Here is a 54,388-nt window from a genome sequence, read left to right as displayed (position 1 = left end):
CCAGAACGCCAGGTCGACCTGCAAGGTGCTCGCCAGCAGGAAGACGCGGAACACGGTCCGCTCGAAGACGACGTCCATGTGGTGCACCGCGCCGTGCTCGCCGTACATCCGCGCGGTGAAGTCCGCGAGCACCGGCTCGGGCTCGCCGGCGACCGCGAAAGCGAGGTCGATGTCCGACCACTCGTCTTCGGCGTCGAGCGCGGCCGAGCCGGTGAGCGCGGCGCCGGTGACGCGCTCGTCCGACCGGGCCGCCTCGACCAGTGCTTCGCGGAGCAGGTTCCGATCCCCCGAGGTGACCATGATCCCCAGGTTAGACCGCGGCCATCGCGGTGAACTCCGCTTCCGCTTCGCCGCGCTCGACGTACAGCGACCACGCCTTGTCGGCGATGTCGTCCGGATCGAGGGTGCCCACCGCGAAGCCGTGGTCCTGCTTGGTGAACTCACGGTGGATGTCGCCGCCCTCGATGAGGCCGCCGATCGTCAGCGTTCCCGCGTAGACGCCGGTTTCACTCAGAGCCGCGCTCAGCGTCAGGACGTACATGCGCAGCGCCGCCGACGCCGGCGCCAGGCTGCCCAGCATCGGCATCGGGTACTTGCCGCTCAGCCCGCCGGCGAAGAACAGCGAACCCGAACCGCGCTCCAGCATGCCGGGCAGCACCGCCTCGACGAGCCGGGCCGCCGGGGAGACGATCGCGTCGAACGCCGCGCGCACGGTGTCCGCGCCGGCCGACGTGAGCGGTGTGATGCCCAGGCCCGAGGCGTCCGCCGGGCCGAAGTACACCGTGTCGATCTCGCCGGCTTCGGCCGTGATGCGCGCTAGAACCGCTTCCAGCTGGGCCGGGTCGGTCACGTCCGCCGCGTACGTGTGCGTGGGGGTCCCGCCCAGGGACTCCCGGTAGGTCGCGTGCCGGGTTTCGGTGCGCGACACGAGCGCCGTCGTGAAGCCTTCGCGGCCGAAGCGGCGAGCGATCGACAGGCCGAGACCGGGGCCGACCCCCAGGACGGCGATGACTTTCGGCAAGAGGTCCTCCTCGAGAGAAAATGAGACTGACCTCAAGTTATCCATAAGGTGAGGAGTGCGTCAACTTCCTGGCCGCGTGCGGCGAATGTCGTCACGGGTTCGGACCAGTGGCCTATCGGGCTGCTCCAAGCGGGTAGAACATGTTCCAGTTTCCCGAGTGGGCCGACACCATGACCTTCGCCGTTCCGCGAGCGAGGAGTGCGCCATGGATGCCGACCTGACCCGCCGCCAGATCCTGCGCGGCACCGCGGCGGGCGTGGGCCTCGCCGTGACGTCCGGGCTCGCCGCGGCGCCGGCCGCGGGTGCCGCGCCCCTCGTGGGGGAGTACGACGTCGTCGTGGTCGGGTCCGGCGCGGCCGGGATGACCGCCGCGCTGACGGCGGCGAAGCGCGGGCTCAGCGTCGTCGTGCTCGAGAAGGCGCCGACGTTCGGCGGCTCGGCGGCCCGGTCCGGCGCCGGGATCTGGATCCCGAACAACCCGGTGCTGCTGGCCGCCGGCGTGCCGGACACGCCGGCGAAGGCCGCGCAGTACCTCGCCGCCGTCGTCGGGCCGGACGTCCCGGCCGCGCGCCAGCAGGCGTTTCTCCGCAGTGGCCCCGAAATGATCGCGTTCGTCCTGGCGAACAGCCCGCTGCGGTTCCGGTTCATGGAGGGCTACAGCGACTACTACCCGGAGCTGCCGGGCGGGTTGCCGAACGGCCGCTCGATCGAGCCCGACCAGTTCGACGGCACTCTGCTCGGCGCCGAACTGGCGAACCTGAACCCGCCGTACCTCGCGACGCCGCCGGGGCTGGTCGTGTTCAGCGCCGACTACAAGTGGCTGAACCTGGCCGCGGTCAACGCGAAGGGCGCGGCGGTCGCCGCCACCTGCCTCGCCCGTGGCACGGCCGCCGCGCTGGCCGGGCAGAAGCCGCTCACGATGGGGCAGTCGCTCGCCGCCGGCCTGCGGGTGGGATTGCAGCGGGCGAACGTGCCGGTGCTGCTGAACACGCCACTGCTCGACCTGAACGTCGAAAACGGTGCGGTGACGGGGGTTCTCGTGCCGAACGGGCTCGTGCGCGCCCGGCGTGGCGTGATCGTCGGTTCCGGCGGGTTCGAGCACAACGCCGCGATGCGCGCGCAGTACCAGCGGCAGCCGATCGGCACCGCCTGGACCGTCGGGGCCAAGGAGAACACCGGTGACGGCCACCGCGCCGGGCAGCGCGCCGGCGCGGCGCTCGACCTGATGGACGACGCGTGGTGGGGCCCGGCCATCCCGATCCCCGGCGACCCGTACTTCTGCCTGGCCGAGCGGACGCTGCCCGGCGGGCTGATCGTCAACCAGGCCGGAAAGCGGTTCGTCAACGAAGCCGCGCCCTACAGCGACGTCGTGCACACGATGTACGACAAGAACCCCACCGCGCCCGACATTCCGGCGTGGCTCGTCGTCGACCAGAACTACCGGAACAAGTACCTGTTCCGCGACACCCTGCCGCTGCTGCCGCTGCCGGACTCCTGGTACGCCGCGGGCGCGGTCTTCAAGGCGTCGAGCATCCCGGCGCTCGGCTCGGCGATCGGCGTGCCGCCGGCCGCGTTGAAATCCACAGTGGACCGCTTCAACGGCTTCGCCTGGTCCGGAGTGGACGGTGACTTCCGGCGCGGCGCCAGCGCGTACGACCACTACTACACCGACCCGCTGGTGCTGCCCAACTCCTGCCTCGCGCCGCTGTGGGCGCCCCCGTTCTACGCGTTCAAGATCGTGCCCGGCGACCTCGGCACGAAGGGCGGCATGCGCACGGACGCCCGGGCGCGCGTGCTCCGTGCGGACGGCTCGGTGATCCCCGGCCTGTACGCCGCCGGCAACGCGAGCGCGGCGGTGATGGGGCACAGCTACGCGGGCGCGGGCTCGACCATCGGCCCGGCGATGACGTTCGGGTTCATCGCCGGGAACGACGTCTAGAACTCCTTCTCCACCAACGGGAGCACTTCGGTGCCGAGCAGTTCGATGGCGCGCATGACGTCCTTGTGCGGCACGCCGGACCAGTCCATCTGCAGCGCGTAGCGGTCGGCACCGGTGAGCTTCCCGACGGTGATCAGCCGTTCGGCGATCTCCTGCGGGCTGCCGACGAACAGCGCTTGCGCGTCGTGGGTGTACTGGTCGTACTCGGCGCGGGTCGGGACCGCCCAGCCGCGTGCCTTCGCGCCGTACTTCATCGTTTCGAGCCAGTACGGGTAGAACTTCTCCTTGGCGTCCTGCGAGTTCTCGGCGAGGAACCCGATGGCGCTCATGGTGACGTGGAGGTCTTCGTTCTCGTGTTCGCCCGCCTCGCCGGCTCGGCGGTAGAGGTCGACGAGCGGGGCGAAGCGCTCGGGGCGGCCGCCGATCACGGCGTAGACCACGGGCAGGCCCAGCAGCCCGGCGCGGATCGACGACTCGGGGTTGCCGCCGGTGCCGATGGAGATGCGCAGGCGGTCGCCGTACGGGCGCGGCAGGATCCGCGCGTTCTCGAGGGGCGGGCGGAACTTGCCGGACCAGGTGAGCGGGTCTTCGCGATCGATGCGGAGGAGCAGGGCGAGCTTCTCCTCGAAGAGCTCGTCGTAGTCGCCGAGGTCGTGGCCGAAGAGCGGGAACGACTCGGTGAACGACCCGCGCCCGGCGAGCAGCTCGGCGCGGCCGTGGCTGAGCTGGTCGAGGGTGGTGAACTGCTGGTACACGCGGACCGGGTCTTCGGTGCTCAGGACGGTCACCGCGGAGCTCAGCGTGATCTGGCTGGTGACGCTCGCCGCCGCGGCCAGCACCGTGCCCGGGCTCGAGATCGCGTACTGGTCGAGGTGGTGTTCGCCGAGGCCGTAGAAGCCGAGGCCCAGCTCGTCGGCGAGCTTGATGCGTTCCAGGGTGTTGGCCAGCGTCTGCGCGACGGACGGCTGGTCGCCGGTGCGCGGGTCCGGGGCGCGGTCGCCGAAGCTGTAGATGCCGAGTTTCATAGAGCGTTCAACTACCTGGGGGCCGGATTCGTTCCCGCCGGTCAGGTGCCGAGTGCCGTGGCCCACCGGATGATCTCCCGGGCCGTCCGCACCGGAGCCTCCCGGGGCAGGAAGTGCCCGGCGTCGTCGAAGATGATCCGCTGGTAGTCCGCGGCGAAGAGGTGACCCTTCCCGGCGCTGGTCGAAGGCAGGTTGTCGGCGTCCTTCGCGCCGTGCAGCACCAAGGTCGGCACCTGGACGCGGGGCGGTTTCGCGAGTTCGCGCTCGAGCTCGGCGTAGGCCGGGTCGCCGTCGTCCTCACCCCAGCGGTGCAGGTAGGCGGAGACGGTGATCGGCGGCCAGTCGTCGTTCTGCCAGCTCGCCGCGGCCTGGTCGAAGTCCGTTTCGGCGAACTTCCAGCCCGGCGACCAGCTCGTCCACAGGTAGCGGCCGAACGCGCGCCGGTCGTGGCGCATCGCGTCCTGCCCGCGTTTCGTGGCGACGAACCACTCGTACCAGTACGCGTGGGCGAGCGGGTAGTCCAGCGGCGTGTCCGGGCCGCTCGCGCCGTGGCCGGCCGACATCGCGACGAGGCGCGCCACCCGTTCGGGGAACACCGCGCCGACCACGTACCCGGCCCGCGCGCCCCAGTCGTGCCCGGCGATGACGACGTCCCGCAGGTCGAGGGCGTCGAGGAAGTCCCGCAGGTCCTGGCCGAGCGCCCCGGCCTGACCGCTGCGCGGCTTGCCCGGCGCGCGGAACGTCGTCGGGCCGAAGCCGCGCAGGTACGGGCGGAACACCCGGAAACCCGCTTCGGTCAGCTCCGGGACCACCTCGTCCCAGCAGTGCACGTCGTCCGGCCAGCCGTGGACCGCGACCAGCGGCCGCCCGCCCGGCGGGCCGTCCACTTCGTAGCCGATCTCCAGATCCGGTGTCCGCACGAACTCCGTCATGGACTCCTCCGAGGTTCGGGTACGCCTTCGCCCGTCGGTTACCCGGCCCCGGCGGCCGGACACGCGCGAGTCAGCCGAAGCGGGCCTGGGTGGCCTCGAGGTTCCCGCAGGGCGGCGGCGTCATCGGCCCTCCGCGGTCAGCGCCGGCCCGGGTGCGCCGAGCTCGTGGGCCAGCGCCTGGTCGACCCACCGGTCGCAGTCGCCGGCGGTGACGGTGCCCTCGCGTGCGACGAACTGCACGGCCAGCCCGTCGAGCAGGGCGGTCAGCCGCCACGCCGCACCGCGGGCGTCCGGGCACCGGAACTCGCCGGCGGCGACGCCCTCGGTGATGAGCGAAACGACGGCGTCGCGCCACCGCAGGTCGAGCCGCTGGACGACCTCCCGCAGCTCGGCGTCGCGCATCGCGGCGGCGACGGCTTCGATCCACAGGTGCCAGCCGGCGGTGGGCTCGGTCGGCCCGTAAAGGGCGAGGACGGCGCGAAGCCGTTCGCCGGCCGGACCGGGCCGGGCGAGCTCGTCGCGCAGGACGGCGAGGTTGCGCTCGGCGGCCTGGCGGAAGGCCTCGATGAGGAGGGCTTCGAGTGTGCCGAAGTGGTAGAAGACCAAGGCGGTGCTGACGCCGAGGGCCTTCGCGACATCGGCGGCCCGCACGCCGGCGATGCCGCGGGCCCGGACCTGGTCGAGCGCGGCGAGCACGATCTCCTCCCGCCGGACCGCCACCGCCTTGCGCGCCATGCGGTCACCGTACCCAGGGGTGGCGCCGGGGCAGGATCCGAACGTCGGTCAGCCGCGCAGCTCGGTGACGAGCGCCCGCAGCCAGGGTCCGGCGATCGCGGGCTCGGCGGAGATCGTCCGGACGAGCGTGTCGCGCACCGCCGCGGACCGGCCGGCGTCGACGAGCGCGAAGGCTTCGGCCAGCGCGCGGCGGGTCGCCTTCCCGTGGTCGGGGGTCCGGACGGTCTCGTCGGTCCAGCGCTGCCGCGGGAACGACGGGGTCAGCTTCGGCTGGTCGTTGCCGAAGTAGAACCAGACGTCCCGCGCGAGCGACACGTTGCGCACGGCCGCGGCGGGCAGTTCCCGCGTCCACGCGACGTCCTCCTGCCAGCGCCAGGCGTCCGGGCGGATCGGCTGGCGCAGGGTGACACCGAGGAACCGCAGCTTGCGCCGGATGACGTGCCACGCTTCGCGGTCTTCGTCGATCCAGTCGCGCAGCTGGACGTACAGCTCGGTGAAGGTGTCGCCTTCGTAGACGAGGTCGGCGAAGACGGTCGGCCGGGTCCCGCGGGCCAGCATGTACGGCGTGATCCCGGCGGCGGCGAGGTTTTCGCGCAGCAGCCGCACGTCCCGGCGGCCGAAACCGTGCCGTGGCTTCAGGGAGAGGGGCAGCTGGTGCACGCGCTCCCGCCACGACGTCTGTTCGAGGGCACCACCGAGGAGGTCGTGCATGCTGTCCAGCGACCGGCCGACGAAGTGGAGTTCGCCGTCGCCGCAGCGGGCGAGAACCTTGGCGGTGCAGGTGGTGAGGTCGCCGAGGAACCAGAGGTGCGGCTTTTCGGTGTCGTCGAGGAGCGTCCCGACCTGGTCGGGACGCACCAGGTCCCACCGGAACGGTCGGTTCGTCATACGGCCAGGGTAGGTTCGCGATTCGTTGGGGGGCAACGGGTTTTCGTGGTCTTCGGGCGTGGTTGGCAAGTCGGGGTGGTCGGTGGAGGAGCGGTGAGCCGATGGGGGGGGGGGAGAAATGGCTGTGGTGGCGTGGTTTGGTCGCCGCCGCGGGATCCGACGGCCGACGGCCGGGAATGGCGGGCATGGCGGGCCGAAGGGTGGCGAGGCGACGGGCCGAGGAAGTGGGGAGTGAGGCGGCGGGCGGACTGGCCGACGCGGTGGCGGGCAGTGAAGTGGGGCTGCGATGCGACAGGGCCACGGTGGTGGCGCTGTTGACGGCTGCGGTCCACAGGAGCAGTCGAAGGTTGCTGCCGGCCGGTGTAGCGGCAGCCGATGGGTGTGGCCCCAGCCGGAGTGACCGCCGAAGCCGGAGGGACGCTGCTGCCGGGCATCGCGGCGGCCGATAGGCGCTGCCGCAGCGGAGCGACGAGTGCGGCGACGGCCGATGGGAGCGAGGCGGGGGACTGGGCATAGACCGCTGGGCCGGAGGACCGCTCTCGCGGTTCCCCGGCCCAGCAACGGAAACAGCCCTCAAGCCGTCCACTTCGGATCGCGGCCCAGGTAACGCAGCAGTGCTGACACCGCGTCGTCGTCGGCCGGGCCTTCCAGTGCCGGTGCGTACGCGAACCCGCGCAGGGGCTCCGCCAGTTGCTTCGCCACCGGCAGCAGCGCCTCCGCCATCTCCTGTGTCAGGGGGGATTCCTGGCCCGTCGCGATCGCGATGTCCCACGCGTGGACCGCCGCGTCCAGGGCGGCCGCTCCCACCGCCACCTCGGCCGGGAGGGCTCCCTGCGGCAGGGGCGTCGGGACCGCCTCCGCGCCCGGGGAGACCTTGGCGAACGCCGCTGCCGCCGCGGCCAGCTTGGGCTCCAGGAACCCCGGCACGTCCTCGAGCTCGCCCGACGGCGCGAACGGGTTGAAGTCCGGGCCCGGCTCTCCCGTGATGAACGCCGCGTAGCCCTGCTGGTCGCCGCCCGCGTGCTGGAGGACCTGGGTCACGTTCCATTCCGAGCACGGCGTCGGCGCCGACCAGTCCGTCACGCCCGCCACCGCCGAGCGCAGCGCCTGGTGGGCCGAAGCCAGCAGCGGCCACGGCGACGCAAGCCCGGCGAAGAACGCGCGGATGTCCGCCACCAGGACCTCCGGGGCCTCGTGCGCGGAGTAGTGGCCGGCCGCGTCGCGGGGGCCGCCGCTGCCCGACCGGGCGTCGTAGGTGTTCCAGCTGACGATGTTCGCGTGGTCCCGCTCGGCGAAGCGGCGGATCGACTGGAAGTCGCCCGCGAACATCGCCAGGCCCGTCGGGACCGTGGTCGGTGCCGACGGGCGAGAAGGCGCGTGCGCGTCCTCGAAGTAGAAGCGGATCGACGAGCCGCCCGTGCCCGTCAGCCAGTACAGCGCCACGTTCGCGAGGACGAAGTCCGCGTCGAGGTGGTCGCCGAACAGCTGCGCGTTCCACGCCAGCAGCGCCAGCGGGGAGTCGGCCAGCGCGAACGCGAGGGTGTGCGGCTGCTGGCTGTGCAGCGTGTTGAAGGAGAACATGTTCTCGTAGAACCACTGCAGGTGCGCGAGCGCCGCCTGGTCGGCCTCGCTCAGGTCCGCCATCTCCGCCGGGTCACCGGACGGGAACGAGAACAGCTGCGTGACGTGCACGCCGACGACCTTCTCCGGCGCGAGCCGCCCGATCTCCGGCGAGATCATCGACCCCGCGTCGTTGCCCGCCGCGCCGTACGACTCGTAGCCCAGCCGGCTCATCAGCTCCGCCCACGCCGCCGCCGTGCGGTGCGTGCCCCAGCCCGCCGACCGCGTCGGGCCCGAGAACCCGAAGCCCGGCAGCGACGGGAGCACCAGGTGGAACGCCGGCGCGTCGGCCGATTCCGGCTCGGTCAGCGGGCCGATGACGTCGAGGTACTCGGCGATCGAGCCCGGCCAGCCGTGCGTCAGCACCAGCGGCGTCGCGTCCGCGCGGGACGACCGGACGTGCAGGAAGTGGATCGTTTCCCCGTCGATCTCCGTGACGAACTGCGGGTACGCGTTGAGCCGCGCCTCGAACGCCCGCCAGTCGAACTTCTCCAGCCAGTGCTCGGCCAGCGCGCGGACCCGCTCGTTCGTGACGCCGTACTCGGCGGGCAGGTCGTCCGGCCAGAGCGCCCGCTGGAGACGGTCACGCAGGTCGTCCAGGGCGGGCTGGGGGATCTCGGCGCGGAACGGGCGAAGGGCGGGGACCGTCATGACTGCTCCTGGTACTCGAAGACTGGAACGGAATGCTTCGTTCCGAACTGTAGCAGAGCGGAACGATCCGTTCCAGTGCTAATCTGGGCCCATGCCCGAGACCGCCTTACCGGGTCGCCGCGCCCAGGCCGCCCGCAACGACTTCGTCATCCTCGACGCCGCCCGCCAGGTCTTCCTCGTGGACCCGAAGGCGCCGATCTCGCACGTCGCCGAGCGGGCGGGCGTCGGGATCAGCGCCCTCTACCGGCGCTACCCGAGCAAGGAGTTCCTGCTCTGCCGGCTCTGCCACGACGGCCTCCGCACCTACATCGCCGAAGCCGAGGCCGCCGACGAGGAGCCGGACGGCTGGACGGCGCTCACCGGTTTCCTCCGCCGGGTGGTCGATGCCGACGTGCACTCGCTGACCGTCCACCTCGCGGGCACGTTCACCCCCACCGAGGAGATGGGTGCCGACGCGCGCCGGGCGAACGAGCTGTCGGCGGGGCTCTTCGCGCGGGCGCGCGGAACCGGACGGCTCCGGGAAGATGCCGTCACCGAAGACATCGGCATGATCCTCGAGTGCTGCGCGGCGATCCGCGTGGACGACCCGGAGCGCACCGCCGAGCTGCGCCGCCGTTACCTGGCGATGCTCGTCGAGGGGCTGGAGGCGGGAAAAGACCGTGAGCTCCCCGGCCCGCCGCCGCGCCCGGGTGAGATGAACGGCCGCTGGCGTCCGTCCTGACGGCCGCGCCGCGGCACGTCCGGATGGCGGTAACGAATGCCGGTTTTGCGACGACTGATCAGCGTCGGCAGTCCTCCAAGAGCACGCAGCATCTGTCAGAGCGGCATTCCCCGGACCGAAACGGCGAGATCACCACTATGCAACGAAGCTGGCGAAGAACCACGATCCTGTCCTCGGTGGCCGCACTGGCCACGGCATTCCTCGCGATGGCACCCGCCGCGCAGGCGGACGTGCCCTCCAGTTCTGTCGAAGTCAGTACCACCACGGTGCTTCCCGGGCAGACATTCACCATCTCGGAAACCGTGCACAACGACCGCGATTTCACGATTTCGTTCGCCAAGGCGGCCCTTTACGGCACGCCGACGGCGATCACTGACATCGTCGACGTCGTTTCCTGCACCAACACGACGGCGGTCGGCTGCTTCCAGGCCGGGAGCAGTTACCGCGCCGCGTTCGGCGACCTCGAGGCCGGCGGCACGAAGACCACGCTGTGGACCTTGCGCGTCAAGGACACCGCGGCGCCGGGCCAGTTCACGCTGCAGCACCAGTTCGTGGGCGACAACTACTCGTTCGACACGTACGACGGCCCGGTGATCACGATCGGCAACCCGGCGACCAACGCCGACGTCAAGGTCGCGCTCGCCGCGTCCGGCCGCGGCGGGCTCAACGCGCGCATCGACTACACGCTGACCGTGACGAACTCCGGCCCGTCCACCGCGACCGGGATCCGCGTCGTGGCAACGTATCCGTCGGGCCTGTCGTTCGGCAGCGCCACCGGCTGCACCCGCGTGGGCAGCACCCGGACGCTGAACTGTGACGTCGCTTCGCTGGCGTCCGGCGCTTCGGCGACGGCGAAGTTCTCGGTCAACGGCGGCCTGCTGGCGCTCGGCTCGTACACCGCGACCGCGGTGCGCACGGCCAGTTCGCCGGCGGATCCCACCAGTGCCAACGACAGCGCGTCGAAGACGTGCTCGGCGCTCACCGGGCTCATCGTGACCTGCTAAGGGCTCGCGAGAGGTGAACCGGGCTCGTGTCCTCCGCCAGGGACACGGGCCCGGTTCGCGTTTCAGCCGGTGACCGAGGCGTACAGCTTCGCGATGTCGTCGTCGAAGTACGGGCTGTAGGACACGTCCGGGGTGTCGCCGCCGAGCTGGTAGCCGCCGATGACCCCGATGACCGCGCCGCCGGTCACCCACGGGCCGCCGCTGGTGCCGTCCGGGAAACCGGGGCATGCGACGCGCTGCTGGTAGGTGTCGGACCGCGTTGTCGTGCCGGTGCACACCACGGGGGAATCGGTGGTGTCGGGGTAGCCCGTCAGGGTGATCGTGTGGTCGAATCCGCGGTCGGTGCCGAGGACATTCGCCCCGGTGAGGCTTTCCAGCGAGGCCGTGTTCCCGGGCTGCTGAACGGTCAAGAACGCGAAATCCAGATCCGGGTCGGCCGAAGACGTCCACCCGTCCGCGACGGCGACGTCGGTGACCGTCCACATTCCCAGCGGGGCGACGCCGTCGTGAAAGCCCGGCGCGAAGGACATTCCCGCCTGGACGCAGTGCGCGGCCGTCAGCACCAGATCGCCGGCGCCGGAATGCACGACGCTCGCCGTGCAGAAATGGTGGCCGTTCGCGAACAACGCGCCGACCGGGGAAACGGTCGCCGCAGCCGCGGCGGCCGGAGCCGGAGGAGCGACCGAAGTGGACGGAGAACCGGCGGCATAGGCGTCGTCGGCGGTCGTGTCCGTGCCGGCGACGAGACCGGCGCCGAGCACCAGCACGGTCGCCGTGGCCGCGAGCGCGGACCTCAGGAACTTGGTCGCCACCGTCCCAGATCACCACATCGGAGCCGATTCGGCAGCGCAGCGATGCGGATGCACAGTGACTTCACAGCGGCTGCGACGCGGTCGCGGCCGCCGGGTTCGGGCTAGGTGAGGTTCTTGGGCAGCAGGGTGGTCGCCGGGTCGGCGGCCTTGACCGCCTTGGGCCGGCGGTCGCGGAACAGCCAGCCGCCGATGATGCCGCCGGCGAAGCCGAACATGTGACCCTGCCAGCTGACCCCCTCTTCGGTCGGCAGCAGGGACGCGAACTGGTAGGCGAAGCACAGCGCCATCACCAGCCCGATCACGATGTCGATCAGGTGCCGGTCGAACAGCCCGCGCACGATGATGTAGCCGAAGTAGCCGAAGACCAGGCCGCTGGCCCCGACCGTGACCGACTGCGACTGGGAGATGAACCAGACGCCGAGACCGCTCGCGACGATGATCAGCACGCTCACGCCGAGCCACTTCTTCACCCCGCGGTAGGCGGCGAGGAAGCCGAACACGAACAGCGGTCCGGAGTTGGCTTCGATGTGGTCCCAGCCGTAGTGCAGGAACGGCGCGCTGAAGATCTCCGGCAGCGACGCCGGGTCGCGCGCCTCGATGCCGAACTCCGTACTGAGGTTGTAGCCCGTCGGGGCGTTGACGAGCTGGATCACCCACAGCACGGCCAGCAGCCCGACCATCACCCAAAGGGCCTTCTTGGCCTCGGCGATCATCGCTTCGGCGTCGCCGCGGGCCGGGCCCTCGCTGGTCGTGCTCATGTTCTCCCCCTGCTCGGTCTGCGCCGAGGATAACCGGACGAGGGGCGCGGACGCGGCGTTCCGGGCCGAGCCGTGACCTGGCAGGGTTCATCCCCATGACGTCACCCCGCCCGGAGACGGTCTTCCGCGGCCGTCGCACGCCTGCGGGCCGCGCGCTCGTCATGGCCATCGTCAACCGCACACCCGACTCCTTCTACGACCGGGGCGCGACCTTCGCCGCAAACGCCGCCCGCGACGCCGTCGACCGCGCGGTCGCGGCGGGCGCCGACATCGTGGACATCGGCGGCGTCAAGGCGGGCGAGGGCCCGGAAGTGGACGTCGGCGAGGAGATCGACCGGGTCGTGCCGTTCGTCGCCGAGGTGCGGGAGCGTCACCCCGGGCTGGTGATCAGCGTCGACACCTGGCGGCACGAGGTCGGGCGCCGGGCCTGCGAGGCGGGCGCCGACCTGCTCAACGACACCTGGGGCGGCGCCGACCCGAAACTGGTCGAAGTCGCCGCCGAGTTCGGCGTGGGCTACGTCTGTTCCCACGTCGGCGGCATGCCGGTGCGCACCGACCCCTACCCCGAGCCGAGCCCGGACCGGCCGTTCTGGCCCCGCTACGACGACGTCGTCACGGAAGTCGTCGCCGAGCTGACCGCGGCGGCCGAGCGGGCGGTCGCCGCCGGGGTGCCGCGCGGCGGCGTGCTCGTCGACCCGACGTTCGACTTCGGCAAGAGCACCCGCCACGGCCTCGCGCTGCTCCGGCACCTCGACCGGCTGGTGGCGACGGGCCGGCCGGTGCTGGTCGCGCTGTCGAACAAGGACCTGATCGGCGAGACCCTGGGCGTCGGAGCCCACGACCGCCTCGCGGGCACCCTGGCGGCGACGGCGATCGCCGCGCACGCCGGTGCCGCGGTCTTCCGGGCGCACAACGTGCGGGAGACGCGGGAAGTCGTGGAGGCCGTCGCCGCGGCGTCCTGAATCGTTCAAGTCGCCGGAGCCATGGCGTACAAAGGACGAAGAGGTGATGCCGGATGACGCCCTCGGTGGTGCGGCACGCGAAGCGGCGCCGATGGGCGGTCGTCGCCGCCGTGGCCGCGGTGCTCGTGTCCGTGCCGTCGGTGGTCGCCGCGCTCGCCCCGGCGGGGGAGCAGGTCGACCCCGGCCGGCTGCGCGAGCTCGTGCTGGGGTCCGCCCCGCGGCCGTACCAGGGGTACGCCGAAAGCGCCGGGTCGCTCGCCCTGCCGGAGCTGCCGAACCTCGCCCCCGTCACCGCGCTCTTCTCCATGCGGACGCCGATGCGCGCCTGGTACGCCGGGCCCGACCGCTACCGCGTCGACATCCTCGGCACGGCCGGTGAACACGACGTCTACCGGCTGCCGGACGGCGAATACACGTGGGACTACGGCGACAACACGCTGACCGAGCTGATCGGCGAACCGGGCGTCCGGCTCCCGCGGGCCGGCGACCTGCTGCCGCCCGAGCTCGCGCGGCGGATCCTCCAGGCGGCGAAGGGCGACCCGGTGAGCGCGCTGCCGGGCCGGAACGTCGCCGGCGTCGCCGCGTCCGGGCTGCGGCTCGTCCCCGCCGACCCGGCCACGACGATCGGGCGCGTCGACGTCTGGGCGGACCCGGCGACCGGCGTGGCCGTGCGCGTCGAGGTCACCGCTCGCGGGCAGCAGGCGCCGATCCTGGTCACCGAGTTCCGGCAGCTCGAGCAGACGATGCCGGTCGTCGAAGCGCCGCGGCCGGTGCCCGGCTCGGGGTTCACCGTGGCGAGCGCCCCGGACGTCTCGAACGCGCTCGGCGCGCTGGGCCAGGTGCCGCTGCCGGCGACGCTCGCCGGGCGCCCGGTCGTGTCGTCGAAGTTCGGTGGCGTCGAGGGCGCCGCGCTCTACGGCACCGGGCTGGCGTCCTTCGCGGTCATCGCCGTGCCGCGCGCGGTCGGGAACGCCGCGAGCGACGCCGCCGGGAAGGCCGGCGCGGTGCAGACGAGGCTGACGGCGGGCACCGTGGTGCAGCTGTCGATCACGCCGCTGTCGCTGGCGATCGTCCGCGCTTCGGCGTTCCGCCGCTCCTACCTGCTGGCCGGCACGGTGACGCCGGACGTGCTGAAGACCGTCGCGGAAGAGCTGTCCACGCTGCGGCGGAGCGGCCGATGATCGTCACGCGCGCGCTGACCAAACGGTACGGCCGCACCCTGGCGGTCGACGCCGTCGACCTGGCGGTCCGCGAAGGCGACCGCTACGGCTTCCTCGGCCCGAACGGCTCCGGCAAGACCACCCTGGTCCGGATGCTGCTCGGCCTCGTCTACGCGACCAGCGGGGAGATCGAGGTGCTCGGGAAGCCGGTTCCGAAGCGCGTCGCCGAGGTGCTGCCGGAGGTCGGCGCGCTCGTCGAAGGCCCGGCCGCGTACCCGCACCTGTCCGGGCGCCGCAACCTCGCGCTGCTCGACGCGGCCGGGCGCGGCGGCGGGCGGCGCACGCGGCGGCGCCGGATCGACGACGCGCTGGAGCAGGTCGGGCTCGGCGCGGTGGACCAGCGGCCGGTGAAGGCGTACTCGCTCGGCATGCGGCAACGCCTCGGGCTCGCCGGCGCGCTGTTGCGCAAGCCCCGGCTGCTGGTCCTCGACGAGCCCACCAACGGCCTCGACCCGCAGGGCATCAAGGAGATCCGCGAACTGCTCGTCGAGCTGAACGCGGGTGGTACCACGGTGTTCCTGTCGAGCCACCTGCTGGCCGAGGTCGAGCAGCTCTGCACGCGCGTCGGCGTCGTCGACCGCGGGCGGCTCGTGCTGGAGGAGGACCTGGACACGCTGCGCGCCGCGACCGGCCGGGTCCTGGTCGGCACGCCGGACCCGGCCGAGGCGGCCGCCGTCCTCGACGGCCAGCTCGAGTCCCGCGTCGGCGACCGCCTGGTCATCCGGCACAGCGACCCGGCGGCGCTGAACGCGATGCTCGTCGAAGCGGGGGTGCGCGTGACGTCGATCCACGCCGAGCAGCGGACCCTCGAACAGGTCGTCCTCGACGTGACGGGTCCGGGCTCGGACCGGTTCGGAGCCGCCAGATGATCCTCGTCGAGCTGCGGAAGCTGGCGCTGCGGCCGCGGGTGTGGGTCAGCGTGCTGCTGCTCTGCCTGCTGCCCGCGATCGTCGGCGTCTTCCTCGCGACGGCCGACTTCGCGCCGCCACCGGGGCAGGGCGGGGCGTTCCTGTCGGCGGTCGTTTCGGACGGCGCGTTGTTCCCGGCGGCCGCGCTCGCGCTCGTCCTGCCGTTGTTCCTGCCGATCGCGGTGGCTGTCACCGCGGGCGACTCGATCGCGGGGGAGGCGTCCACCGGCACCCTGCGGTACCTGCTCGTGCGTCCGGTCGGCCGGACGCGGCTGCTCGGCGCCAAGATGGTGGCGCTCGCCGTGTACGTGACCGCGGCGATCGTCATCGTCGTGCTGACTTCGCTGGTGCTCGGGGTGATCCTGTTCGGCACCGGCGGGACGCCGGGGGTCGCCGGGCCGGGCGGGCAGCCGACCGGCGTGACGTCGTTGTCGGGGCAGTCGCTCAGCTCGTCCGGGCTGGGCCTGCGGTTGCTGGGCGCGGTTTCCTACATCGTCGTGTCGATGCTCGGGTTCGCCGCGATCACGGTGTTCCTGTCGACGGTGAGCGACTCGGCACTGGGGGCCGCGCTCGGCGGGTTGGCTGTTTTGATCACCAGCTCGGTGCTGGAAACCCTGGACGCGGCCGCGTCCGTGAAGCCGTACCTGCCGACGCACTACTGGCTGTCCTGGATCGACTTCTTCCGCGATCCCGTGCTGTGGCGCAACATCGACCACGGCCTGCTGCTGCAGGCCGGCTACATCGTCGTGTTCTTCGGGGCCGCGTGGGCGAACTTCGCGACCAAGGACGTCACGAGCTGAGGCACTCCGTCGGCGCCTCGAGCGGACTGGTGCCGAGAGCCTGGAGGACGAGTTCGGTGACGGCGGGGTCGGTGGGGAGGTCGCCGTGGCCGGCCGGGTTGCCGGGGCAGACCTGCTGGAGGGCGACGTTGACGGCGCCGTCGAGCCGGGCGGAGTCGGGCGGGGTGACCGTCTCGTCGCGTTCGGTCCAGACCGAGAGCCACGGCAGGGTGGCCGGGATGGGTTCCTTCGCCAGCTCCTGCATCAGGGTGCTGCCGGGGGCCAGCTGCACGCACGCGGCCGGGCAGCCGCCCGGGACGAGCGCGCCGCCCGCCGCGGCGAGACCGGTGCCGTGCATGGGCGCGCCGAGCGTGATCACCCGGCGCGCCTGGTGGTCGCCGCCGTTGCGGCTGACCCAGAGCCGGGCCACGACACCGCCCGCGGAGTAGCCGATGACGTCCACCGAAGGTGCTCCGCGGGCGTACGCGTTCTCGACGGCTTCAGCCAGAACGGCGGCCTGTTCGACCAGGTCACCGGTGCCGTCGCCGGCCAGGGTGAGGACTTCGGTGCCGCGGCCGGTGGCCTGCCGGATGCGGCCGGCGAGTTCGTTCAGTGCGCCTTGGCCACCGCCGTATCCGGGGACGAGCAGGACGGGCCCGGGCTTGCCCTGGTCGGGCGTCCCGGCCCGCGGCGCGGCGCTGGTGCCGGTGCCGGCGAGGAGAGCCGCGACGAGCACGGCCACCACGACGACGGCGACGCCGCCCATGAGCAGCCGCCGTCGCGGGCTGAAACCGCGCCACCAGGCCGTGATCCGCACGGCTCCATCATGACCCGGCGGGAGCGATGAGGGCGTGAGGGAAGCCGGATCCCGCGTGATCCGGCCGGCTGGGACGTCACCCGTTCGGCGCTGAACCGGAGCGTGACGGCCCCCGTGTGCCGGGTGGGAGTGTGGAGACATAACCGGGGTGAGCTGACATGCGGATCCGGAAAATACTGCTCGTCGTACCGTTGCTGGTCCTGGACCTCGTCGCCTGCGGGCAGCCGGAGGTCTTCGTCAAGGTGGGCAAGGCGGTGCCGGTGCCGGCGAGCACCGGCGTACCCGCCTGCACGTGGCTCGGGGATACGCCGGTGGCGCCGGAAGTGGTGCGGCTCTAGGCGAACGGGTCGCGCTCAGGAGATGCGGCGGACCGGTTCCCCGCCCAGCAGGCAGTCGAGGTCGATCCGGCCGCCCGCCGCCGCGAGGACCGCGTCGATCGCCAGGTCGACGTCCAGCTTCCGGGCGTGCTGGTCGGCGTACGCGCGCATCAGGTTGCCGATGTGACGCTCGGGGTTGCGCCACGCCGGCCACCGCAGGGCCGCTTGGTCGGCCAGTCTCGTGAAGTCGGTCTGACGCTCCGTCACCTCGAGCAGCCACTCCAGGTAGACGCGCATCGCGTGCAGCGAGCTGTGGCCGGGCGTCGCCACCGGGCCGTGCCCCGGGACGACCGTGCGCGGGCGGAACGTGTCCTGCAGCCAGGCGAGCGCGTCGAGCCAGCCCGTGATCGAGCCGTGCACCGCCAGCGGCGTGTCCCCGACGGACACGAGGTCGCCGGTGAACAGCGTGCCCGAACGCGGCTCGTGCACCACCAGGTCGCCCGCGGTGTGCGCGACCCCCGGCACCGCCACGACGTCGGCGACCGCGTCGCCGAGGTCGAGGCGGTGCCAGCCGGTGACCGGCCGGACCGCGGCCGGCTCCGGGGGCTCGAGCACGCCCCACTGGGTGTAGGTGAAGACGTTGCCGTAGGTCTGCGGCCCGGCCTTGACCAGGTCGACGCTGCCGGGCGCGGCCAGCGCCGTCCCGCCGTCGCGCAGCGCGACCCCGACGCCGTTGTGGTGCTCGCCGTGCGCGTGCGTGACGACGACGGTCAGCTCCTGCCCGCCCGCGTACTTGCGGACGTCGCGCATCAGCTCCAGCGTCGCCTGCTCGGTGCCGCACGTGTCGACCAGCACGACGCCTTCGCTGCCCTGGATCCAGCCGCTGTTCGAAACGAACCACTCCGCCGGGCTCTTCACGTACGCGACCACGCCCGGGCGCGCGTGCCGGAGCGGGACGATGTTCGATGTGACGGCCGGCATGGTTCCTCCCCTGGACTGACGAAGCGGTTAACGACGGCGGCGCGAGCAGGTTGCGGGCGTTTACCCCGAGATAACCCAGCGCTGGCCGGCCGCCGCCGAACACGTCCGGAGCTGCAGGCGGGGGCCGTCGGCCGAAGAGCTCCCGGTCACGTCGAGGCACTTGCCCGACTGCGGGTTCAGCAGCGTCCCGTCCGGCCGGGCCTGCCACGTCTGCGCGCCGGTGGTGTTGCAGTCCCACAGCTGGACGAGCGTGCCGTCCGCGGTGCCGCTGTTCGCGACGTCGAGGCACTTGCCGAGCGCGCGGATGGTACCGTTCTGCCTGGTCCAGCGCTGGGCGGGGGTCGTGTTGCACGTCCAGAGCTGCACGGCCGTGCCGTTGGCCGTGCCGCTGTTGGACACGTCGACGCACTTGCCGCCGAGCCCGGTGATGGTGCCGGCGGGGTAGGGCGTGCCGCTCGCGATGAGGTACGCGCTCGTCGCGACGTTCCAGTGCGTCGCCAAGTAGCTGCCGGGCGCCGGGTTCGTGTTGAAGTAGTCGTCGCCGAGGCAGTCGAACTGGTTCTCCGGCGCGCCCGGGCAGACCTTCACGAGGGTGCCCGGCGGGTTCGGGAGGCCGCCGTCGTCGTAGCACATGATGTCTTCGTCGTCCCAGCAGTGACCGAAGGCGCTCGAGTTCGGCGCGCTGCGCTGGACGGCGCCGAGGGTGTGCAGGAGTTCGTGCCCGGTGGCCTGCCAGGACCAGCAGCCGGTGCCGACCGTGGCGTAGTGCGGGCCGGCGTTGTAGGGGTTGTTCGAGCCGGAGCTGTCGTTGCCGCCGTTGCCGAACGCGAGGCCGCAGCCGTCCTTGTCGTACCAGACGATGTACTTGCGGTCGGCGCGGTTGTAGCCCTGCGCCTTGATGGCGTTGGTGATCGTGTCGACGGTCGCCATGTCGCCCTGGGCGATGGTCACGTTGTTCACGGTCGCCCGGCAGCTGGAGTCGGTGACGTACCGGACGTGGCGCACGCCCCCGCCGAGCCGGCTCGCGGCCTCGACGAAGCCGTCGTCGATCTGGCTCGCGAAGGTCTGGAACTGACCGGCGAACTGCGCGTACCGGTCGGCCTGCGTGTTGCCGCGGACGTAGAGGGCCTGGACGCGCTTGCCGCTCGTGCCGTCGCCGTCGCAGACGGTGGACAGCGGAGCCACGGTCGCGGTCTGGTGCCGCAGGTGATCGGGAAGCTGTTCGGTGCCATCACCCGCGGCGGCGGCCGAGGGCAGCAGAGCGGTGGCGAAGACGAGGGCGGTGCTGAGCGCGGCGAGGCGCCAGGTTCTCGCGGTCATGGGGGAGTTCCGCCTTTCCCGGTGCGACAGGGGACGAGAAGTGCGGTCTAGACCACTGGGAATGATAGGCAGCGGGTGAGCGGACTGTCACTGACAAGAACGGACAGCTTGGAGTGAATCGCCCACGGCGTCGGCCCCGCTTCGGGTCGCCCGTGCAGTGAATGACTCATTCCTGGCGTCCAACGCCAGGAATGAGTCATTCACTGCGTTCGAGGGTCCGGCTGTCGCCGGAACTCGTGGTGTGCCTTCTGACCTGGGGTCTCACCGCACTGCGGAGACCACCGGAAATTTCGGTCGTTTGATTGAAAATGATCTTCCCGAACCGTTGAGTGGTACGGGTCTTGACAGTCGATCTCGGACGTCCATACTGGTATATACCTTTATGGGAGGGTCCGGGAAAATCGAGGGGGCTTCGCGCTCGCGGGCCGACGGAAGGTCTGAGGGGTCCTTCCGTCGGCCGCGCGAAGCCGTCGTCGCCACCTCCGGTCACGGACAGCGTTGACACAACTACTGGTACGAACCAGTATGAGTGCTGCCGGCCGGGAGGAGACACATGGCGGGGGCGCACGTCCGGATCGACAACCGGCTGATCCACGGGCAGGTCACCGTCGCGTGGACCCGGCGGCTCGGGGTGCGCCGGCTGGTCGTCTGCAACGACGACGTCGCCGCCGACGACCTGCAGCGGATGCTGCTCCCGCAGGCCGCGCGCGGCCTGCCCACCGACGTCCTCACCATCGCCGAGACGCTCGAAACGACTGCCGGCGCGGACGTCATGATCCTCGCCAAGGACCCCGAGGACGCCTTTCGCCTGGTCGACGGCGGGCTGCGGCCCGACACGGTCAACGTCGGCAACGTCGCGCCGCGGCCCGGCACCGCCTACACCATGGTCACGCGCTCGATCGCGGTCACCGCGGACGAGGCCGACGCCTACCGCAAGCTCGCCGCCGCGGGCGTCCCGCTGGTCACGCAGCTGATGCCGCACGACAAGCCCGCCGAATTCGTCCCGCTGCTCGACCGGAAAGGGCTCTAGCCCCGCATGCTCGTCGCGTTGGCCCTGACTCTGTGGGCGATCTACTGCACCTACGACGGGCTCGGCCCGTTCCTCATCTACGCCCAGCGCCCGCTCATCGCCGGCTCGGTCGCCGGGCTGATCGTCGGGCACCCGCTGCTCGGCCTGCTGATCGGCGCGACGCTGGAGCTGGCCGCCCTCGGTGTCTACACCTACGGCGGCGCGACCATCCCCGACTACCAGACCGGCGCGATCGTCGGCACCGCGCTGGCCGCGGGTGCCGCCGGCGAGACGTCCGCGCAGGTCGCGATCGGGCTGGGCGTCGGGCTGCCGGCCGCGATCCTGCTCTCCGCGCTCGACCCCGTCGGCAAGATCATCACCACCGCGCTGGTCCACCGGGCCGACGGGTACGCCGCCGACGGCAACGCGCGCGGCCTCGCGCTGATCCACTGGATCAGCCTGGTGCCGTGGGTGGCGGTGCGCGCGATCCCGACGTTCCTCGCCGCGCTCGCCGCGTCCGGCGGCCTGGTCAAGGCCATCACCGCGAGCATCCCCGCCGGGTTCGTGCAGGGCATGACACTCGCCGGGTCGCTGCTGCCCGCCGTCGGGTTCGCGCTGCTGCTGGGCATGATGGAGCTGTCTCGGTACTGGTACCTGCTGCTGATCGGCTTCGTCGCGTTCGCCTACCTCCACCTGCCGCTGCTGGGGATCGCGCTGGTCGGCGTCGCGGTCGCGATGCTGTTCGTGACGCTCAAGCGCGACGAGCCGGCGCCGGCCGTCCCGGAAGTGCCCGAAGAGTCCACTGTGGACGCGCGGCTGACGAAGCAGGACCTGCGCCGCGTGTTCCGCCGGTACTTCTGGTCGAGCCAGATCTCCTGGAACTACGAGCGGATGCAGGCGCTCGGGTTCGCGTACTCGATGGAACCGGTGCTGCGCCGGCTCTACCCGGAGAAGGCCGACTACGTCGCCGGCCTGCAGCGGCACCTCCAGTTCTTCAACACCTCGGTGCTCGTCGGCGGCCCGCTGATCCTCGGCTCGAGCGTCGCGCTGGAGGAAGCGGGCACGCCGAAGTCGGCCGCGAGCACCAAGATCGCGCTGATGGGGCCGATGGCCGGCATCGGCGACACCGTCGTCTTCGCGCTGTACAACAGCATCGTCTTCACCATGGGCGCGTCGTGGGCACTGCAGGGCAACTGGCTCGGCCCCGCCTTCGCCGCGGTGATGGTGCTCGTGCCGTACGCGCTGGTGCGGCGCTGGCAGTTCGGGTTCGCCTACCGCGAAGGGAAACGGCTGGCCGGCCACCTCGCCGCCGGCGCGCTCGCCCGCGTCGCGCAGGGGGCGACCGTGCTCGGGTTCGTCGTGCTCGGCGGGTTCATCCCGTCGATCGTCAAGGTCGTCACCACGCTGACCTACCGCCAGACCACGACGGTCCAGGGACAGCCGGTGACGCAGGCCGTGGCGATCCAGGATCGGCTCGACGAGCTGGTCCCGTTCCTGCTGCCGGTGCTCGTCACCGCCGGGGTGTACCTGCTGACGGCCAAGGCCCGCCTGCGCCCCGTCTGGGTCATCGCCATCGTCGTCGTCGCCGGGGTGACCCTGGGGTGGCTCGGCTGGTTCGCGCCGTCGGCCCCGGCGAAGAGTTGAGGAGACCGCCATGTCCGTTCCGATCATCCTCGCCGGGCACGGGCGGCTGCCCTCCGGTGTGGGGGAAGCCGCCGAGATGATCCTCGGCCCGCAGTCACGCCTGAAGGTCTGCGAGCTGAGCCCGCGCGACAGCCCAGAGGAGTTCGGCGCCCGCGTGCTCGCGCTGGCCGGCGACGCCGCCGGCGTCCTCGTGCTGGCCGACCTGCACGGCGGCTCGCCGTTCAACGCCGTCCGCACGCTCACCGCCGGGCACCCGCGCATCCAGCTCGTGTCCGGGCTCAACCTGCCGATGCTGCTGGAGGTCCTGCTGCACACGACCGACGACGTCACCGAGCTCGCCGGGGTGGCCCGCGCCGCCGGCCGCGACGGCGTCGTCGATGTCCTGGAATCCACCTGGTGACCGCCGCGCTCCTGCTCGCCGCGCAAGACGTCCGGATCACGCCGGGGCCCGGGCACCCGCTCGGCGGCTACCTCGCCCGGGACGGCGTCGCGACCGGCACGCACGACGACCTCGAGGCGTCGCTGATCTGGCTGTCCACCGAGGACGACCCCGGCGTTCTGTGGGTGGCGCTCGACGCGCTCGCGGTCGACGCCGGCCTCACCCGCACCCTGGCCGACGCCGTCGCGGCCGCGGTGGGCATCGACCCGGAACGGGTGCTCGTCTGCGCGTCGCACACGCATTCCGGGCCCGAGGGCTGGACCGGCCCGCTGCACCCCGGGCTGCCGGGGCGGCGCGACGCCGGGCTGGTCGGGCGCATGGCGGAGACGGTCACCGGCGCGGCGCTGCGGCTGCGCGCGTGCCGCGGCCGCGTCCGGGCCCGCTGGCACGCGGGGTCGACGGAGGCTGTCGGCGGCAACCGCTACCGGCCGGACGGGCCGCACGACACGTCGTTCGGCGTGCTGGAGCTGCGCCGCGACGACGGTTCGCCGGCCGCGCTGCTGTTCGACTACGCCAGCCACCCGACCGTGCTGGGGCCGGACAACCTCACCTGGTCGGCGGACTGGCCGGGCGCGACGCGGCGCGAGCTGGCGAGCCTGATCGGCCAGCCGGTGGCGGCGTTCCTGCAGGGCGCGGCGGGCGACGCGAGCTCCCGGTTCGTCCGGCGCGGCCGCGACCACGCCGAGGTCCGCACCCTCGGCGGCCACCTCGCGACGTCGATCGCGCGGACGCTGGCGGCGGCCTCGGCGACGGCGGAAACCGGCCCGATCCGGCTGTCGAGATCGGCGCTGCACCTGCCCTACCGCGAGGTGCCGTCGCTCGAGGACAGCCTGGAGCTGCGCCACGCCGCCGAGCGCGAGTGGCAGCGCGAGCTGGCCCACCACGGCGAGGACCACCCGGCGGTCCGGATCGCGCGGACGCGGTACGAGGGGTGCGCGATGCTCGCGGCGATGGCGGCCACCGGCCGGCCGACGGGCTGCGCGGAGGTGCCGGTCAGCGTCGTGACGCTGGGGGAGATCGCGTGGCTGCACACGCCGTTCGAGCTGTTCGCTTCACTGGGGTTGAGGATCCGGCGGGGGAGCCCGTTCCGGCACACGCGCGTGATCGGCTACACGGACGGGTACCTGGGGTACCTCCCGGACGCGGACGGGCACCGCGGCGGGGTTTACGAGTCGTACGTGACGCTGTTCGGGCCCGATGCCGGGGACGAATTGGTGGAGCACTGCCTCAAGCTGCTCCGGGCTCATCAGGCGGGCCCCGCCTAGGCCACTCGAGGGGAACCCGAAGCCGAAGGGGCCCCGTACGGCACCCAGGCGCCACGCCTCCAGGCGACCGCCCACAAGAGTCCGCCGAGCACGCCGAAGCAGGTCACGTGAACGACGATCTCGCCGAGCCAGTTCTCCTGGTACGCGCCGGGGGTTGCCCGGTCAGGCCGGGCTGCGCCGCGCCTGCGTGAAAACGGTGTAGCGGTCGGCGCGGTAGAGCGAGCGGCCCGCTTCGATGACGCCGCCGCTCTGGTCGTGGAGCGTGCCCTCGATGATCAAGCACGGCTGGGTCGGCTCGATGTCGAGCAGCGCCGCGTCGCCGGTGTCCGGGAGGACCGCGGAAATCGCCGTGTCGTTCCACTCCGCGTGCACGCCCCAGCGCTCCTCGAGGGTGCGGTGCAGGGACTGCGTCTCCCAGTCGAACAGCTCGATGTCCGGGAACCGGTCGACGGACAGGTTGGTGCGCTCGACCGCGAACGGCTCGTCGGCGACGAAGCGCAGGCGCTCCAGCCGGAACACGCGCGCGCCCGGGGGCACGTTGAGCCGGCCGGCCAGGCGGGGCATCGCGCGCTCGACCTCGGCGTGGAGCACCTTCGTCTTGGGTACCACGCCGCGGGCCTTCATGTCCTCGGTGAACGAGGTGAGCATGTCGATGTGCGCGGCCTGGCGCTGGGAGGTGAACGTCGCGGTGCCGTGCTGGCGGTAGAGGACGCCGTCGGAGACCAGGCGGTTGATCTCTTGGCGCACGGTGCCGCGGGCGACGCCGAAGTGCTCGGCGAGGAACCGTTCGGACGGCATCAGCCGCCCGGGACCGGCCTCGGTCGCGACGCCTTCGAGGATTTCGCGGAGCTGCTCGCCCTTCGGCCGCCCCGGCTGCAGCGCGTCCGGGAGCCGGAGATCGCTCGCGGGGACGTGTTTCGGACGGGGCATGGCCTCAGTATGTCGCGCCGGCGGGCCGGAGGTAACACCGCGCGGCACGCGGGTCACCTCCGGTTGCGGTGAATGACTCATTCCTTGCGCCGGACGCCAGGAATGAGTCATTCACTGCGTTCGGACCGCCCGAGCTCAGCCCGTGGCGCGGCGGCCGAAGTCCGCGAGGAAGCGTTCGGCCAGCGCTTCCCCCGTCACGTGCCCCACCGACCGGTACAGGCCCCGGGCCTCGCGCGCCGTCCCGACGGCCAGCATCGAGCGGCCGGCCGCGCCCTCGACCGCCGCCAATCCGAGCAGTGCCTGGGCCTCCAAAAGCCGGTACCCGCCCGCTCGGGCCGCGTCCAACGCCGTTCGCGCGTGCTCGCCCGCTTCCGATACCCGGCCGGCCGCCGCCAAGACCCACGCCAGCGTCGCCGACGCCTCCGCCAGCTGGCCCCGCAGGCCCGATTCCGCCGCCAGCTCCCGGGCTTCGCTCAGCACGCGCTCGGCCGAGGCCAGGTCGCCGCGGGCTTCCGACGCCCGGCCCACTGCGATCAGCGCCGCCGCCTCCACCTGGCGGTCGCCGTCGCGGCGGACGCGGTCCAGGGCCTCTTCCGCGGTCCGCGCCGCCGCTTCGTGGTCGCCGCGGGCACCCTGCAACGCGCTCAACGCGGTGAGCGCCGTCGCCTCGCCGAAGCTCGAGCCGAGGTCGCGGAACGCGTTCAGGGAGCCCTCGACCGCTTCGGCCGCTTCTTCGAAGCGTCCCGTCTCCTGCAGCACCCAGCCGAGGTCGGCGAGGTTCGCGGCCTCCCAGAACCGCAGCTTCTCCCGCCGGCACAGCGCGACCGCCTCGCACAGGCAGTCTTCGGCCTGCTCCAGCCGGCCCAGCTGCCGGTAGTGGCAGCTCAGCGAGTTCAGCGCCAGCGCCTCGCCCGAGGAGTTGGCCAGCTCGCGGAACAGCTGGATCGCGCGCCGGCTGTGTTCGACGGCTTCCGACAGCCGGCCGGTCCACTCCAGCATCGACCCCAGGTTCGCGACCGCCGTGGCCTCGCACTCGCGCCAGCCGCACGCCCGGCTCGCCAGCACCGCCTTCTCCGAGTGCCGGATGCCCGCCTCGTGCTGGCCTTCGCGGAAGTACGCGCCGCCGATCGACAGGTGCACCAGCGCCTCGGCCGGCTGCGCGCCGTGGTCGTGCGCCGCGCGCAGCACGATCGGCGCCAGCTCCAGCCATTCCGCGCGGCGGCCGTGGTCGTGGAAGAACCGCCGCAGCGCGTCGGCGAGGTACCACGCGGCGGGGTACGGCCCCCGCGTCGCCGCCAGCCGCAGCGCCGCCGCCAGGTTCGGCACCTCGACGTCCAGCCAGGCCACGGCTTCCGCGGCGTCGGCGAACGCGACCGGGCTCGGCGCCGCCGGGGCGTCTTCGCGGGGGAGCGTCACGATCCGCGCGCCGAACAGCGCGACGGCGGCGTCCGCGGCCGCGCAGTACCCGGTGAACAGCCGCTCCCACGCCTTTTCGCGCGCGACTTCGTCTTCGTCGGCGCGGACGCACCGCTCGGCGTAGCGCCGGGCGAGGTCGTGGAAGCGGTAGCGGCGCGGCGCGTGCGCTTCCACGAGGTTCGCCGCGGCCAGCCCGCGCAGCCGCCGGGTCGCCTCCTCGAGCGGCACGTCCAGCAGCGCCGCGGCGGCAACCGCCGTGAAGTCGGCCCCGGGCACCAGCGCCAGCAGCCGGAACGCGTGCCGCAGCGCGGGCGGCAACGCCTGGTAGGACACCGAAAACGCCTTCGCGACGGCACTTTCCCCGGCACCGTCGAAACCCAGCTGGGCCAGCGGGTCGCCGCGCAGCTCCTCGACGAGCTCGCCGAGGCTCGCGACCCCGGTGTTCGCCGCCGCGATCCGCAGGGCGAGGGGGTGGTGGCCGCAGAGCCGGGCCAGTTCGTCCGCCGCCTCGGGCTCGGCGGTGGCCCGCTCGCCGAGCAGGGCGGTCAGCAGCTCGCGCGAGTCGTCCTCCCGCAGCTGCGTCAGGCCGAGTGACCGCGCGCCGGTGCGGGCGACGAGCTCGTCGAGCCGGTGGCGGCTGGTCACCAGCACCCGGCCCGACGACGGCAGCAGCGGCAGGACCTGGGCGGCGTCGCGGGCGTTGTCCAGCACCACCAGCGCCTGGCGGTCGGCCAGCAGCGAGCGGTAGAGCTTGCTCTGGTCGTCGCTGCCCGGCGGCACGTCCCGCAGGTCGACGCCGAGGGTGCGCAGCAGCTGGGCGAGCGCGGCGGCGGGGGTAAGCGGTTCGTCGTCGGCGTCGAAGCCGCGCAGGTTCACGTACAGCTGGCCGTCGGGGAAGCTCGCCCGCGCGGTGTGGGCCCAGTGCACGGCCAGCGCGGTCTTGCCGACGCCGGCGGTGCCGGTGATCACCCAGACGTCGCCGGGCTCGTCGAGCGCGGCCAGCTCCGGCGTCCGGCCGGTGAACCCGCGGACGTCCAGCGGCAGCTCGGCGGGTCGCGGCGCAACCGGGGTCGCGGCCGGCGCCGGCTCGCCTTCGCCGCGCAGGATCCGCATCCGCAGCTCCTGCAGGGCCTGGCCGGGTTCGATGCCGAGCTCGTCCACCAGCAGTTCGTGCGCCCGCCGGTAGGCCTCGAGGGCCTCCGGCGTGCGGCCGCAGCGGTGCAGCGCGAGCATCAGCGCGGCGCGCGGCCGTTCCCGGAACGGGTGCTCGTCGACGAGCCGGCGCAGCTCCCCGACCACCTCGCCGTGGCGCCCCGAAGCCAGTTCCTGCTCGTACAGCTCTTCCAGCGCGACGAGCCGGCGTTCGGTCAGCGCCGGGCCTTCGTGCGCGGCGAGCGTCTCGCTGACCCCGCCGAGCGGGGTGCCGTCCCACAGCGCCAGCGCGGCCCGCAGGTGCCGGACGGCGTCGGCCCCGGACGTGGCCCGGGCCTGGGCGACCTCGTCGTCGAACACGTCCAGGTCCCGGTCACCGGGGGCGACCTCGATCACGTAGCCGGGCGCGCGCCGGACGATGACGTCGCGGCCGAGGAGCTTCCGCAGCTCCGAGATGTGCACCTGCAGCCGCCCGCGCACGCTCGGCGGCGCGTCCTCGCCCCAGGTGAGATCGATGAGCCGGTCTTCGCTGACCACGCGGTTGGCGTTCAGCAGGAGCGCGGCCAGCACGGACGTCTGTTTCCGGCCACCGGGCCGGACGGCGCCCGCGTCGCCGAGGACCGTGACCGGTCCGAGCAGGCGGTAGCGCACGTGGAGCCCCCAGAAGGCCGACCGAAGCGGAACGGAAGTGCCGTGTCCGACCCTATCCCCGGCCGAGGAGGAAAGGGGGCCGCGGGTGGACACCGACGACGCTGAGCGCCTGCTGTTCGTCTGCTTCCCGGACGCGGGGGAGGCAGCCGGCCGGTACCGGGCTTGGCGCGATCCGCGGATCTCGGTGCGGGTCGTCGAGCTGCCCGGGCGCGGCGAGCGCCGCGACGAGCACCCGTACCGGGACATGTGGCTGCTCGTGGAGTCCCTCGCGGCGGAACTGGCGGGGGTGCTGGCCCGCCCGCACGTGCTCTTCGGCGCGGGGCTGGGCGCGCTGGTGGCCTACCGGCTGGCGCAGCGGCGGGTGGCCGCGGGACTGGGGGTCCCGCGGGCACTCGTCGTGGCGCACCAGGCGCCGCCGGACCGGGCCGCGCGGGCCGTGCCGGAGCAGGCGGCCCGCGCGGACGTCAGCTTGCTCACCAGCGACGCGCACGTGCCCGTGGCGCCGCCGCTGCCGTGCCCGATCCGGGGGATCGGCGAGCCGCAGGTGATGACGGGGTGGGGCGAGCACACGAACGCGGGGTTCGTGCTCGCCCCGGCCCGGGAGCGGGACAGCGGCGCGCTGCTGCGCGACGCCGTCCTGCGCGCGGGCTACTTGGTGTCGGCGCTGGCCGTGCCGGGCTTGGGCGAGTCACCGATGTAGGGACCGACGCCGATGGACGGGCCGGGCTGGGGTGGCGTCTCGGCCGCCTGGGCGGCGGGCGCGAGGACGAGGACGGCCAGGAAGGCCGTGCCGATGACGGCCTGGAACACACGGGCTTTCATGGTTCGACTCCTCAGGTTCGGATTGCGGCCGATGCTGCCCGAGCCGGCTTCCATATCGCTTCCCTTCGCCGCCAGTGGTCATCCGGTCACCGACCGTCCCTTGTGGAGGGATTCCGCCGGCTGACACTATCGATCGTCATGGGGAGTGACGACGCGAACACGATTCTTCGCATGGCGAGCCTGGCAACTCCGATGGCGGTGCGGGTGGCGGTGACGCTGGGGCTGCCCGACCGCCTCCGCGGACCGGGCGCCGGCGCGGCGGAACTCGCGGCCGACCTCGGCGTCGCGCCGGTGCCGCTCGGCCTGCTGCTGGGGCACCTGACGACGTTGGGCTTCTTCGAGCGCACGGCCACCGGCTACCGGACCACGTCGTACGGCGAGCACCTCTGCGGCGACACGCTGACGAGTGTCCTGCTGAACCTGGACACCGCGGGCGGGCGCGCCGAGCTGGCGTTCGTCGAGCTCCTGCACAGCGTCACCACCGGGGAGGCGGGCTACGACCGCCGGTACGGGCGGGACTTCTGGGCCGACCTCGCCGCGCACCCGCCCCTGCGGGAGTCGTTCGACCGCCAGATGGCGCACCGGCTGCGCGCCGAGGTCCCGCAGCTCGCGACCGGCTTCGACTGGGGGCGGTTCGCGACGGTCGTCGACGTCGGGGGCGGTCCGGGCACCCTGCTGGCCGCGATCCTGGCGGCCCACCCCGGGACGCGGGGCCGGCTGGTCGACCTCGACGTCGCGGCGGCCGGTGCGACGTTCGCCGCGCACGGGCTCGAGGACCGGGCTTCGGCGGTCGCCGGCAGCTTCTTCGACCCGCTCCCGGCCGGGGCGGACGCCTACCTGCTGTGCGACATCCTGCACGACTGGGACGACGAGCGGGCCGGCCGCATCCTGGCCCGCTGCGTCGAGGCGGCGCGCCCGGCCGGGCGGATCCTGGTCGTCGAGGCGGTCGGCGGGCGGCGGGCCGCGACGGACATGGATCTCGCGATGCTCGTCATCTTCGGCGGCCGGGAGCGCCACGTCTCCGAGTTCCGCGCGCTCGCCGCTGCTCACGGACTGGAACTCGACGCCGTGACCGACGTGAGCGGAGGTCGGTCGTTGCTGGAGTTCCACATTACATAAGCGCTGTTATAGTTTGCCGGTGTCTTTGACCAGTGCCTTCGTCGACCTGACCCCGCTTCGCGTGTCGTCTGCCTTCAGGCGGCTCTGGGTCGGCCGGGTCTTCTCCGGCTTCGGGGCGCAGATGACGCTCGTCGCCGTGATGTTCCAGGTCTGGGAGCAGACCCGGAGCACGATCTGGACCGGTGCCGTCGGGCTCGCCCAGGCCCTGCCGCTGGTCGTGTTCGGGCTGTTCGCCGGGTCGCTGGTGGACCGCGTCGACCGGCGGAAGTTCGCGCTGGTCACCACCGCGGGGCAGGCCGCCTGCTCGGTTCTGCTGGCGGTGCAGGGGTTTCTCGGTGACGTGCCGGTCCTGGCCGTGCTGGGGCTGGTGGCGGTGCAGTCCTGCTTCGTGGCGGGCGGCGGCCCGGCGGCGCGCACGTTCATCCCGCGGCTGCTGGCGCCGGAGCAGCTCCCGGCCGGGCTGGCGCTGAACCGGATCGCGTTCCAGGGCGCGATGCTGCTCGGCCCGGCGCTGGCCGGGCTGCTGCTGGGCCGGTTCGGCGTGGGCGGCTGTTACCTGGTCGACGCGCTGACGTTCGGGATGGCGTTCTACGGCGTCGTCGGCCTCCCGGCGATGCGCCCTTCCGGCGAACCGTCGCGGCCGGGGCTGCGCGGGGTGCTGGACGGGCTGGCGTTCCTGGTGCGCACACCGGTGGTCCGCGGAGCGCTGCTGACCGACCTGGCGGCGACGGTCCTGTCGATGCCGATCAGCCTGTTCCCGCTGGTGAACGCGGAGAGGTTCGCCGGCGACCCGCGGACGCTGGGGCTGTTCCTGTCGGCGATCGCGGTGGGCGGGGTGGCGGCATCGGTGTTTTCCGGGACGTTCACGCGGCTGCCCCGCCCGGGCGTGGTGATGCTCGCCGGGTCGGCGGTGTGGGGCGGGGCGCTGGTGGTGTTCGGGCTGGCGCCGGACCCGTGGGTGGGGCTGGGGTGCCTGGCCCTGGCGGGCGCGGCCGACACGGTTTCGGTGGTGTCGCGCGGAGCGCTGGTGCAGCTGAACACACCGGACGCGTTGCTCGGCCGGGTCGCGGCGGCGGAGCAGATCGTCGGCCAGGCCGGGCCCGACCTCGGCAACCTGCGGGGCGGGCTGGTGGCGGGGGTGACGTCGGGTGCGGCGGCGCTGGTGAGTGGCGGGGTGCTGTGCGTGGCGGCGGTGGCGCTGGTCGGGGCGGCGACGCCGGGCCTGCGTCGCTTCGCAACTCCGGCCAAGGCCGCTGCGGAGTAGCGGACGAGGACTCTGGCCTGGGCCGAGGTCCCGGCCCAGGCCAGAGTCCGAGCGTGCCGGCCGCTCGGCGAAGCCGCCGGGTCGGTCGGGCCCAATGTGGCGTTGGTTGCGTCTGACGCACCCAATGTGGCGTTCGGTGCGTCCCACGCACCCAACGCCACATTGGGGCGCTCGAGGCCGGACTTGGAGCCACCCGGAGTTCCGCGCGGACGTAGGGCGAGTCCGGGACCGGGGCCGCTGCACAGCCGGACCCGAAGTGTGCACCCCTGGGCATCGCGTGGACTTCCGTCCGGCCGCTCCGGAAGGTAGTTCTTTCCTGACAACGACGGCAACGAACTTCGTCCGTCCGGAAAGGACCGAAATGATCAAGCGAACATTCACGGCCGCGCTCCTCGCCGCCGTCGCCGCGGTGGGGCTAAGCGCCGCCCCCGCCGGGGCTACCGTCCAAAGTGGAAGCGGCACTATCAACGACCCCTGGGTGCCGACCCGTGCCGCGCACATCACCTGTCAGACCGCCACCCTCTTCGGCAACTACACCGCCGGCCAAGGCCACTCCGACCCGATCGCGACGCTCGTCCAGGGCAACTACATCGGCGTCCGCTACATCACCTCCGACCACAACTCGGCCGACGTCTTCTGGCACGGCACGAGCAAATGGGGCTTCGTCCTCCGCGACTGCTTCACCCTGAACTGAAAGGGAACCGATGAAACGCGCCCTCTTGATCGCGGTACTCACCGCGGCCGCGGTGAGTACCGCGGCTCCCGTCGCCTCGGCCGGTACCGTGCACGAAATCTGTGCCCAGGACCTCTACGTCCGGACGCAGCCGGCCGGTGTCATCGTCGGCACCCTCTACCGGGGCGACCACTTCGAGCTGTCGCGGTACTCGCCCAGCGGTGACTGGGCCGAGGGTTACGCCATGGGCCACGTCAACCAGCGCGGCTGGATCCAGGCCGGCTGGTTCTGCTGACCTTCAAGGGAGTTTGAGCGACAGCACGTCCGGCACCGTGACCAGGCTGCCGTAGAGGTTCGCGTTCCCGCCGATGGCGAGGACCCGGTGCGCCGAGGTGGCCGCGCAGACCAGCGACGCCCGGCCGTGGGGGAGCACCGTGCCCAGCAGCACCCATTCCCCCGTGCGGACGTCGAGGACCTCGCTCGTGCGGTCCCGCGCGGTCGGGTCCTCGATCGGCGCGGGACCGCCGCCGACCACCACGATCCGGTCGCCTGCCCGCACCGCGCCGGGCGCGCCCCGCCGTTTGCGCATCGGCGCGACCGACTCCCAGCGGTCGGTGTCCGGGTCGTACCGCTCCACCGAGTCGAGCGCGTTCTGGTGCCGGCTCGGCAAACCGCCGAGCGCGTAGAGGTGCCCCCCGGCCGCGATGAGCCGGAACCGGGCCCGCGGGGTGAGCATCGGGGCCACCGGCGTCCAGTGCCGCGTGGCCGGGTCGAACCCGAGCACCGCGTCCGTGGCGTGCTCGCCGGGATCGCCGTCGCCGACGAAACCGCCTGCCACGTAGAGCTTTCCGCCCAGACCGGCCGCCGACGCCGCACCGAGTGGCACGGGCAGGGGCGGGCTCGGCCGCCACTCGTCGGCCGCCGGGTTGTACACCTCGACGACGTCGGTCGTGCGGCCGTCCGGGGTGATGCCGGCGGCGGCGTAGACCAGCCCGCCGACGACGCCGGCCGCGTGGTTGCCGCGCGGGGTGGGCATCGGGCTGACGTAGCGCCAGGCGCCGCCGCCGGTGACCTTGCGCGTCTCCACCGAGCCGAAGCCCACGTTCCCGTCCGTCCCGCCGAACACGAAGACGTCGTCGCCGACGGTCGCCACCTCGTGGGCGAACCTCGGCGACAGCATCGGCGGCCGGTACCTCCACGACACGTTCATCGGCGCCCCCTCCCATTCCGCCCGCCAGTGTCTCCGAAGACGATCTGTTTGTTACGGCTCCGGCCGGAATCGGTTTTTCGCTGACCGGCCACCCGCCGGCGATGCCTTTCCCGATGGGTCATCCGCTGTAGTGCGCTCGGCTGGTTGGCGGACATCGATCACGCTCTGTGCCGGTTTCTCGTGGGTTTGTTTCCCCTGGTGAGCACCGGTCAGTCAGTGGATTACCCGTTTGAACGGCGTTCAGGCTTTCCCGAATCGATATTTGCGGACCCGGAAAACGTCATCTACAGTCCGGCGATCACGGCTGATACGGCCGGATTTCCGTGATCGAAAAGATTCCTTTCCGAGGAGTGGTATGCCCCAACGCGCCTCGACCCGCCGGTTCGCCGTGCTCGCCCTCGTCCTCGCGCTGGTGAGCGCGTGCAGCCAGCGAGGCGGGTCCGGCAGTCCCGGCGCCGTCGAAAAGCCGGCGATCCGCGTCGCGATCTTCTCCGCCGTCGACCTCGCCACCTTCTGGCTGGCGCAGGAAGGCGGCTACTTCAAGGCCGAAGGTCTCGACGTGCAGGCCGACACCGGGGCCAGCGGCCAGGAGGCGCTGACCCGGATGACGAACGGCCAGGACGACCTCGCGCTGTCCACCTACACCCTGTTCTTCCTGGCGAAGAACAACGGCACGGACGTGAAGCTGATCGCGGACGCCACCTCGGCGAGCCCGCGCAGCAACGAGCTGGTCACCGTGCCGAACTCGCCGGTCAAGACGGTGGAGAACCTGGACGGCAAGCGGATCGCCATCAGCTCGAAGAACGCCGCCTCGGACGTGCTGACCCGGTCGGTGATGCGGGACCACGGAGTCGGCTTCGACAAGGTGCAGTGGGTGCCGATGCCGTTGCCGGAGATGGCGGCCGCGCTGGCGCAGGGCCGTGTCGACGCCGCCTACCAGCCGGAACCGTTCCTCACGCAGGCGGCCAAGGTCGCCGGCGCGTACCCGGTCGTCGACGCCGCGAGCGGCAGCACGCAGGCCTTCCCGCTCACCGGCTTCGGCGCGACGGCGAAGTGGGTCGAGGCCCATCCGAAGACGATGCTCGCGTTCCAGCGCGCGATGCTCAACGCCACGCGCGCCGCGGTCGACCGCGCGCGGATCGAGCCGCTCGTCGTCCGCAACGCCAAAGTGGACCAGGACATCGCGAGCCTGATGGTGATGCCCGCGTTCGGGTCCACCCTGGACGCCCGCCGCATCCAGCGGGTGCCGGACCTGTTGCAGCAGCTGGGCGTCGTCCAGACGAAGCTCGACGCCTCGTCGATGATCGCGCCGCAGGCCAGTACCGGCTGACCGGAGCCGGGCGGGAAGGGCGGGTGCGCTGAAGAGCGCGCCCGCCCTTCTTGCGTCGTAAGGACTTCTCCCGGCACGCGGCTATCGCGAAATTCACGGACCGCCCGCGTTCATCCGGTTTCTGTCGGTTCGCACCTTGACACGACCGGCGCCGCGCCCCACCCTCTTCATACCGACCGCGCGGTACGGCCTGGTCCACATAGTGGGACAGGAGAGACGGGAGAGTCGACGATGACACTTCTTGGTGAGGCTCTGCCCAGCGAGGACGTGCCCGGCGAGGACTTGCTGGTGGTCGACGGCCTCACCGTGCGGTTCGGCGGGCTCACCGCGTTGCACGACGTCCGGCTGAGCGTGGATCCCGGCACCGTCGTCGGGGTCATCGGGCCGAACGGCGCCGGGAAGACCACGCTGTTCAACGTCGTCTGCGGCTTCGTCCGGCCCCAGTCCGGCCGCGTGCTGTGGCGCGGCGAACCGCTCGTGCGGCACCGCCCCGAACACCTCGCCGGCCTCGGGATCGTCCGCACCCTGCAGGGCCTCGGCCTGTTCGCCGGGCTGACCGTGCTCGAGAACGTGATGGCCGGGGCGGGCCGCCACTCGAAGGCCGGCGTGCTCCCCGCGCTCGTCGGCGCCGGACGCTCGGCGCGCGACGAGTCCGACCTCGCGCACCGGGCGCGCCAGACGCTCGGCGAGCTCGGGATCGCCGACCTCGCCGACCGGCTGCCCGGCGTTCTGCCCTACGGCGTGCGAAAACGCGTCGCCCTCGCCCGGGCGCTGGTGGCCGAGCCCGACCTGCTGCTGCTCGACGAACCGGCGAGCGGGCTCTCGGCCGCCGAGCTCGCCGAGCTCTCGACGTTGATCCTGTCGCTGCGGCGGCACATGGCGGTCGTGCTCGTCGAGCACCACATGGACCTCGTCATGCAGGTCTGCGACCGCGTCGTGGTGCTCAACTTCGGCGAGGTGATCGCGGCGGGCACGCCGGCCGAGATCCAGGCCGACCCCCGCGTGACCGAGGCTTACCTCGGCGACCCCGCCGAGGAGGCGCCCGGTGCTTGAGATCGACGAGCTTTCCGTGGCCTACGGCGCCGTCCGCGCGCTCGACGGCGTCGGCCTGGAGGTCGAGCGCGGCGGGATCACCGCCGTGCTCGGCGCGAACGGCGCCGGCAAGACGACGCTGCTGCGCACGATCAGCGGCCTGCAGCCCGCCCGCGGCGGCCGGATCACCTGGGACGGCAAGGAACTCACCGGCCTGGCGCCCGACCGCATCGCCCGCGGCGGGGTCGCGCACGTGCCCGAAGGCGGCGGCGTGATCACCGAGCTGACCGTCGACGAGAACCTCCGGCTGGGCGCGCTCTGGCGCCGCGACCGCGCCGACCGCGAGGCCGCGCGCAAGGAGATGTACGAGCTCTTCCCGCCGCTGGAAGAACGTTCGGCGAAACCCGCGTCGACGCTCTCCGGCGGCGAGCGGCAGATGCTCGCCATCGGCCGCGCCCTGATGAGCCGGCCGGAACTGCTGCTGCTCGACGAGCCGTCGCTGGGCCTCGCGCCGCTGATCACCGCCCGGATCATGGGGATCCTGCGTGACCTGCGGGCCTCGACCGGGCTCACCGTCGTGCTCGTCGAGCAGAACGCGCACTCCGCGCTGTCCATCGCCGACCGCGGCTACGTCCTGGCACTGGGCCGGGTCGTCGCCGTCGACACCGCCGCGGAGCTGCTGGCCGACGACGGCCTCCGCCACGCCTACCTCGGTTTCTGAGCAACCACCAGGGAGAGAACGGTCCGGTATGCAGGAATTCCTCGACCTGACCCTCGGCGGGATCTCCGCCGGCGCGGTCTACGCGGCGCTCGGGCTCGCGCTGGTCATCATCTACCGGGCCACCCGGGTGGTGAACTTCGCCCAGCCCGCCCTCGCCCTGATCTCGACTTACCTCGCGTACTCGGTGACGAAGGCGACGGGCAGCTACTGGCTCGGCTTCGCCGTCGCGATCGTGGCCGGGACCCTGCTGGGGGTCGCCACCGAGCGGCTGCTGATCCGGCCGCTGCGGCACCGCTCCGAACTGAGCTCGATCATCGTCACCCTCGGCTTGCTCCTGGTCCTGCAGGCGATCGCGGGCATGATCTGGTCCAACGAGCCGCTGGCGTTCCCGTACGCCTTCGACTTCGTCGGCCGGTTCTCCACCAACGACCTGTTCGTGGTGCTCGTGGTGCTCCTGATCGCCGCGCTCGTGCTGGTGGTGTTCAAGTACACGCCGCTGGGCCTGCGGATGCGGGCGGCCGCGTTCGCCCCGGAGGTGGCGCGCACGCTCGGCGTGCGGGTCGGGCTGATGCTCACCATCGGCTGGGGCCTCGCGGCGGCGGTCGGTTCGCTGGCCGGGCTGCTCGCCACCCCGCCGTTCCTCTTCCCGAACGTGCTCGACGGCGTCTTCGTCTACGCCCTTACCGCGGCGGTGCTCGGCGGCCTGGACAACCCGCTGGGCACCATCGCCGGCGGGTTCGTCCTCGGCGTCGGACTGTCCTACGTGTCCGGGTACCTGGGGCCGGAGATGGTGACGATCGCCGCGCTGGCGATCCTCGTCGTCGTGCTGATCGTGCGTCCCAGCGGGTTGTTCGGCCGCGCGAAGGTGAGGCGGGTATGACCGTGCGCACGAGTGTTCCGGAAACCGCTGTGGCGACGGCGAAGAAGAAGCGGGTGCTGCCGCCCCTGCTCCGCCACGTCCTGTTCGCGCTGGCCGCGTTCGCCGTGGTCGTGGTGCTGACGCTGGTCACCGACGAGTTCACCAACCTGCGGATCGCGACGATCGGCTACTACCTGATCGCGGTCGCCGGGCTGAGCCTGCTCACCGGCCTCACCGGGCAGGTTTCGCTGGGCCACGGCGCGTTCATGTTCATCGGCGCGTACACGGTCGCGCTGCTGGTGCGCCGGGTGCCGGCGTTCCCGCTGTGGGCCGACCTGCTGCTCGCCTCGGCCGCCGGCGGGCTCGCGGGGCTGCTGGCCGGAGCCGCCGCGGCCCGGCTGCGGGGGCCGTACCTCGCCGGGGCGACGCTCGCGCTGGCCGTCGGCCTGCCCGCGCTGACCCGCCGGTTCCAGGACTTCCTGGGCGGCAGCAACGGGCTCAGCTTCACCGTCCACAGCAGACCGTCCGGGGTCGCCGTTCCCGAACTGCGCTGGCAGACCTGGATCGTCTGGCTCAGCGTGCTCATCGCCCTGGTGCTGGTGGTCAACGTCGTGCGCGGCCGGCTCGGGCGCGACTTCCGCGCCGTGCGCGACGACGAGGTCGCCGCGTCGCTGAGCGGGATCGCCGTCGGGCGCACGAAGATCCTCGCCTTCCTCATCAGCGCGGTCTGCGGCGGCCTGGCCGGTGGCCTGCAGGCGTTCCTGCTCGGCACCGCCGCACCCGGCTCGTTCACGCCGGCGCTGTCGCTGAGCCTGCTGGCGGCCGTGGTGCTGGGCGGGCTGGGTTCCCTCTGGGGCGCACTGTGGGGCGCGGTCGCGCTCGTGTACTTCCAGGCCTGGTCCGAGGACCTCGCCGACGTCCTGCACCTGAACACCGACGTGGCCAACAACCTCCCGCTCGCGGTGTACGGCGTGATCCTCATCGTCGTCGTGCTCGCCTTCCCGCGCGGCATCCAGGGCGGCTTCCAGCGGCTGCGTGGACTTCTCCGTCGACCCGCCGAAAAGAAGGAGAACAATGAGAAGCACTAGAACCGGCGCGGGCTTCCTCGCCCTGGCCTTGGCGCTGACCGCGTGCGGAGGTGCGGGGGAGAGCGACGGCGGCGGTCAGCAGGCCGCCGACTCGGCCGTCGGCGTCACCAAGGACACCGTCGTCATCGGCAGCCACCAGCCGCTCACCGGCCCGGCCGCGCCCGGGTACAGCAAGATCTCCGTCGGCGCCCGCGCGGTGTACCAGGCCATCAACGACGGCGGCGGGATCAACGGCCGCAAGATCGACTACAAGGTCGAGGACGACGGCTACAACCCGACGAAGACCGTCGAGGTCGTGAAGAAGCTCGTCCTGCAGGACAAGGTGTTCGCGATCGTCGGCGGGCTGGGCACGCCGACGCACTCGAAGGTCGTCGACTACCTGAACTCCGAAGGCGTGCCGGACCTGCTGGTGTCTTCGGGCGCGCTGGCGTGGGACAACCCCCAGAAGGCGCCGATGACCTTCGGCTACCAGCTGGACTACGCCCGTGAGGGCAAGGTCCAGGGCAAGTACATCAAGGACACCTTCGCCGGCAAGAAGGTCGGGTACTTCACGCAGAACGACGACGTCGGCCGCGACACCCAGGCCGGGCTCGACCAGTTCATCAAGGACCAGACCGTCGCGCGGCAGGGCTACGACAGCGCCAACACCGACGTCACGCCGCAGCTGTCCGCGCTCAAGGCCGCGGGCGCCGAGGTCGTCGTCTGCGAGTGCATCCCGGCGTTCACCGCGCTGTCGATCCTGGCCGCGGCGAAGATCGGGTACAAGCCGCAGTTCGTCGTCAGCAGCATCGGCGCGGACCCGGCGACGCTGTCCGGGCTGCTGCAGGACTTCGCCAAGCGCGGCGGGGCGAGCGTGTCGAGCGGCCAGCTGCTCAACGGGCTGATCGGCACCGGCTACCTGCCCGACGTCGCGCAGACGTCCGACCCGTGGGTCGCCTACTTCAAGGGCATCCACGACAAGTACATCCCGAAGGAGCCGCTCACCAACACGCTGTTCTACGGGATGGTGCAGGCGTACACGTTCGGCCAGGCGCTGAAGGCCGCCGGGCCGGACCCGACGCGGCAGAAGATCGTCGATGCCATGAGCTCCGGCGCCCTCAAGGGACCGGGCCTGACGCCGTTCGGGTTCTCGAAGGACTCGCACTCCGGGTACACCGGCGCGTACGTGTTCAAGATCAACCCGGACACCACGACGACGGTGATCCAGCAACCGGCCGTCACCGACCGGGGCACCGGGGCCATCACGCCGTACAGCGGCGAACGCGTCACCCCTGACCAGGTGAACCTGCTGGGGAAGTGAGGACGTGGGCCGGTCCGCGGCGCCGCGCGGGCCGGTCCACCCGCTCATCTAGGGTGGCGACATGGTGGTCAGGGACAGGGTCATGCGGGCAGCTGTGCGCCTGTTCGCCGAGAAGGGGTTCGAGGCCACGACGGTCCGGGAGATCGTCGAAGAGGCCGGCGTCACCAAAGGTGGGCTGTATCACTACTTCGAGTCCAAGGACGACCTGCTCCTGGAGATCTACACCGCGATGCTGCGGATGCAGGCCCAGCGGATGCGGACCATCGCCGAGTCGGACCTGCCCCTGCCGGAACGGCTGCACGCCATCATCGCCGACGTCGTCACGACCAGCATCGCGGACCTCGACGCGGCGACGGTGTTCTTCCAGTCCTTCCCGTTGCTGGAGAAGCCCAAGCAGATCCAGGTGCGGGCCGAACGCCGCCGCTACCACGAGCGCGTGCGAGCCCTGGTCGAAGAGGGCCAGCGCGCCGGGATCTTCCGCGGCGACGTCCCCGCCGACCTGGTGATCAACTACCACTACGGCGCGATCCACCGGCTCCACATGTGGTACCACGCCGAGGGTGAGCTGTCCGGGGAGCAGGTCGGGGAGCACTTCGCGAACCTGATGCTGCGGAGCCTCCGTCCTTAGTGGACGCGCCGGCTTTCGGTTTGAATGCAGTGAATGACTCATTCCTGGCGTCCGGCGCCAGGAATGAGTCATTCACTGCATCGGAGGCGACCTGCGTTAGACTTTGGATCATGGCGAGCCCCGAAGCGTCCAGGGCCGGGCTGTCGGTCTTCCCGGCAGCCCGGTAACTTCCGCTTCCCCGGGCCCCCGGGTGACCACGAATCGTCCGCCGATTCCGTGATCCCTGGAGCTTCGCGTGTCCCTGTACTTCCTCGCCCTGGGCGTGTTCGCCATGGGTACGTCCGAATTCATGCTCGCCGGGCTCGTGCCCGGCATCGCCGGCGCGCTCGACGTCTCGCTCGCGCAAGCCGGCTACCTGACCTCCGCCTTCGCCGCCGGGATGGTCGCCGGGGCTCCGCTGATGGCCGCCCTCGCGCGGACCTGGCGACCTCGGACCGCCCTGGTGAGCTTCCTGGCCCTCTTCGTCGTCGTGCACGTAGTCGGCGGGCTGACGACGTCCTTCGCCGTCCTGCTCGGGACGCGGGTGGTCGCCGCCGTCGCCGACGCCGGTTTCCTCGCCGTCGCCCTGACCGTCGAACGTGAAGGCCGCGCTGTCGCCGTTCTCCTCGGTGGAACGACCTTGGCGTGCGTCGCCGGCATCCCCGGTGGGGCACTGCTTGACGCCGCCTTCGGCTGGCGCTCGGCCTTCTGGACCGTCGCCGCGCTGTGCCTGCCCGCCCTCTTCGGGGTGGCGCGCATCGCCGACACCCCGGCCGGTGGCGAGGCCGACCTGCGGGGCGAACTCCGGGAACTTCGCCGGCTGCCCCGCGTTCTCCTGCTCGGCGCGCTCGTCAACGCGGCCACCTTCGGCGTCTTCGCCTCCCTGGCGCCGGTCGCAGGCAGCGCCGCGCCGGTCGTGCTCGCCGCCTTCGGCCTCGGGTGCTTCGCCGGCGTCACGGCGGCCGGGCGGCTCGCCGACCGGTGGCCCGGTCGCGTCATCGCGATCGGCGGCTCACTGCTGCTCGGGGGCTGGATCGTGCTGGCCCTGGTCCCCACGGCACTCGTAGCCCTCGCCTTCACGCAGGGTGCGTTGTCCTTCGCGGTCGGCGGCACGGTGATCACCCGGATCCTGCGCCTGGCCACCGGCGCGCCCACGATGGCGGGCTCCTACGCGACGGCCGCGCTCAACATCGGGGCGACGGCGGGCCCGGTGCTCGCGGGAGCGGCGAACCCGTTCTGGGTGGCCGCGGCGCTGGTGGCGGCCGCTATCGCCGTCGCCGGACGTAGTGGGCGACCAGCAGGACGAGCGCGATCGTCGCGATCGCACCGGCGGTGATCCGGAAGGGGTCGGCCAGTCCGGTGAAGGAGCCGACCGCGTTGACCGCGGCGGCGACCAGCAGGACCGGCCAGAGGACGAGGGGCGCCGCGGTGCGGGCGGGAACATCGGTGTTGGTCATGACACGAACGCTAGAGCCGGCCGAGGCGGGAAACGATGCCGTGCGCACCCGGATCCGGGGTGGTGCCTGCGCTACCCCGCGTCCCGGCCCAGGTAGGCGAGCACCGCCAGCACCCGGCGGTGCCCGCCGCCTTCGTCCGACGGCAGGCCGAGCTTCGCGAAGATGTTGCGGATGTGCTTGAGCACCGCGCCGTCGCTGACGACGAGCAGTTCGGCGATCGTGCTGTTGTTGTAGCCCTCGGCCATCAGCGCCAGCACCTCACGCTCGCGCGCGGTCAACGCGTCCAGGGGGTCCGCCGCCCGCCGGCGCGCCATCAGCTGGCCGATGACCTCCGGGTCCATCGCCGTGCCGCCCTTCGCGACCCGCTCGAGCGCGTCGAGGAACCGCTCGACCTTGCCGACGCGCTCCTTGAGCAGGTAGCCGACCGCGCCGACGCCGTCGGCGAGCAGCTCGACCGCGTAGCTCGTCTCCACGTGGGCGGAAAGCACCAGCACCGGCAGGCCCGGGTGGATCTCACGGGCGCGGACGGCGGCGCGCAGGCCCTCGTCGCGGTGGGTCGGCGGCATCCGGACGTCCATCACGACGGCGTCCGGCCGGTCGTCGGCGACGAAGGTGAGGAAGTCCTCGGCGTTGTCGAACGTGGCGGCCACCTCGATGCCCGCCGTCTTCAACAGCAGCGAGAGGCCTTCGCGCAGCAAAGCGTCGTCCTCGGCGATCACGACCCGCATGGCAGCTCCACTCGCAGCACGGTCGGCCCACCGGGTGGGCTGGTCAGGGTGAGGGTTCCGTCGAAGGCTTCGGCGCGGCGCCGGATGCCGGCGAGCCCGCTGCCGCGCCTTTCGTCGGCACCGCCGCGGCCGTCGTCGCGGATCACCAGGGTCAGCAGGGAAGGCGTGCCACCCAGCTTGATGTCCACAGCGGACGCGTCGGCGTGCTTGGTGACGTTGGCCAGCACCTCGGCGACGACGAAGTACGCGGCGGCCTCGACGGCGGCCGGCCGGCCGGTTTCGTACTCGACGGTGACCGCCGTCGGCACCGGGGTGCGCTCGGCGAGCGCGCGCACCGCCCCGGCGAGACCGCGTTCGCTCAGCAGCGGCGGGTAGATGCTCCGCACGACCGTCCGCAGCTCGGCGAGCGCGTCGGTCGCGGTGTCCTGCGCCTTGACCAGCAGGTCGCGCACCGTCTCCGGGTCGCGGTCGTAGAGCTGGCCGGCGATGCCCAGCTGCAGGACGACCGCGGCGATCCGCGCCTGGGTGCCGTCGTGCAGGTCACGCTCGATGCGGCGCAGCTCGGCGCCGTGCGCCTCCAGCGCGGCCGCCCGCGTCGCGGTCAGTTCGGCGACCCGGTCGGCCAGGACGACACCGGGCGCCGGCCGGAGCAGTTTCCGCGCGGTGCGGGCCTGCCAGCGCGCGGCGCGGGGCAGCAGGAGCGTCGCCGCGGCCATCGCGACGGCGATCAGGAAGTCGAGCCCCGCCCGCGGCCACGAGTTGACCACGATGCCGAGGGAGCCTTCGATCCCGCCGGGCACCGCCGGCCAGATGATCACCGTGACGACCTGCTGGACCGCGCCGACCGGCAGGCCGATCGCCAGGCTGCCGAGCACCAGGCCGGTCGCGGCGTGGATGGCGAGCCACGCGAGGTCACGGCGGGTCGCCGGGTCCTTCAGCGGCGAGCCGTCCCGGTACGGCTCGGGGATGGCCTCGCCGAGCCGGCGCGCGGCCCGGCGGCGGTCGACCCCGACCGGCCACCGCGCCAGCTTGATCGCCGGCGCGAGCGACGGGATGCCCACGCCGACCGGGCACAGCAGCAGCACGGCCAAGAGGCCCACGAGGGCGAAGATCGACAACAGCGACGTGCCGGCGCCGACCACGAGGTAACGAGCCGCCGACCAGCACTCGCGCAGGCGGGTCGTCACCCCGACAGTGTCCCACCCCACCGCCGTGGTGGTGCTGGCGCTACCCCGGATCCACCCCCGCACAGGATCGAAGTCCCGCCCCGGCCGCCCTAGTTTTCGTGGGGACAGAACAAAGGGGATCACCGATGACGACAGCGAACGCGCTGGAACTGGCCGGGGTGCGCAAGGTGTACGGCTCCGGCGACGGCGCCGTCACCGCGCTGGACGGCGTGACGGCGAACGTGCCGCGGGGGACGTTCACCGCCGTGATGGGCCCGTCGGGCTCGGGCAAGAGCACCTTCCTGCACTGCGCGGCCGGCCTGGACCGGCCGACCTCGGGGAAGGTGCTGCTCGGCGGCACCGAGATCGGGCGGCTGAAGGAGAACGAGCTGACCCGGCTGCGGCGGACCCGCGTCGGGTTCGTCTTCCAGGCCTACAACCTCATGCCGTCGCTGAACGTGCTGCAGAACATCACGCTGCCCCTTCGGCTCGCCGGCACCAAGCCGGACCCGCAGTGGCTGCGTGAAATCGTCGAAGGCGTTGGGATGGCGAAGCGGCTGGAGCACCGCCCGGCGGAGCTGTCCGGCGGGCAGCAGCAGCGCGTCGCGATCGCCCGGGCGCTCATCGCCCGGCCCGACGTCGTGCTGGCCGACGAGCCGACCGGCGCCCTCGACACCCGCACCGCGCGGCAGGTGCTCGACCTGCTCCGCGCCGTCGTCGACGGCATGGGACAGACCGTGCTGATGGTGACCCACGACCCGGTCGCCGCCTCGGCCGCGCACGGCGTGCTCTTCCTCGCCGACGGCCGGCTGGCCGGGCACCTCCCGCACCCCACCCCCGAGCGGGTGGCGGAGCGGATGACGCACCTCGGGGAGTGGTGACCGTGCTGTCCCTCGCCTGGCAGACGATCCGGACGCGGCTCGGCGGGTTCGCCGGCGCGTTCATCGCGATCCTGTGCGGCACCGCCCTGGTGGCGGGCTGCGGGGTCCTCATGGAGTCCGGCCTGCGCGCCGGCGTCCCCACCCAGCGCTACGCCGCCGCGGCCGTCGTCGTCGGCGGGGCCCAGAGCGTGCACCCGCCCGGAGCCGACGCGCTGACGCTGGAGCAGGTCGGCGAGCAGCCGTCGGTCCCGGCGGCCCTGGCCGGCCGGATCGCTTCGGTGCCCGGCGTCCGGACGGCGGTCGCGGAGCAGAGCTTCCCGGCGCAGGTCGTGACGGCGTCCGGCGAAGTGCTCGGCGGGCCGCAGTCCCTGGGCCACAACTGGGACGCGGCCGTGCTGGCGCCGTTCACGCTCCGCGCGGGTGCGGCGCCCGCGGCCCCCGGCGACGTCGTCCTGGACGCCGACCTGGCCCAGCGCGCCGGTGTCGGTGTCGGCGGGCAGGTGCGGATCGCGACCCGGTCGGTGCCGATGACGTTCCGGGTCAGCGGCGTCGTCAACAGCCTGTCACGCCAGTCGGCGCTGTTCTTCACGCCGCAGCGGGCCGCGGAGCTGACCGCGCAGCCCGGCCAGGCGCACGCGATCGGTGTCCTGGCCGACCCGGGCGTGCCGCCGGAGACGCTCGCCGAGCGGATCGGCGCGGTCGCGGACGGCGCCGAGGTCACCACCGGCATCGAGCGCAGCACGATCGAGTTCCTCGACGTCAGCCAGACGCGGATGCTGCTGCTGGCCGTCGCCGGCTCGTTCGGCGGGTTCGCCCTGCTCGTGGCCGTGTTCGTGGTGGCGAGCACGCTCGCCCTGACGATCAACCGGCGGCGCCGGGAGTTCGCGTTGCTGCGGGCGGTAGCGGCGACGCCGAAGCAGATCCGCCAGCTCATCGGCACCGAAACGACGTTGGTCGCGCTCGTCGCGGGGGTGCTCGGCGGCGCGCTGGGCCTGGCGGTGGCCTCCGGGCTGCGGGACGCGTTCGCCGCGATCGGCGTGATCCCGGCCGACTTCGGGCTGGCGATCAGCCCGCTGCCGTCCGTCGCGGCGCTGCTGCTCGGTCTGGGCGCGGCCCGGCTGGCGGCGTGGGCGGCGGCGCGGCGGCCGTCGACGATCCGGCCGGTGGAAGCGCTCGGCGAGGCGGCGGTCGAACGCCGTGAGCTCGGCCGCGGCCGCTCGATCACCGGGTGGAGCCTGGTGTTCGCGGGCTTCGCGGGTGCTTTCGTGCCACTGTTCCTGCGCGGCGAAATCGGAACCGCGATCTCGACGATGGCGACGCTGGTCGTCGTCATCGGGCTGGCCGTCGTCGGACCGCAGGTGACCGCGCTGGTGGTGCGGGTGCTGGCGCCGCCGCTGGGGCGGGTCTGGCGGATCAGCGGATACCTGGCCGGCGCGAACGCCCAGGCCAACACGCGGCGGCTGGCCGCGGCGGTGACCCCGCTGATGCTGTCGATCGCGTTCGCGTTGGCGACGTTCTACAGCCAGACGTCGTCGACGGCGGCCGCGGCGGAGGAGACGGCCCGCTCGACGACGGCCGACTACGTGCTGAGCGGCCCGGCGGGGGTCTCCCCGGAGGTCGCCGCGGCCGTCGCCCGGGTGCCGGGGGTCGCGACGGCGACGCCGGTGGTGCGGACGTCGGTGCTCACGGTGTCGACGGTCGGCGACAGCGTGGACGTCCAGCGCAAGTCCGCGCAGGGCTTGGCGGGCGAGCAGGTGCGCGGTGCCCTGGAGCTGGGCGTCGACGGCGGACGGCTCGCGGACCTGGCCGGTGACACGGTCGCCTTGAGCCGCTCGGAGGCCGACTGGCTGGACAAGAAGATCGGCGACGAGGTCACGTTCTACTTCGGCGACGGCGTCCCGGCGAAGCTGCGGCTGGTGGCGACGTACACGCACGACCTGGCGTTCGGCGACTTCGTGCTGCCGGTGGCGCTGGCCCGCGAGCACAACGGCGGCCGGCTGGACGATGCGGTGCTGGTGCGGCGTTCGGTGAACGCCGATCCCGCCGCGGTTTCTTCGGCGCTGCGCTCGTTGCCGTACCCGGGGCTGACGGTCGATTCGCCGGCACCGGCTCCCGAGGGCGGCGACCGGCAGGCGCAGTTCTACCTGAACCTGGTCGCGGTCGGCGTCATCGTCGGGTACCTGGCGATTTCGGTGGCCAACACGCTGGTGCTGACGACGGCGCAGCGGTCGCGGGAGTTCGCGTTGCTGCGGCTGGTCGGCACGACCCGCCGCCAGGTGACCCACATGATGCGGCTCGAGGCCCTGGTCACGGTCGGGATCGCGGTGGTCGTGGGGACGGTGGTCGCGCTGGTGCCGCTGGCGTTGCTGAACCTGGGACTGCGGGGGAGCCCGGTGCCGTCGGGGCCGCTGTCCGTCTACTTCGGAATCATCGGCGGCGCGGCGGTGCTGGGGCTGGTGGCGATGGGGCTGTCGACGTGGGTGGCGCTGCGGGCCCGGCCCATCGACGCGATCGGCCTGCGGGAGTAGGCGCCGCGCAGTTCGGCTGCGGTGAATGACTCGTACCTGGCACTGGACGCCGGGAATGAGTCATTCACCGCGCCGGATCAGCAGCCCGCGCCGGTGTCTTCGCCGGTGTAGGAAAGGACGCGCCAGTCGGTGGTCCCGCCGAGCGGCACCACCGAACCGGCGGCGACGCACTTTTCGCCGATCAGGGTCTTGAAGACGCCGCCGTAGGTCAGCGAATAGACCTTGATCTTCGTGGCGGCGGAGCCGCAGTTGCCCCACTGGTAGTCCCGGGCGTTCGGGCCCGAGGCGCCTTGGGTCCACTGCGTGCCACAGGTGACGGCGGTGGTCTCCGCCGAGGCGGTACCGGCGGCCAGCGGCAGCGCGGCCACGGCGAACCCGAGCGCGAGCGCCGCGGAAATGCGTTTCATGAATTGACCCCCTGCTTGTCGGAAACGATGCGGCACCGAAGCTAGCGGGGTATTCGTGTGGATTTCCCTACACTTCACCGTGCGGCGGCCGCCACAGCCCGAGCCGGGTGAACTGCTCGCGGACGTGGTCGCGGACCGGTTCGTCGGCGTCGGCGACGAGCGCGACGGTCTGGCGGGCCTCGTTCCACGCTTCGGCCTGCCGGCCGGTCGCGGCCAGGGACCGGACCAGGGCCACCAGCGCCCGGACGATCCGCACGTGGTCGGCGGGGGACCGCGAAATCCCCAGCGCCTTCCGGGCGAACAGCAGGACGTCGTGGTGTTCTCCGGCGTCGCAGGCGGCTTCGCTCAGCTCGACCAGCGCGGCGAGCGCCGGCTCGTGGCCGGCCGGGTACCGGTCGTGCAGCGTGACCGCTTCGGTGAGCTGCCGGACGGCCTCCGTGGTCCGGCCGGACCGGCGGTTCAGCAGGCCGAGTTCCAGCGCCATCGCGGCGTGGCGCCGGTGGTCGCCCAGTTCGGCGTACAGCATTTTCGCGTGGGAGAGGTGCGTCTCGGCTTCTTCGAGCCGGCCTTGACGGCGCAGGTGCGTGCCGAGGGCGCCACGGGCGGCGGCGCACCGGGCGGGTTCGTTCAGGCTGTGCTGGATGTCGAGGGCCTGGCGCAGGCAGGATTCGGCTCGGCTCGGGTCCCCGGCGTCTTCCGCGTGGCGGGCGAGCAGGAGGAGGACTTCGGACCGGTCGCGGCTGTTGCCGGTGTTGCCGAAGATCGCGTTCGCCAGCTCGAGGGATTCCCCGGTCTTCTCCGGGTCGCCGAGGGCGTGGTGGATCCGCGCCAGACCGGTCCACGCCTGCCCCTCGGCGTCGAGGTCGTGGCCGGCCCGGGTGGCGAGGAGGACCGCCTCGACGGCTTCGCGCCATTCGGGTGCGGTGTCGCCGATGGTCAGGTGGGGCCGTGCCAGCCGGAGCAACGTCACCGCCCGGGCCGGGTCGCTGTCCGCCGCACGGCGGATCACGGCGCACAGGCTCGGCTCTTCGTCGGCCAGGAAGGCTTGCGCCGCCGCGAAATCCGGCAGGTGCCCGGCTTGAGGCAGTTCGGCCGTGCGCCGCAGAGCGGGCGCCAGGACCTCGGCGGCGTCCGTGACGCGGGCGAGGTACCAGTCGAGGAGCCGTTCCTCCGCGTGCCGGCGGTCGGCGGGGGAGTCGTGGGCGAGCGCGAGCCGTTCGCCGGCCGCGCGGGTGAGGGCGTCCATCCGGTAGCGGCCCTCTTCCCGGCTGATCAGGTACCGGGAACCGAGCGCGGTGACCGCGCCGCGGCAGGTCTCGTCGTCGGTCCCGTCGAGGGCGCGGATCGCTTCGAGGGAGAGTCCGGGGCCGATGTGCAGCGCGAGCGAGCGGAAGAGCCGGGCGGCGGGCGGTTCCAGCGCGCGGTAGGACCACAGCACCGACGTCAGGATCGTTCCCGACGCCAGTTCGCCGGCCAGCAGGAGCTCGGCCGGGCTCGGCAGGCCGCCGGCGCCGGGCAGGAGCTCGGCGAGGGTGCGGACGGCCTGCGGGGTGCCGCCGGTCAGCGCGAGCACCGCCGCCGGATCGGGTGGCTCGGCCGGGGAGTCGCGGAGCAGGCTTTCGAGCAGGGGAGCGATCTCGGCTTCGGTGAAGGGGGCCACTTCCAGCCGGTAGGCGCCGTGGTGGGTCACGAGGTCGCTCAGCCGGTGCCGGCTGGTCACGACGACCACGGCGTGCGCGCTGCCCGGCAGCAGGGGCACGATCTGCCCGGAATCCCGGGCGTTGTCGAGGAAGAGCAGCACCCGGCGGTCGTCGAGCAGGGTCCGCAGCATCCCGGTCCGGGCGGCCGGGCTCGCGGGGACGGCCCCGGCGGCGACTCCGAGCGCGTCGAGGAATTCGGCGAGCACCTCGGCGGGGTCGCGGGGCGGCCCGGCGGCGTACCCGGAGAGGTCCGCGTGCAGCTGGCCGTGGGGGAACCGCTCGCGGACGGCGTGCGCCCAGTGCAGTCCCAGCTCCGTCTTGCCGGCCCCGGCCGGCCCGGTGACGGCGATGATGAGGGTCGCGGGCGGGCCGCCGACCCGGGACCGCAGGAAGAGCGCGTTCAGCCGGGCGAGGTCTTCGTCGCGACCCACGAACTGGCTGACCGTCGACGGGAGCTGGGCGGGCGGCAGCGCGCGGAGGGCCGCCTGGGTGCGGTGCAGGTCGGCCGGCGTGGGCGAGTCCCGGTACTGCAGCAGCTGCTGGTGCACTTCCTGCAGCTCCTGGCCGGGCCCGGTGCCGAACGACCGCGCGAACCGGTCGTACACGTGCTTCCAGTAGGTGTCGAAGACTTCGTAGTGCCCCAGCCCGTTCAGCGCGGTGAGCCGTTGCGCGATGTACCGGGTGTCGAGCTCGTGGTCGACCATGGCTTCGTCGAGGATCCGCAGCACTTCGCGGTAGTTGTGGCGATCGAGCTCGACGGCGCACAACGCCTGGTAGGCGGCGACCCGGTCGTAGCGGTCGAGGTCTTCCCGTTTCTGCTCCATCCACACGCTGCCGAGGTCTTCGACCACCGGGCCCCGCCAGAGGTCCATCGCTTCCCGCAGGGCGTCCGCGGCCTCGTCGAGCCGTCCCGTCTGCCGCGCTTGTTCGCCGTCGCGGAGCAAGGTCTTGAAGCGTGCGTAGTCGACGTCGTCGGATCCGGGCAGGAACTGGTAGCCGGCGCGCTGGGTGACGATCTTCGCGGAGGCCCCGAAGCCCCGCAGCCGCGCCCGGAGCCGGCTGACGTAGGTCTGCAGATCGTTGCGGGCGTGGTCGGGCGGGTTGTCGTCCCAGAGTGCCTCGGTGACGGTCCGGACGGGGACAACCTTGCCGTGGTTGAGCATCAGCACACCCAGCAGGGACCGTTCCTTGGCCCGCCCCAGCGCGACCTTCCGGTCGTCGAGCAGCAGCTCCACGGGCCCCAGGATCCGGAATTCCATCGGGTTTCCCGTCCACCCCGGCAGGACTTACCTGCCAGCACCGTAACCCGCCGACCGGCGGGTTTCAGCCCGGGTCGAGCTGCTGTCAAGAATTTGTCCAGCAAGCGGCAAGCGAACCGTCCACCGGGTGAGTTCACGATCTCGTCATGGCGTGGACGGATGTGTGGCAGTGGCTTCGGGGCGCTTCGCCGCCCTTGCTCGTCGAGCCGGTGGCGGATCCGGTGCACCACACGATTCTCGCGGTCGCGATCGACGGGTTTTCGTCCTTCGAGCGCACGAATCTCCAGCGGCTGGTGCTGCGGGAAGGGCTGTACCGCGCGTTCCGGCTGGCCCTGGCCGAAAGCGGCGTGACGTGGGAACACTGTCACCACGCGGACCTCGGTGACGGCGTGCTCGTCCTGGCTCCCGCGGGCTACCCGAAGGCGGTGTTCAGCGAGCTGGTCCCCGACGCGCTCACCAGGTCCTTGGCCGAGCACAACGGTTCCCACCGGCCCCCGGAACGCATCCGGCTGCGGATGGTGCTCCACGCCGGAGAAGTCAGCTACGACGCCCACGGCACGACGGGCTCCGCGATCGTGCACGCCTTCCGGCTGCTCAATTCCGTGGTGGTGCGGAAGAGCTTGGTGTGGTCGGACACCGACCTCGTGGTGATCGCGTCGGCTTGGTACCACGAAGAGATCATCCGGCACAGTCCGTTGAGCGGGTGCTATGAGCCGGTGGTGGTTCAGGAGAAGGAAACCACGGCCCGGGCCTGGATCCGGTTGGTCGAGCCGGCCGAGCCGGACTACCGCGCTTCGGGGTGAGGGGCCCTGCAGGGGCTTTCCCCTCACCTCTGCTCAGCGGCCGGACATCAAGCGTCCTCCGGGGAAACGAGACCTAGGAAGGAAGTCCAGGCGGTGGCCGAAAACTCGATGACCGGTTGATCGGGACGGCGGTCCTTGGTGTCGCGGACCAGGGCCGCGTCCGCCGTCAGCCGGGTTTCGACGCAGCTGCCGCCGGCGTTGGAATAGCTGCTCTTGAACCATCCACGACGGGGCGCGAAAGACAGGTCTTCACTCAACTCGGGTTCCTCAAAGTTCTTTCAAATGGCCATGAACTACCTGCAGGGACTGGTCACGGGACTGCGCGCGCCCATACGCGTCCTCGTAGGTGGTGGTGATGTTCCGGACCTGCACCGGGTCGTCGATGACGCCCCAGGCGGTCACGGTTTCTTGCCAGGCCAAGGTGGGGAGCCGCGGGTTCCCGAATTCGATGAGGTGCACGGTCGCGGCACCGAAGAGCCCGCACGCGGTGGCGGTGAACGGAATGACGCGGACGTCGAGCTTCCGCGGGTGACTTTCGATCAGCTCGGCCAGATGCACGAGCTGCTGCCTGAGCACTTTCCGTCCGCCGATCTGCTGCCGCAGGGCGGCTTCGCTGATGACGGCGGTCAGCTTGAAGGGATCGTCCGGGTCCGCGAGCCGCTGCTGCCGGCGCAAGCGGGCGTCGACGCGCTGGTCGACCTCGACCTGGGGCAGCGTCACGGCCGGCATCATGATCGCCCGGATGTAGTCCGCGGTCTGGAGCAGGCCGGGAATGAGCAGGCTCTCGTAGTCGCGCATGCTCCGGGCGCCCTGTTCCAAGCCGAACAGGCGCTGGACGTCGGCGTCGAAGAGCGCTGAGTAGTTCGACACCCAGCTGCGCTCCTTGGCGGCGGTGCGCAGCGCCAAGAGCTCAGCCTTCTCTTCATCGTCGAACTCGAAGAGGTCGAGGACGCGGGCGAGCGCCTCCGGGGAGAGGATCTTGCGCTCGTTCTCGACCGCGCTCCAGTAGTTGCGCGTGAAGCCCAGAGCTTGGGTGATGGCCCTGACTTCGATGCCCAGCCGTTCACGCTGCCGTTTCAAGCGCAGGGCGAGTTCCCATGATGCGACGACGGGCGACGACGGCGCGCTCATTCCGGGACAGCCTCCGCGGTTACGGTAACCAAACAGTATTCGGTTGTGGAGACCTGACGCGATCGGGTTCAGCTAACCTAGTGGTAACGCTTTTTCATCGGGTACGCGACCCGCCGGGTGGATACCCCGAACGGATGAGTTTCAGATGCCGGAGCCTCAGGCGCGACCCAGCGGACGGACCCGCAGGAGTCGGCGGTCAGCGGTCCTGACGGGTGCGATCGGGATCGCCCCCGCGGGCCCGCTCGCCGAGGAGCTCGACTGGCGAGGCAGCCTGGGACTCACCACCGCGCACTGCACCATCATGGTCGTCGACGTCGAAGGGTTCGGGCGGCACAGCCGGACCAACCCCAACAAGGTGCGGGTCCGCGGCGGGCTGTACCGGGCGATCGAGCGGGCCTTCGCCGCCGCGGGCATACCCTGGGGCGGCTGCCGGCACGAGGATCTGGGCGATGGCGTGCTCGTGCTCGCCCCCGCGCACATCTCGAAGGCCCTTTTCGTCGACCTGCTCCTCGTAGCTCTCGCCGACGAACTCCTTGCCCACAACGCCGTTCACCCGGCACCGGAACAGATCCGGCTCAGACTTGCTTTGCACGCCGGGGAAGTGTCCTACGACGAGTACGGCGTCACCGGTTCGTCGATCCTCCACGCTCAGCAGCTGATCGACGCGCCCGAGTTGAAACGCGCACTGGCGCAAACCACGGCCGTGCTCGCCGTGATCGCGTCGGACTGGGTGTTCGACGAAGTGATCCGGCACAGCGAGCGGAGCGCCGCCGGCGCGTACCGGGCCGTCGAAACCCCGGGTGGGAGAGCGTGGATCCGGCCTGTCGCGCGGCGTCGGGACCTCCGTCGGCGTCGCCGGCTCGGATAACCGGGAAACCCTGCCGTACTCCCGAAACTTTCCGAAAGTTATTGCCCCACCGAACACCCCGAACGCATGCTTTCGCCATCCCCAGCCTCGACGAGGAGGAAGCATGCTCACCAAGAATCGCTTCAGGGTGTTCGCCGGTGGGGCCGCCCTTGCGCTCATCGCCACGTTCCTGCCCGGGGTCGCCCGGGCCGACACCGTCATCACCACCAGCCAGACCGGGAACAACGGTGGCTACTACTACTCCTTCTGGACCGACGGCGGTGGCTCGGTCCAGATGACCCTCGGCTCCGGGGGGAACTACCGGATGAACTGGAGCAACGTCGGCAACTTCGTCGGCGGCAAGGGGTGGAGCAACGGGAGCCGGCGGACCGTGAACTACTCCGGCAGCTTCAACCCCTCCGGCAACGGCTACCTCGCCCTCTACGGCTGGACCTCGAACCCGCTCGTCGAGTACTACATCGTCGACAACTGGGGCACCTACCGGCCGACCGGGACCTACAAGGGCACCGTCACCAGCGACGGCGGCACCTACGACATCTACCAGACCACGCGGTACAACGCGCCGTCGGTCGAGGGGACCAAGACCTTCAACCAGTACTGGTCCGTGCGGCAGCAGAAGAAGACCGGCGGCACCATCACCACCGGCAACCACTTCGACGCCTGGGCGCGCTACGGCATGCGCATGGGCAGCTTCAACTACTACATGATCCTCGCCACCGAGGGTTACCAGAGCAGCGGCAACTCGAACATCTCGGTGGGCTGACCGATGCGCATGGCACTCCTCGCGGCCGCGCTGCTGGCCGTGACCGGCGCGGCCGCCGTCGGGCCGGCGCCCGCGCACGCCGCCGCCTGTAACGGGTACGTGGGCCTCACCTTCGACGACGGACCGTCCGATGGAAACACTCCGGCACTGTTGAACGCTCTGCGGCAGAACGGGTTGCGGGCGACGATGTTCAACGAGGGCCAGTACGCCGCCGCGTATCCGGCGCAGGTGCGGGCCGAGGTGAGCGCGGGCATGTGGGTCGGCAACCACAGCTACACCCACCCGCACCTCACGCAGCAGAGCCAGTCCCAGATGGACTCCGAGGTATCCCGGACGCAGCAGGCGATCGCGGCGGCCGGCGGCGGCACGCCGAAGCTGTTCCGCCCGCCGTACGGCGAAACGAACGGGACGCTGCAGGCCGTCGAAGCGAAGTACGGCTTGCGGCAGATCATCTGGGACGTCGATTCGCAGGACTGGAACAACGCGAGCGTGGACGCGATCGTCGCGGCCAACGCCCGCCTCGGCAACGGCCAGATCATCCTGATGCACGAATGGCCGGCCAACACCCGTGCGGCGATCCCGCGGATCGCGCAGACCCTGGCGAGCCGCGGGCTGTGCTCGGGGATGATTTCGCCTCAGACGGGCCGGGCGGTCGCCCCGGGCTGAGGCCTCCGGGTGGGGGGGGGGGGGGGGAAAAAAAACCACCCCCCCCCCCCCCCCCCCCCCCCCCCCCCCCCCCCCCCCCCCCCCCCCCCA

At 72.1% G+C, this 54,388-nt stretch carries 54 protein-coding genes (1 of these 54 only partly in view); 31 read left to right on the top strand and 23 right to left on the bottom strand.

The features are described from left to right. Positions 1 to 300, bottom strand: the 5' end (the start) of a protein-coding gene (locus ACZ4TR_RS33855) for a nucleotidyltransferase family protein (protein WP_465291786.1). 426 nt of this gene lie to the left of the window's left edge; only the first 300 of its 726 coding nucleotides appear in the window; its start codon is at positions 298 to 300; its stop codon lies beyond the left edge, outside the window. A 10-nt stretch (positions 301 to 310) separates the two neighbouring features. Further along, positions 311 to 1,021, bottom strand: a complete 711-nt coding sequence (locus ACZ4TR_RS33850; RefSeq protein WP_465291784.1) for an SDR family NAD(P)-dependent oxidoreductase — start codon at positions 1,019 to 1,021, stop codon at positions 311 to 313. 205 nt (positions 1,022 to 1,226) lie between these two features. On the opposite strand from ACZ4TR_RS33850, the gene kstD reads away from it, so the two are divergent. Beyond that, positions 1,227 to 2,960, top strand: coding sequence for a 3-oxosteroid 1-dehydrogenase (kstD, locus tag ACZ4TR_RS33845; RefSeq protein WP_465291783.1), 1,734 nt, complete (start codon positions 1,227 to 1,229; stop codon positions 2,958 to 2,960). Here kstD and ACZ4TR_RS33840 read toward each other — a convergent pair. The 5 genes from ACZ4TR_RS33840 to ACZ4TR_RS33820 all read right to left on the bottom strand — a co-directional run bounded on the left by ACZ4TR_RS33840 (position 2,957) and on the right by ACZ4TR_RS33820 (position 8,811). Beyond that, positions 2,957 to 3,985, bottom strand: a complete 1,029-nt coding sequence (locus ACZ4TR_RS33840; RefSeq protein WP_465291782.1) for an LLM class flavin-dependent oxidoreductase — start codon at positions 3,983 to 3,985, stop codon at positions 2,957 to 2,959. The genes kstD and ACZ4TR_RS33840 overlap by 4 nt on opposite strands. A gap of 41 nt (positions 3,986 to 4,026) precedes the next feature. Next, a complete protein-coding gene (locus ACZ4TR_RS33835) occupies positions 4,027 to 4,917 on the bottom strand; it encodes an alpha/beta fold hydrolase (RefSeq protein WP_465291781.1) in 891 nt (296 codons plus the stop codon). Positions 4,918 to 5,037: 120 nt separating this feature from the next. Further along, positions 5,038 to 5,652: a TetR/AcrR family transcriptional regulator gene (locus tag ACZ4TR_RS33830; protein ID WP_465291780.1), complete on the bottom strand. Its 615-nt coding sequence runs from the start codon at positions 5,650 to 5,652 to the stop codon at positions 5,038 to 5,040. A 48-nt stretch (positions 5,653 to 5,700) separates the two neighbouring features. Beyond that, a complete protein-coding gene (locus ACZ4TR_RS33825) occupies positions 5,701 to 6,540 on the bottom strand; it encodes a hypothetical protein (RefSeq protein WP_465291778.1) in 840 nt (279 codons plus the stop codon). A 573-nt stretch (positions 6,541 to 7,113) separates the two neighbouring features. Next, positions 7,114 to 8,811: a TIGR03086 family metal-binding protein gene (locus ACZ4TR_RS33820; protein ID WP_465291776.1), complete on the bottom strand. Its 1,698-nt coding sequence runs from the start codon at positions 8,809 to 8,811 to the stop codon at positions 7,114 to 7,116. 91 nt (positions 8,812 to 8,902) lie between these two features. Here ACZ4TR_RS33820 and ACZ4TR_RS33815 point away from each other — a divergent pair, with 91 nt between their 5' ends. Together ACZ4TR_RS33815 and ACZ4TR_RS33810 are read left to right on the top strand one after the other, a co-directional pair. Further along, positions 8,903 to 9,532: a TetR/AcrR family transcriptional regulator gene (locus ACZ4TR_RS33815; RefSeq protein ID WP_465291774.1), complete on the top strand. Its 630-nt coding sequence runs from the start codon at positions 8,903 to 8,905 to the stop codon at positions 9,530 to 9,532. A 176-nt stretch (positions 9,533 to 9,708) separates the two neighbouring features. Continuing rightward, positions 9,709 to 10,536 (top strand): hypothetical protein, encoded by an 828-nt coding sequence (locus ACZ4TR_RS33810; protein ID WP_465291772.1) that lies wholly within the window; start codon positions 9,709 to 9,711, stop codon positions 10,534 to 10,536. A gap of 62 nt (positions 10,537 to 10,598) precedes the next feature. On the opposite strand, the gene ACZ4TR_RS33805 is transcribed toward ACZ4TR_RS33810, so the two are convergent. Next, entirely contained in the window at positions 10,599 to 11,348 is a 750-nt protein-coding gene (locus ACZ4TR_RS33805) for a trypsin-like serine peptidase (RefSeq protein WP_465291770.1), read from the bottom strand. Positions 11,349 to 11,449: 101 nt separating this feature from the next. Next, positions 11,450 to 12,106, bottom strand: a complete 657-nt coding sequence (locus ACZ4TR_RS33800; protein ID WP_465291768.1) for a rhomboid family intramembrane serine protease — start codon at positions 12,104 to 12,106, stop codon at positions 11,450 to 11,452. Between the two features lie 95 nt (positions 12,107 to 12,201). Between ACZ4TR_RS33800 and folP the strand changes: the two genes are divergently transcribed. The 4 genes from folP to ACZ4TR_RS33780 are packed head-to-tail and all read left to right on the top strand — an operon-like array spanning position 12,202 to position 15,996. Beyond that, a complete protein-coding gene (gene folP / locus ACZ4TR_RS33795; protein ID WP_465291766.1) occupies positions 12,202 to 13,068 on the top strand; it encodes a dihydropteroate synthase in 867 nt (288 codons plus the stop codon). 53 nt (positions 13,069 to 13,121) lie between these two features. Further along, the gene (locus tag ACZ4TR_RS33790; protein ID WP_465291765.1) at positions 13,122 to 14,249 is read left to right on the top strand and encodes a hypothetical protein; all 1,128 of its coding nucleotides are present in this window, start codon (positions 13,122 to 13,124) and stop codon (positions 14,247 to 14,249) included. After that, the gene (locus ACZ4TR_RS33785; protein ID WP_465291764.1) at positions 14,246 to 15,157 is read left to right on the top strand and encodes an ABC transporter ATP-binding protein; all 912 of its coding nucleotides are present in this window, start codon (positions 14,246 to 14,248) and stop codon (positions 15,155 to 15,157) included. Before ACZ4TR_RS33790 ends, ACZ4TR_RS33785 begins: the two co-directional genes overlap by 4 nt. Continuing rightward, positions 15,154 to 15,996, top strand: coding sequence for an ABC transporter permease (locus ACZ4TR_RS33780; protein ID WP_284746957.1), 843 nt, complete (start codon positions 15,154 to 15,156; stop codon positions 15,994 to 15,996). The genes ACZ4TR_RS33785 and ACZ4TR_RS33780 overlap by 4 nt, the downstream gene beginning before the upstream one ends. Here ACZ4TR_RS33780 and ACZ4TR_RS33775 read toward each other — a convergent pair. Beyond that, positions 15,986 to 16,792, bottom strand: a complete 807-nt coding sequence (locus ACZ4TR_RS33775; RefSeq protein WP_465291763.1) for an alpha/beta hydrolase — start codon at positions 16,790 to 16,792, stop codon at positions 15,986 to 15,988. The two genes, ACZ4TR_RS33780 and ACZ4TR_RS33775, sit on opposite strands and share 11 nt — an antisense overlap. Positions 16,793 to 16,950: 158 nt before the next feature. Between ACZ4TR_RS33775 and ACZ4TR_RS33770 the strand changes: the two genes are divergently transcribed. Then, on the top strand, positions 16,951 to 17,130 hold the full coding sequence (locus ACZ4TR_RS33770) for a hypothetical protein (protein ID WP_364520999.1): 180 nt from the start codon (positions 16,951 to 16,953) through the stop codon (positions 17,128 to 17,130). 15 nt (positions 17,131 to 17,145) lie between these two features. On the opposite strand, the gene ACZ4TR_RS33765 is transcribed toward ACZ4TR_RS33770, so the two are convergent. Together ACZ4TR_RS33765 and ACZ4TR_RS33760 are read right to left on the bottom strand one after the other, a co-directional pair. Further along, positions 17,146 to 18,090: an MBL fold metallo-hydrolase gene (locus ACZ4TR_RS33765; protein ID WP_465291762.1), complete on the bottom strand. Its 945-nt coding sequence runs from the start codon at positions 18,088 to 18,090 to the stop codon at positions 17,146 to 17,148. A gap of 60 nt (positions 18,091 to 18,150) precedes the next feature. Beyond that, positions 18,151 to 19,410 carry an RICIN domain-containing protein gene (locus ACZ4TR_RS33760; protein ID WP_465291760.1) on the bottom strand — a complete coding sequence of 420 codons (1,260 nt, stop codon included), beginning with the start codon at positions 19,408 to 19,410 and terminating at the stop codon, positions 18,151 to 18,153. 553 nt (positions 19,411 to 19,963) lie between these two features. On the opposite strand from ACZ4TR_RS33760, the gene ACZ4TR_RS33755 reads away from it, so the two are divergent. The 4 genes from ACZ4TR_RS33755 to ACZ4TR_RS33740 are packed head-to-tail and all read left to right on the top strand — an operon-like array spanning position 19,964 to position 23,767. Further along, complete coding sequence (locus ACZ4TR_RS33755; RefSeq protein ID WP_465291758.1) at positions 19,964 to 20,440, top strand: PTS sugar transporter subunit IIB; 477 nt, start codon at positions 19,964 to 19,966, stop codon at positions 20,438 to 20,440. 18 nt (positions 20,441 to 20,458) lie between these two features. Next, on the top strand, positions 20,459 to 22,063 hold the full coding sequence (locus tag ACZ4TR_RS33750) for a PTS system mannose/fructose/sorbose family transporter subunit IID (protein WP_465291756.1): 1,605 nt from the start codon (positions 20,459 to 20,461) through the stop codon (positions 22,061 to 22,063). A 10-nt stretch (positions 22,064 to 22,073) separates the two neighbouring features. Next, a complete protein-coding gene (locus ACZ4TR_RS33745) occupies positions 22,074 to 22,463 on the top strand; it encodes a PTS sugar transporter subunit IIA (RefSeq protein ID WP_364521004.1) in 390 nt (129 codons plus the stop codon). Continuing rightward, positions 22,460 to 23,767: a hypothetical protein gene (locus ACZ4TR_RS33740; RefSeq protein WP_465291754.1), complete on the top strand. Its 1,308-nt coding sequence runs from the start codon at positions 22,460 to 22,462 to the stop codon at positions 23,765 to 23,767. Before ACZ4TR_RS33745 ends, ACZ4TR_RS33740 begins: the two co-directional genes overlap by 4 nt. A 162-nt stretch (positions 23,768 to 23,929) precedes the next feature. Here ACZ4TR_RS33740 and ACZ4TR_RS33735 read toward each other — a convergent pair whose 3' ends face one another. Continuing rightward, on the bottom strand, positions 23,930 to 24,697 hold the full coding sequence (locus tag ACZ4TR_RS33735; protein ID WP_364521007.1) for a GntR family transcriptional regulator: 768 nt from the start codon (positions 24,695 to 24,697) through the stop codon (positions 23,930 to 23,932). A gap of 135 nt (positions 24,698 to 24,832) precedes the next feature. Beyond that, positions 24,833 to 27,916 carry an AfsR/SARP family transcriptional regulator gene (locus ACZ4TR_RS33730; RefSeq protein ID WP_465291752.1) on the bottom strand — a complete coding sequence of 1,028 codons (3,084 nt, stop codon included), beginning with the start codon at positions 27,914 to 27,916 and terminating at the stop codon, positions 24,833 to 24,835. Between the two features lie 85 nt (positions 27,917 to 28,001). Here ACZ4TR_RS33730 and ACZ4TR_RS33725 point away from each other — a divergent pair, with 85 nt between their 5' ends. Beyond that, on the top strand, positions 28,002 to 28,616 hold the full coding sequence (locus ACZ4TR_RS33725; RefSeq protein WP_465291750.1) for a thioesterase II family protein: 615 nt from the start codon (positions 28,002 to 28,004) through the stop codon (positions 28,614 to 28,616). Here ACZ4TR_RS33725 and ACZ4TR_RS33720 read toward each other — a convergent pair. After that, complete coding sequence (locus ACZ4TR_RS33720; protein ID WP_364521010.1) at positions 28,565 to 28,738, bottom strand: hypothetical protein; 174 nt, start codon at positions 28,736 to 28,738, stop codon at positions 28,565 to 28,567. The two genes, ACZ4TR_RS33725 and ACZ4TR_RS33720, sit on opposite strands and share 52 nt — an antisense overlap. 171 nt (positions 28,739 to 28,909) lie before the next feature. Here ACZ4TR_RS33720 and ACZ4TR_RS33715 point away from each other — a divergent pair, with 171 nt between their 5' ends. The 4 genes from ACZ4TR_RS33715 (at position 28,910) to ACZ4TR_RS33700 (ending at position 32,089) form a co-directional block, all read left to right on the top strand. Further along, a complete protein-coding gene (locus ACZ4TR_RS33715) occupies positions 28,910 to 29,857 on the top strand; it encodes a methyltransferase (protein ID WP_465291749.1) in 948 nt (315 codons plus the stop codon). Between the two features lie 19 nt (positions 29,858 to 29,876). Next, entirely contained in the window at positions 29,877 to 31,121 is a 1,245-nt protein-coding gene (locus tag ACZ4TR_RS33710; protein ID WP_465291747.1) for an MFS transporter, read from the top strand. Between the two features lie 361 nt (positions 31,122 to 31,482). Then, positions 31,483 to 31,815, top strand: coding sequence for a hypothetical protein (locus ACZ4TR_RS33705; RefSeq protein ID WP_465291746.1), 333 nt, complete (start codon positions 31,483 to 31,485; stop codon positions 31,813 to 31,815). A 10-nt stretch (positions 31,816 to 31,825) separates the two neighbouring features. Beyond that, on the top strand, positions 31,826 to 32,089 hold the full coding sequence (locus ACZ4TR_RS33700) for an SH3 domain-containing protein (RefSeq protein ID WP_465291745.1): 264 nt from the start codon (positions 31,826 to 31,828) through the stop codon (positions 32,087 to 32,089). A gap of 3 nt (positions 32,090 to 32,092) precedes the next feature. Here the strand turns inward: ACZ4TR_RS33700 and ACZ4TR_RS33695 are convergent, their stop codons facing one another. Further along, on the bottom strand, positions 32,093 to 33,004 hold the full coding sequence (locus ACZ4TR_RS33695) for a Kelch repeat-containing protein (protein ID WP_465291744.1): 912 nt from the start codon (positions 33,002 to 33,004) through the stop codon (positions 32,093 to 32,095). 355 nt (positions 33,005 to 33,359) lie between these two features. On the opposite strand from ACZ4TR_RS33695, the gene ACZ4TR_RS33690 reads away from it, so the two are divergent. The 8 genes from ACZ4TR_RS33690 (at position 33,360) to ACZ4TR_RS33655 (ending at position 41,277) form a co-directional block, all read left to right on the top strand. Further along, on the top strand, positions 33,360 to 34,334 hold the full coding sequence (locus ACZ4TR_RS33690) for an ABC transporter substrate-binding protein (protein ID WP_465291742.1): 975 nt from the start codon (positions 33,360 to 33,362) through the stop codon (positions 34,332 to 34,334). A gap of 231 nt (positions 34,335 to 34,565) precedes the next feature. Further along, positions 34,566 to 35,387 carry an ABC transporter ATP-binding protein gene (locus ACZ4TR_RS33685; protein WP_364529132.1) on the top strand — a complete coding sequence of 274 codons (822 nt, stop codon included), beginning with the start codon at positions 34,566 to 34,568 and terminating at the stop codon, positions 35,385 to 35,387. Continuing rightward, complete coding sequence (locus ACZ4TR_RS33680) at positions 35,380 to 36,087, top strand: ABC transporter ATP-binding protein (RefSeq protein ID WP_465291740.1); 708 nt, start codon at positions 35,380 to 35,382, stop codon at positions 36,085 to 36,087. Before ACZ4TR_RS33685 ends, ACZ4TR_RS33680 begins: the two co-directional genes overlap by 8 nt. A 28-nt stretch (positions 36,088 to 36,115) precedes the next feature. After that, positions 36,116 to 36,967, top strand: coding sequence for a branched-chain amino acid ABC transporter permease (locus tag ACZ4TR_RS33675; protein WP_465291738.1), 852 nt, complete (start codon positions 36,116 to 36,118; stop codon positions 36,965 to 36,967). After that, positions 36,964 to 38,034, top strand: a complete 1,071-nt coding sequence (locus tag ACZ4TR_RS33670; RefSeq protein WP_465291737.1) for a branched-chain amino acid ABC transporter permease — start codon at positions 36,964 to 36,966, stop codon at positions 38,032 to 38,034. The genes ACZ4TR_RS33675 and ACZ4TR_RS33670 overlap by 4 nt, the downstream gene beginning before the upstream one ends. Beyond that, positions 38,021 to 39,334 (top strand): ABC transporter substrate-binding protein, encoded by a 1,314-nt coding sequence (locus ACZ4TR_RS33665; RefSeq protein ID WP_364529143.1) that lies wholly within the window; start codon positions 38,021 to 38,023, stop codon positions 39,332 to 39,334. Before ACZ4TR_RS33670 ends, ACZ4TR_RS33665 begins: the two co-directional genes overlap by 14 nt. Before the next feature lie 61 nt (positions 39,335 to 39,395). Further along, on the top strand, positions 39,396 to 39,962 hold the full coding sequence (locus ACZ4TR_RS33660) for a TetR/AcrR family transcriptional regulator (RefSeq protein WP_465291735.1): 567 nt from the start codon (positions 39,396 to 39,398) through the stop codon (positions 39,960 to 39,962). 271 nt (positions 39,963 to 40,233) lie between these two features. Continuing rightward, positions 40,234 to 41,277, top strand: a complete 1,044-nt coding sequence (locus tag ACZ4TR_RS33655; protein ID WP_465292008.1) for an MFS transporter — start codon at positions 40,234 to 40,236, stop codon at positions 41,275 to 41,277. Here ACZ4TR_RS33655 and ACZ4TR_RS33650 read toward each other — a convergent pair. The 3 genes from ACZ4TR_RS33650 to ACZ4TR_RS33640 form a co-directional block, all read right to left on the bottom strand. Continuing rightward, a complete protein-coding gene (locus ACZ4TR_RS33650) occupies positions 41,207 to 41,398 on the bottom strand; it encodes a hypothetical protein (protein WP_465291733.1) in 192 nt (63 codons plus the stop codon). The genes ACZ4TR_RS33655 and ACZ4TR_RS33650 overlap by 71 nt on opposite strands. Positions 41,399 to 41,469: 71 nt before the next feature. Further along, positions 41,470 to 42,126: a response regulator gene (locus tag ACZ4TR_RS33645; RefSeq protein WP_465291731.1), complete on the bottom strand. Its 657-nt coding sequence runs from the start codon at positions 42,124 to 42,126 to the stop codon at positions 41,470 to 41,472. After that, positions 42,114 to 43,313, bottom strand: a complete 1,200-nt coding sequence (locus ACZ4TR_RS33640; RefSeq protein WP_465291729.1) for a sensor histidine kinase — start codon at positions 43,311 to 43,313, stop codon at positions 42,114 to 42,116. The genes ACZ4TR_RS33645 and ACZ4TR_RS33640 overlap by 13 nt, the downstream gene beginning before the upstream one ends. 125 nt (positions 43,314 to 43,438) lie before the next feature. Here ACZ4TR_RS33640 and ACZ4TR_RS33635 point away from each other — a divergent pair, with 125 nt between their 5' ends. Together ACZ4TR_RS33635 and ACZ4TR_RS33630 are read left to right on the top strand one after the other, a co-directional pair. Continuing rightward, positions 43,439 to 44,173: an ABC transporter ATP-binding protein gene (locus ACZ4TR_RS33635; RefSeq protein WP_285485165.1), complete on the top strand. Its 735-nt coding sequence runs from the start codon at positions 43,439 to 43,441 to the stop codon at positions 44,171 to 44,173. Further along, positions 44,167 to 46,701, top strand: a complete 2,535-nt coding sequence (locus tag ACZ4TR_RS33630; RefSeq protein ID WP_465291727.1) for an ABC transporter permease — start codon at positions 44,167 to 44,169, stop codon at positions 46,699 to 46,701. The genes ACZ4TR_RS33635 and ACZ4TR_RS33630 overlap by 7 nt, the downstream gene beginning before the upstream one ends. Before the next feature lie 77 nt (positions 46,702 to 46,778). Here the strand turns inward: ACZ4TR_RS33630 and ACZ4TR_RS33625 are convergent, their stop codons facing one another. Both ACZ4TR_RS33625 and ACZ4TR_RS33620 read right to left on the bottom strand, forming a co-directional pair. After that, a complete protein-coding gene (locus tag ACZ4TR_RS33625) occupies positions 46,779 to 47,108 on the bottom strand; it encodes a hypothetical protein (RefSeq protein ID WP_465291725.1) in 330 nt (109 codons plus the stop codon). A gap of 67 nt (positions 47,109 to 47,175) precedes the next feature. Further along, complete coding sequence (locus ACZ4TR_RS33620) at positions 47,176 to 50,067, bottom strand: AfsR/SARP family transcriptional regulator (protein WP_465291723.1); 2,892 nt, start codon at positions 50,065 to 50,067, stop codon at positions 47,176 to 47,178. A gap of 146 nt (positions 50,068 to 50,213) precedes the next feature. Between ACZ4TR_RS33620 and ACZ4TR_RS33615 the strand changes: the two genes are divergently transcribed. Next, on the top strand, positions 50,214 to 50,870 hold the full coding sequence (locus ACZ4TR_RS33615) for a hypothetical protein (RefSeq protein WP_465291721.1): 657 nt from the start codon (positions 50,214 to 50,216) through the stop codon (positions 50,868 to 50,870). 47 nt (positions 50,871 to 50,917) lie between these two features. Here ACZ4TR_RS33615 and ACZ4TR_RS33610 read toward each other — a convergent pair whose 3' ends face one another. Beyond that, the gene (locus tag ACZ4TR_RS33610) at positions 50,918 to 51,127 is read right to left on the bottom strand and encodes a DUF397 domain-containing protein (RefSeq protein WP_465291720.1); all 210 of its coding nucleotides are present in this window, start codon (positions 51,125 to 51,127) and stop codon (positions 50,918 to 50,920) included. 10 nt (positions 51,128 to 51,137) lie between these two features. Next, the gene (locus ACZ4TR_RS33605) at positions 51,138 to 52,001 is read right to left on the bottom strand and encodes a helix-turn-helix domain-containing protein (protein WP_465291718.1); all 864 of its coding nucleotides are present in this window, start codon (positions 51,999 to 52,001) and stop codon (positions 51,138 to 51,140) included. Between the two features lie 301 nt (positions 52,002 to 52,302). Between ACZ4TR_RS33605 and ACZ4TR_RS33600 the strand changes: the two genes are divergently transcribed. The 3 genes from ACZ4TR_RS33600 (at position 52,303) to ACZ4TR_RS33590 (ending at position 54,298) form a co-directional block, all read left to right on the top strand. After that, positions 52,303 to 52,869 carry a hypothetical protein gene (locus ACZ4TR_RS33600; protein ID WP_465291716.1) on the top strand — a complete coding sequence of 189 codons (567 nt, stop codon included), beginning with the start codon at positions 52,303 to 52,305 and terminating at the stop codon, positions 52,867 to 52,869. 103 nt (positions 52,870 to 52,972) lie between these two features. Continuing rightward, entirely contained in the window at positions 52,973 to 53,632 is a 660-nt protein-coding gene (locus ACZ4TR_RS33595) for a glycoside hydrolase family 11 protein (RefSeq protein WP_465291714.1), read from the top strand. Between the two features lie 3 nt (positions 53,633 to 53,635). After that, positions 53,636 to 54,298, top strand: coding sequence for a polysaccharide deacetylase family protein (locus tag ACZ4TR_RS33590; protein WP_465291713.1), 663 nt, complete (start codon positions 53,636 to 53,638; stop codon positions 54,296 to 54,298). The last annotated feature ends 90 nt before the right edge of the window (positions 54,299 to 54,388 follow it).

Source organism: Amycolatopsis sp. NPDC028719 (genome assembly GCF_055565395.1).
Note: the sequence above shows the minus strand (reverse complement) of the source record. Positions and strands in the feature narration are given on the sequence as shown.

What these genes read in the sequence shown, in the direction of transcription:
- ACZ4TR_RS33595 (WP_465291714.1), top strand. Translation starts at nt 52,973, where the DNA reads ATGCTCACCAAGAATCGCTTCAGGGTGTTCGCCGGTGGGGCCGCCCTT.
- folP (WP_465291766.1), top strand. Translation starts at nt 12,202, where the DNA reads ATGACGTCACCCCGCCCGGAGACGGTCTTCCGCGGCCGTCGCACGCCT.
- ACZ4TR_RS33720 (WP_364521010.1), bottom strand. Translation starts at nt 28,738, where the DNA reads ATGAAAGCCCGTGTGTTCCAGGCCGTCATCGGCACGGCCTTCCTGGCC.
- ACZ4TR_RS33675 (WP_465291738.1), top strand. Translation starts at nt 36,116, where the DNA reads ATGCAGGAATTCCTCGACCTGACCCTCGGCGGGATCTCCGCCGGCGCG.
- ACZ4TR_RS33705 (WP_465291746.1), top strand. Translation starts at nt 31,483, where the DNA reads ATGATCAAGCGAACATTCACGGCCGCGCTCCTCGCCGCCGTCGCCGCG.
- ACZ4TR_RS33620 (WP_465291723.1), bottom strand. Translation starts at nt 50,067, where the DNA reads ATGGAATTCCGGATCCTGGGGCCCGTGGAGCTGCTGCTCGACGACCGG.
- ACZ4TR_RS33780 (WP_284746957.1), top strand. Translation starts at nt 15,154, where the DNA reads ATGATCCTCGTCGAGCTGCGGAAGCTGGCGCTGCGGCCGCGGGTGTGG.
- ACZ4TR_RS33650 (WP_465291733.1), bottom strand. Translation starts at nt 41,398, where the DNA reads ATGACCAACACCGATGTTCCCGCCCGCACCGCGGCGCCCCTCGTCCTC.
- ACZ4TR_RS33645 (WP_465291731.1), bottom strand. Translation starts at nt 42,126, where the DNA reads ATGCGGGTCGTGATCGCCGAGGACGACGCTTTGCTGCGCGAAGGCCTC.
- ACZ4TR_RS33820 (WP_465291776.1), bottom strand. Translation starts at nt 8,811, where the DNA reads ATGACGGTCCCCGCCCTTCGCCCGTTCCGCGCCGAGATCCCCCAGCCC.
- ACZ4TR_RS33625 (WP_465291725.1), bottom strand. Translation starts at nt 47,108, where the DNA reads ATGAAACGCATTTCCGCGGCGCTCGCGCTCGGGTTCGCCGTGGCCGCG.
- ACZ4TR_RS33785 (WP_465291764.1), top strand. Translation starts at nt 14,246, where the DNA reads ATGATCGTCACGCGCGCGCTGACCAAACGGTACGGCCGCACCCTGGCG.
- ACZ4TR_RS33735 (WP_364521007.1), bottom strand. Translation starts at nt 24,697, where the DNA reads ATGCCCCGTCCGAAACACGTCCCCGCGAGCGATCTCCGGCTCCCGGAC.
- ACZ4TR_RS33840 (WP_465291782.1), bottom strand. Translation starts at nt 3,985, where the DNA reads ATGAAACTCGGCATCTACAGCTTCGGCGACCGCGCCCCGGACCCGCGC.
- ACZ4TR_RS33770 (WP_364520999.1), top strand. Translation starts at nt 16,951, where the DNA reads ATGCGGATCCGGAAAATACTGCTCGTCGTACCGTTGCTGGTCCTGGAC.
- ACZ4TR_RS33800 (WP_465291768.1), bottom strand. Translation starts at nt 12,106, where the DNA reads ATGAGCACGACCAGCGAGGGCCCGGCCCGCGGCGACGCCGAAGCGATG.
- ACZ4TR_RS33695 (WP_465291744.1), bottom strand. Translation starts at nt 33,004, where the DNA reads ATGAACGTGTCGTGGAGGTACCGGCCGCCGATGCTGTCGCCGAGGTTC.
- ACZ4TR_RS33825 (WP_465291778.1), bottom strand. Translation starts at nt 6,540, where the DNA reads ATGACGAACCGACCGTTCCGGTGGGACCTGGTGCGTCCCGACCAGGTC.
- ACZ4TR_RS33660 (WP_465291735.1), top strand. Translation starts at nt 39,396, where the DNA reads ATGGTGGTCAGGGACAGGGTCATGCGGGCAGCTGTGCGCCTGTTCGCC.
- ACZ4TR_RS33760 (WP_465291760.1), bottom strand. Translation starts at nt 19,410, where the DNA reads ATGACCGCGAGAACCTGGCGCCTCGCCGCGCTCAGCACCGCCCTCGTC.
- ACZ4TR_RS33835 (WP_465291781.1), bottom strand. Translation starts at nt 4,917, where the DNA reads ATGACGGAGTTCGTGCGGACACCGGATCTGGAGATCGGCTACGAAGTG.
- ACZ4TR_RS33815 (WP_465291774.1), top strand. Translation starts at nt 8,903, where the DNA reads ATGCCCGAGACCGCCTTACCGGGTCGCCGCGCCCAGGCCGCCCGCAAC.
- ACZ4TR_RS33700 (WP_465291745.1), top strand. Translation starts at nt 31,826, where the DNA reads ATGAAACGCGCCCTCTTGATCGCGGTACTCACCGCGGCCGCGGTGAGT.
- ACZ4TR_RS33790 (WP_465291765.1), top strand. Translation starts at nt 13,122, where the DNA reads ATGACGCCCTCGGTGGTGCGGCACGCGAAGCGGCGCCGATGGGCGGTC.
- ACZ4TR_RS33690 (WP_465291742.1), top strand. Translation starts at nt 33,360, where the DNA reads ATGCCCCAACGCGCCTCGACCCGCCGGTTCGCCGTGCTCGCCCTCGTC.
- ACZ4TR_RS33670 (WP_465291737.1), top strand. Translation starts at nt 36,964, where the DNA reads ATGACCGTGCGCACGAGTGTTCCGGAAACCGCTGTGGCGACGGCGAAG.
- ACZ4TR_RS33600 (WP_465291716.1), top strand. Translation starts at nt 52,303, where the DNA reads ATGGTCGTCGACGTCGAAGGGTTCGGGCGGCACAGCCGGACCAACCCC.
- ACZ4TR_RS33635 (WP_285485165.1), top strand. Translation starts at nt 43,439, where the DNA reads ATGACGACAGCGAACGCGCTGGAACTGGCCGGGGTGCGCAAGGTGTAC.
- ACZ4TR_RS33715 (WP_465291749.1), top strand. Translation starts at nt 28,910, where the DNA reads ATGGCGAGCCTGGCAACTCCGATGGCGGTGCGGGTGGCGGTGACGCTG.
- ACZ4TR_RS33665 (WP_364529143.1), top strand. Translation starts at nt 38,021, where the DNA reads ATGAGAAGCACTAGAACCGGCGCGGGCTTCCTCGCCCTGGCCTTGGCG.
- ACZ4TR_RS33830 (WP_465291780.1), bottom strand. Translation starts at nt 5,652, where the DNA reads ATGGCGCGCAAGGCGGTGGCGGTCCGGCGGGAGGAGATCGTGCTCGCC.
- ACZ4TR_RS33685 (WP_364529132.1), top strand. Translation starts at nt 34,566, where the DNA reads ATGACACTTCTTGGTGAGGCTCTGCCCAGCGAGGACGTGCCCGGCGAG.
- ACZ4TR_RS33755 (WP_465291758.1), top strand. Translation starts at nt 19,964, where the DNA reads ATGGCGGGGGCGCACGTCCGGATCGACAACCGGCTGATCCACGGGCAG.
- ACZ4TR_RS33615 (WP_465291721.1), top strand. Translation starts at nt 50,214, where the DNA reads ATGGCGTGGACGGATGTGTGGCAGTGGCTTCGGGGCGCTTCGCCGCCC.
- kstD (WP_465291783.1), top strand. Translation starts at nt 1,227, where the DNA reads ATGGATGCCGACCTGACCCGCCGCCAGATCCTGCGCGGCACCGCGGCG.
- ACZ4TR_RS33765 (WP_465291762.1), bottom strand. Translation starts at nt 18,090, where the DNA reads ATGCCGGCCGTCACATCGAACATCGTCCCGCTCCGGCACGCGCGCCCG.
- ACZ4TR_RS33745 (WP_364521004.1), top strand. Translation starts at nt 22,074, where the DNA reads ATGTCCGTTCCGATCATCCTCGCCGGGCACGGGCGGCTGCCCTCCGGT.
- ACZ4TR_RS33605 (WP_465291718.1), bottom strand. Translation starts at nt 52,001, where the DNA reads ATGAGCGCGCCGTCGTCGCCCGTCGTCGCATCATGGGAACTCGCCCTG.
- ACZ4TR_RS33655 (WP_465292008.1), top strand. Translation starts at nt 40,234, where the DNA reads ATGGGTACGTCCGAATTCATGCTCGCCGGGCTCGTGCCCGGCATCGCC.
- ACZ4TR_RS33590 (WP_465291713.1), top strand. Translation starts at nt 53,636, where the DNA reads ATGCGCATGGCACTCCTCGCGGCCGCGCTGCTGGCCGTGACCGGCGCG.